General features: G+C 45.2%; 44 protein-coding genes (1 of these 44 cut by a window edge). 17 read left to right on the top strand and 27 right to left on the bottom strand.

Features of this window, described 5'->3' with window-relative positions; translation table 11 throughout:
* From AB4482_RS20270 to phhA, 4 genes are all read right to left on the bottom strand, one after another.
* On the bottom strand, positions 1-67 hold the 5' portion of the coding sequence (locus tag AB4482_RS20270; RefSeq protein ID WP_017066729.1) for a hypothetical protein. The gene continues 440 nt to the left of window position 1, outside the view; only the first 67 of its 507 coding nucleotides appear in the window; it begins with the start codon at positions 65-67; the stop codon falls past the left edge of the window.
* A 135-nt stretch (positions 68-202) separates the two neighbouring features.
* A complete protein-coding gene (locus AB4482_RS20275) occupies positions 203-1,303 on the bottom strand; it encodes a Fic family protein (RefSeq protein ID WP_137001624.1) in 1,101 nt (366 codons plus the stop codon).
* 141 nt (positions 1,304-1,444) lie between these two features.
* The gene (locus AB4482_RS20280) at positions 1,445-1,783 is read right to left on the bottom strand and encodes a 4a-hydroxytetrahydrobiopterin dehydratase (protein ID WP_017065112.1); all 339 of its coding nucleotides are present in this window, start codon (positions 1,781-1,783) and stop codon (positions 1,445-1,447) included.
* Positions 1,773-2,567, bottom strand: coding sequence for a phenylalanine 4-monooxygenase (phhA, locus tag AB4482_RS20285; protein WP_372181525.1), 795 nt, complete (start codon positions 2,565-2,567; stop codon positions 1,773-1,775). Before phhA ends, AB4482_RS20280 begins: the two co-directional genes overlap by 11 nt.
* 199 nt (positions 2,568-2,766) lie before the next feature.
* On the opposite strand from phhA, the gene AB4482_RS20290 reads away from it, so the two are divergent.
* A complete protein-coding gene (locus tag AB4482_RS20290) occupies positions 2,767-4,821 on the top strand; it encodes an acetoacetate--CoA ligase (protein ID WP_372181527.1) in 2,055 nt (684 codons plus the stop codon).
* A 47-nt stretch (positions 4,822-4,868) separates the two neighbouring features.
* On the opposite strand, the gene AB4482_RS20295 is transcribed toward AB4482_RS20290, so the two are convergent.
* Positions 4,869-5,723, bottom strand: coding sequence for an SIS domain-containing protein (locus tag AB4482_RS20295; RefSeq protein ID WP_017065115.1), 855 nt, complete (start codon positions 5,721-5,723; stop codon positions 4,869-4,871).
* A gap of 227 nt (positions 5,724-5,950) precedes the next feature.
* On the opposite strand from AB4482_RS20295, the gene murQ reads away from it, so the two are divergent.
* Genes murQ through AB4482_RS20315 form a run of 4 tightly spaced genes read left to right on the top strand, consistent with a single transcriptional unit; the run spans position 5,951 to position 11,255 of the window.
* Positions 5,951-6,853, top strand: coding sequence for an N-acetylmuramic acid 6-phosphate etherase (gene murQ, locus AB4482_RS20300; RefSeq protein ID WP_017065116.1), 903 nt, complete (start codon positions 5,951-5,953; stop codon positions 6,851-6,853).
* Positions 6,854-6,881: 28 nt separating this feature from the next.
* Positions 6,882-8,333 carry a PTS N-acetylmuramic acid transporter subunit IIBC gene (gene murP, locus AB4482_RS20305; protein WP_372116806.1) on the top strand — a complete coding sequence of 484 codons (1,452 nt, stop codon included), beginning with the start codon at positions 6,882-6,884 and terminating at the stop codon, positions 8,331-8,333.
* A gap of 12 nt (positions 8,334-8,345) precedes the next feature.
* Positions 8,346-10,241 (top strand): glycoside hydrolase family 3 protein, encoded by a 1,896-nt coding sequence (locus AB4482_RS20310; RefSeq protein WP_372181546.1) that lies wholly within the window; start codon positions 8,346-8,348, stop codon positions 10,239-10,241.
* A gap of 21 nt (positions 10,242-10,262) precedes the next feature.
* Positions 10,263-11,255 carry an OmpG family monomeric porin gene (locus tag AB4482_RS20315; protein ID WP_017065119.1) on the top strand — a complete coding sequence of 331 codons (993 nt, stop codon included), beginning with the start codon at positions 10,263-10,265 and terminating at the stop codon, positions 11,253-11,255.
* A gap of 253 nt (positions 11,256-11,508) precedes the next feature.
* Here AB4482_RS20315 and maiA read toward each other — a convergent pair whose 3' ends face one another.
* From maiA to AB4482_RS20340, 5 genes are all read right to left on the bottom strand, one after another.
* Complete coding sequence (gene maiA / locus AB4482_RS20320; protein WP_372181529.1) at positions 11,509-12,198, bottom strand: maleylacetoacetate isomerase; 690 nt, start codon at positions 12,196-12,198, stop codon at positions 11,509-11,511.
* 38 nt (positions 12,199-12,236) lie between these two features.
* A complete protein-coding gene (locus AB4482_RS20325) occupies positions 12,237-13,274 on the bottom strand; it encodes a fumarylacetoacetate hydrolase family protein (RefSeq protein WP_102397964.1) in 1,038 nt (345 codons plus the stop codon).
* Between the two features lie 9 nt (positions 13,275-13,283).
* Positions 13,284-14,459: a homogentisate 1,2-dioxygenase gene (locus tag AB4482_RS20330; RefSeq protein WP_372181531.1), complete on the bottom strand. Its 1,176-nt coding sequence runs from the start codon at positions 14,457-14,459 to the stop codon at positions 13,284-13,286.
* Entirely contained in the window at positions 14,452-15,525 is a 1,074-nt protein-coding gene (gene hppD / locus AB4482_RS20335; protein ID WP_017091952.1) for a 4-hydroxyphenylpyruvate dioxygenase, read from the bottom strand. The genes AB4482_RS20330 and hppD overlap by 8 nt, the downstream gene beginning before the upstream one ends.
* A gap of 437 nt (positions 15,526-15,962) precedes the next feature.
* Positions 15,963-18,011 carry a DUF3466 family protein gene (locus AB4482_RS20340; RefSeq protein WP_065584491.1) on the bottom strand — a complete coding sequence of 683 codons (2,049 nt, stop codon included), beginning with the start codon at positions 18,009-18,011 and terminating at the stop codon, positions 15,963-15,965.
* Positions 18,012-18,312: 301 nt separating this feature from the next.
* Between AB4482_RS20340 and AB4482_RS20345 the strand changes: the two genes are divergently transcribed.
* The 3 genes from AB4482_RS20345 to AB4482_RS20355 all read left to right on the top strand — a co-directional run bounded on the left by AB4482_RS20345 (position 18,313) and on the right by AB4482_RS20355 (position 20,879).
* The gene (locus AB4482_RS20345; protein ID WP_010432281.1) at positions 18,313-18,558 is read left to right on the top strand and encodes a hypothetical protein; all 246 of its coding nucleotides are present in this window, start codon (positions 18,313-18,315) and stop codon (positions 18,556-18,558) included.
* A 288-nt stretch (positions 18,559-18,846) separates the two neighbouring features.
* On the top strand, positions 18,847-20,217 hold the full coding sequence (locus AB4482_RS20350) for an ATP-binding protein (protein WP_372181548.1): 1,371 nt from the start codon (positions 18,847-18,849) through the stop codon (positions 20,215-20,217).
* A complete protein-coding gene (locus AB4482_RS20355) occupies positions 20,214-20,879 on the top strand; it encodes a response regulator (protein WP_017094156.1) in 666 nt (221 codons plus the stop codon). The genes AB4482_RS20350 and AB4482_RS20355 overlap by 4 nt, the downstream gene beginning before the upstream one ends.
* A gap of 75 nt (positions 20,880-20,954) precedes the next feature.
* Here the strand turns inward: AB4482_RS20355 and AB4482_RS20360 are convergent, their stop codons facing one another.
* The 6 genes from AB4482_RS20360 to AB4482_RS20385 all read right to left on the bottom strand — a co-directional run bounded on the left by AB4482_RS20360 (position 20,955) and on the right by AB4482_RS20385 (position 26,416).
* Positions 20,955-21,614, bottom strand: a complete 660-nt coding sequence (locus AB4482_RS20360) for an HAD family hydrolase (protein WP_372112024.1) — start codon at positions 21,612-21,614, stop codon at positions 20,955-20,957.
* 1 nt (position 21,615) lies between these two features.
* Positions 21,616-22,635 (bottom strand): ABC transporter ATP-binding protein, encoded by a 1,020-nt coding sequence (locus tag AB4482_RS20365; RefSeq protein ID WP_108195142.1) that lies wholly within the window; start codon positions 22,633-22,635, stop codon positions 21,616-21,618.
* Positions 22,635-23,420, bottom strand: coding sequence for an ABC transporter permease (locus tag AB4482_RS20370; protein WP_004732591.1), 786 nt, complete (start codon positions 23,418-23,420; stop codon positions 22,635-22,637). The genes AB4482_RS20365 and AB4482_RS20370 overlap by 1 nt, the downstream gene beginning before the upstream one ends.
* Positions 23,420-24,313 carry an ABC transporter permease subunit gene (locus AB4482_RS20375; protein WP_004732590.1) on the bottom strand — a complete coding sequence of 298 codons (894 nt, stop codon included), beginning with the start codon at positions 24,311-24,313 and terminating at the stop codon, positions 23,420-23,422. The genes AB4482_RS20370 and AB4482_RS20375 overlap by 1 nt, the downstream gene beginning before the upstream one ends.
* Positions 24,310-25,230: an alkaline phosphatase family protein gene (locus AB4482_RS20380; RefSeq protein WP_372181534.1), complete on the bottom strand. Its 921-nt coding sequence runs from the start codon at positions 25,228-25,230 to the stop codon at positions 24,310-24,312. The genes AB4482_RS20375 and AB4482_RS20380 overlap by 4 nt, the downstream gene beginning before the upstream one ends.
* A gap of 61 nt (positions 25,231-25,291) precedes the next feature.
* Positions 25,292-26,416: an ABC transporter substrate-binding protein gene (locus AB4482_RS20385; RefSeq protein ID WP_137001616.1), complete on the bottom strand. Its 1,125-nt coding sequence runs from the start codon at positions 26,414-26,416 to the stop codon at positions 25,292-25,294.
* A 211-nt stretch (positions 26,417-26,627) separates the two neighbouring features.
* Here AB4482_RS20385 and AB4482_RS20390 point away from each other — a divergent pair, with 211 nt between their 5' ends.
* Positions 26,628-27,356 carry a UTRA domain-containing protein gene (locus AB4482_RS20390; protein WP_137001615.1) on the top strand — a complete coding sequence of 243 codons (729 nt, stop codon included), beginning with the start codon at positions 26,628-26,630 and terminating at the stop codon, positions 27,354-27,356.
* A gap of 130 nt (positions 27,357-27,486) precedes the next feature.
* Here the strand turns inward: AB4482_RS20390 and AB4482_RS20395 are convergent, their stop codons facing one another.
* Entirely contained in the window at positions 27,487-29,922 is a 2,436-nt protein-coding gene (locus AB4482_RS20395; protein ID WP_372181536.1) for a response regulator, read from the bottom strand.
* Positions 29,923-30,010: 88 nt separating this feature from the next.
* Between AB4482_RS20395 and AB4482_RS20400 the strand changes: the two genes are divergently transcribed.
* Complete coding sequence (locus tag AB4482_RS20400) at positions 30,011-30,769, top strand: ABC transporter substrate-binding protein (protein WP_017061220.1); 759 nt, start codon at positions 30,011-30,013, stop codon at positions 30,767-30,769.
* Between the two features lie 174 nt (positions 30,770-30,943).
* Here AB4482_RS20400 and AB4482_RS20405 read toward each other — a convergent pair whose 3' ends face one another.
* Together AB4482_RS20405 and AB4482_RS20410 are read right to left on the bottom strand one after the other, a co-directional pair.
* Positions 30,944-31,504 (bottom strand): NADAR family protein, encoded by a 561-nt coding sequence (locus tag AB4482_RS20405; RefSeq protein WP_372102659.1) that lies wholly within the window; start codon positions 31,502-31,504, stop codon positions 30,944-30,946.
* A 189-nt stretch (positions 31,505-31,693) separates the two neighbouring features.
* The gene (locus tag AB4482_RS20410) at positions 31,694-31,888 is read right to left on the bottom strand and encodes a hypothetical protein (RefSeq protein WP_017061218.1); all 195 of its coding nucleotides are present in this window, start codon (positions 31,886-31,888) and stop codon (positions 31,694-31,696) included.
* A gap of 185 nt (positions 31,889-32,073) precedes the next feature.
* On the opposite strand from AB4482_RS20410, the gene AB4482_RS20415 reads away from it, so the two are divergent.
* Together AB4482_RS20415 and AB4482_RS20420 are read left to right on the top strand one after the other, a co-directional pair.
* Positions 32,074-32,961, top strand: a complete 888-nt coding sequence (locus AB4482_RS20415; protein WP_372181538.1) for an ABC transporter ATP-binding protein — start codon at positions 32,074-32,076, stop codon at positions 32,959-32,961.
* Entirely contained in the window at positions 32,958-33,476 is a 519-nt protein-coding gene (locus AB4482_RS20420) for a transcriptional regulator (RefSeq protein WP_372181540.1), read from the top strand. Before AB4482_RS20415 ends, AB4482_RS20420 begins: the two co-directional genes overlap by 4 nt.
* Before the next feature lie 380 nt (positions 33,477-33,856).
* Here the strand turns inward: AB4482_RS20420 and AB4482_RS20425 are convergent, their stop codons facing one another.
* Positions 33,857-35,836 carry a replication initiator protein RctB domain-containing protein gene (locus AB4482_RS20425; RefSeq protein ID WP_372181541.1) on the bottom strand — a complete coding sequence of 660 codons (1,980 nt, stop codon included), beginning with the start codon at positions 35,834-35,836 and terminating at the stop codon, positions 33,857-33,859.
* A gap of 1,260 nt (positions 35,837-37,096) precedes the next feature.
* Here AB4482_RS20425 and AB4482_RS20430 point away from each other — a divergent pair.
* The 4 genes from AB4482_RS20430 to AB4482_RS20445 all read left to right on the top strand — a co-directional run bounded on the left by AB4482_RS20430 (position 37,097) and on the right by AB4482_RS20445 (position 43,572).
* Complete coding sequence (locus AB4482_RS20430; RefSeq protein ID WP_017061213.1) at positions 37,097-38,314, top strand: ParA family protein; 1,218 nt, start codon at positions 37,097-37,099, stop codon at positions 38,312-38,314.
* A 5-nt stretch (positions 38,315-38,319) separates the two neighbouring features.
* Positions 38,320-39,294 (top strand): ParB/RepB/Spo0J family partition protein, encoded by a 975-nt coding sequence (locus tag AB4482_RS20435; protein WP_017061212.1) that lies wholly within the window; start codon positions 38,320-38,322, stop codon positions 39,292-39,294.
* A 93-nt stretch (positions 39,295-39,387) separates the two neighbouring features.
* Positions 39,388-41,481 (top strand): GNAT family N-acetyltransferase, encoded by a 2,094-nt coding sequence (locus AB4482_RS20440; RefSeq protein WP_372181543.1) that lies wholly within the window; start codon positions 39,388-39,390, stop codon positions 41,479-41,481.
* Between the two features lie 420 nt (positions 41,482-41,901).
* Positions 41,902-43,572, top strand: a complete 1,671-nt coding sequence (locus tag AB4482_RS20445) for a DUF342 domain-containing protein (RefSeq protein WP_372073590.1) — start codon at positions 41,902-41,904, stop codon at positions 43,570-43,572.
* Positions 43,573-43,694: 122 nt separating this feature from the next.
* Here AB4482_RS20445 and AB4482_RS20450 read toward each other — a convergent pair whose 3' ends face one another.
* The 6 genes from AB4482_RS20450 to AB4482_RS20475 all read right to left on the bottom strand — a co-directional run bounded on the left by AB4482_RS20450 (position 43,695) and on the right by AB4482_RS20475 (position 53,269).
* Positions 43,695-45,809 (bottom strand): type I secretion system permease/ATPase, encoded by a 2,115-nt coding sequence (locus AB4482_RS20450; RefSeq protein WP_017061209.1) that lies wholly within the window; start codon positions 45,807-45,809, stop codon positions 43,695-43,697.
* Between the two features lie 18 nt (positions 45,810-45,827).
* The gene (locus tag AB4482_RS20455) at positions 45,828-47,738 is read right to left on the bottom strand and encodes a LapD/MoxY N-terminal periplasmic domain-containing protein (RefSeq protein WP_017061208.1); all 1,911 of its coding nucleotides are present in this window, start codon (positions 47,736-47,738) and stop codon (positions 45,828-45,830) included.
* Between the two features lie 5 nt (positions 47,739-47,743).
* The gene (locus AB4482_RS20460; protein ID WP_019823329.1) at positions 47,744-48,412 is read right to left on the bottom strand and encodes a transglutaminase-like cysteine peptidase; all 669 of its coding nucleotides are present in this window, start codon (positions 48,410-48,412) and stop codon (positions 47,744-47,746) included.
* Positions 48,413-48,471: 59 nt separating this feature from the next.
* Positions 48,472-49,863 (bottom strand): HlyD family type I secretion periplasmic adaptor subunit, encoded by a 1,392-nt coding sequence (locus tag AB4482_RS20465; protein ID WP_372181544.1) that lies wholly within the window; start codon positions 49,861-49,863, stop codon positions 48,472-48,474.
* A gap of 112 nt (positions 49,864-49,975) precedes the next feature.
* A complete protein-coding gene (locus AB4482_RS20470; RefSeq protein WP_372181550.1) occupies positions 49,976-51,262 on the bottom strand; it encodes a sigma-54-dependent transcriptional regulator in 1,287 nt (428 codons plus the stop codon).
* Positions 51,263-51,346: 84 nt separating this feature from the next.
* Positions 51,347-53,269, bottom strand: coding sequence for an ATP-binding protein (locus AB4482_RS20475; protein WP_372181545.1), 1,923 nt, complete (start codon positions 53,267-53,269; stop codon positions 51,347-51,349).
* Between the two features lie 167 nt (positions 53,270-53,436).
* Between AB4482_RS20475 and pdxH the strand changes: the two genes are divergently transcribed.
* Positions 53,437-54,072, top strand: coding sequence for a pyridoxamine 5'-phosphate oxidase (gene pdxH / locus AB4482_RS20480; RefSeq protein WP_017061203.1), 636 nt, complete (start codon positions 53,437-53,439; stop codon positions 54,070-54,072).
* Between the two features lie 102 nt (positions 54,073-54,174).
* Here pdxH and AB4482_RS20485 read toward each other — a convergent pair whose 3' ends face one another.
* Complete coding sequence (locus tag AB4482_RS20485) at positions 54,175-54,957, bottom strand: helix-turn-helix transcriptional regulator (protein ID WP_032546410.1); 783 nt, start codon at positions 54,955-54,957, stop codon at positions 54,175-54,177.
* Between the last annotated feature and the right edge of the window lie 122 nt (positions 54,958-55,079).

Consider the following 55,079-nt stretch of genomic DNA (forward strand, 5'->3'; position numbering starts at 1 on the left):
ATGTCCCTAATACAGGAAACCCAGACTTAACTATATCGTTATATAATTGTATTTCTTCATTTGTCATTGTATTTGCACATTTTAATAGTAGTAAAAAGAAGGAGCGAGATTTAACCTATAAGTTGGCTCGTTTAACAACCTTCTGTGGCTAAAGAACTGCCAACATTCTCAGCACCTTTAAGTATATAAATTGAAGTGAGCCCTACTCCGGCAACAGATAGCGCGTGCTTCTGCCACCAGAACCAGATTTAACTAAGCAGCCATGCTCAATCAAAGCGTTCAAATGACGTGTTGCTGTGGCGCTGCTCACCTTTGCTACTTTCTGATATTGACTGGCATTGATACCTTCTGAAAAATCACCATCGAGCATCCTATTCAGCACTTTTACTTGTTCTGCCGTAAGCTTGGTTTGATCGATGCTGCGCCAATAGTTAGTCTTATATACAGTTTGGTCGACCTCAGCGAAAACGCCTGTAAACGTCTCGTCTAACGTATCTAAGAACCACATCAACCATTCGCTAATATCGAGTTCCCCTTTCTGGGTTCGCTCCAATATCTCGTAGTAATGCTTGCGGTTAGCGAGAATCCCCACCGACATCGCATAGAAACGTACCGACTGCTGCTCGGCCTGTGCTAATGCCAAGTCGGTCAACAATCGAGTAATACGACCATTACCATCATCTAACGGGTGTAAGGTGATAAACCAAAGGTGAGTTATCGCAGCTCTAAGTAAGGGATCGAGTGTAGCGTCGGTAAGTGAATCATTAAACCATGTGATAAATGTATCTAGCTCAGCATCAAGAATGTCTCGGCTAGGTGCTTCAAAGTGCACGGTTGGACGATCAATTCTTCCTGATACCACTTGCATCGGAGCTTCACCTCGTAGCTGACCTCCGACTACAGGATTAAACATGGTGTAGCCTTGAGGAAACAGTCTATCGTGCCAATGTAAGATCCTATCAAGCGCTAGTGGCTCTGTTAGGTTCTGCACCGCATCCAACATAATTTCAGCTAGGCCATCGGTTTGTTCTGTCGTTGGAAAAGGTCGATCTTCACTGACACCGAGTTTATTGGCTAAAGAAGACCGGACCGAGAAAGCATTAAGCTTTTCTCCCTCAATCGCACTGGAATGGACTATGTTCGCTAATAAGGTGTCGAGCATGGTTTGGGATTGATCTGCCGACTGTGAGGTAATCTTGCCCAATAGAATGCCCTGATTAAGCCGTACTTCTCTTAACCTCACGCCTATTTTCTGATTATCCCAAACAAAGTTTGGCCAATTATCTTGCTGCCAAATCCACATATTACACCCCATGATGCGAAAGTATCACTTATTCAACTCATACTATGAGCTGTTTAAGGCAATTATTCAACTCACATTATGAGCCGAATAATGAGTTAATCGCATCACAGAGGTTGCAAGAGTAACTCCTAACCTACAAAACTATTCACTCACCGCGAACACATCGCAGCGTGAGGCGCAGATGAAGTCATTTTTGTGCAGGCCTTTGATTGAGTGGCTCCACCAAGTGACGGTGACTTTGCCCCACTCCAATAAGATCGAAGGATGGTGGAACTCTTCTTCTGCCAGTTCTGACACTATGTTGCTGAATGCCCATGCTTGCTTGTAGTTCTTAAACTTAAACACTTTCTCAAGCTGCGGGATGCCGTCTCTTTCGATGATCTGCCAGTCTGACAACTCCAACAGTAAAGATTGTTGTTCATCTTCACTTAGGGCAATCGCGTCGATACTGCAGGCTTCGCATTTTTGTTCATTCAACATGTGTTGGTTCCTTGGGTTCAAAAAGTGGTGGTAGTAACCCCGCATCGATGGCGAGATCAGCTTGCTGTAATAGGTTTTCCTGACTGATTTTAAAGAGCTCAGATAGCTCGTCGATCACGTAATATTTCGGCTGCATGATGTCGATACGATAAGGCGTTCTTAAAACCGTTTGCAGATCGAACCGCTCGCGAACGGCCAAATCCCCTCCCAACGCATACATAGTTTCCGCCGGAGACGAGAGAATGCCACCGCCATAGATTTTCAGTTGTTGGCCTTCTTTTACTAAACCGAACTCAACCGTAAACCAATACAAACGGGCAAGATAAGCGCGCTGTTTAGATGTGGCGGCTTGGCCTAGTTTTCCATAATGCTCAGTGAAAGCCGCGAAATCGGCATTAGTGAGCATGGCACAATGGCCGAAAATTTCATGAAAGAAATCAGGTTCTTGTAAGTAATCGAACTCGTCTCGCGTTCTCAGAAATGTCGCAACTGGGAATTTCTTATTGGCGAGCAAATCAAAGAATCGGTCGAAATCGATCAATGCAGGCACAGGCTGAACTTGCCAACCGGTTGTTTCAATTAGCACTTTATTTATCTCTGGCAGCTGGGGAACTCTGTCTAATGGTAGATCCAGCAAGGTCAGACCGTGCAAATAGGCATCGCAAGCGCGGTCACTAATGACGTCCAGTTGCCTTTTCACCAAGTCGTGCCAAATGGCATCTTCTTCGAGGCTCCACTCAACCCATCCCTCTTGGCTCACGGGCTTAGAATGATATTGAGTCATTACACACCTCCTTTCGAATGTCTCACTTTAAGCCTATCTCCACTCCTTATAAGCGCCAATTTGCGCGATTTTTCGAAACAAGCGATCGTGTAACATTTTATTTACACAATTCCACCAAGCGCTTATTTTGCTGAACTTTTGACTTTGTAAAACCTAAATACCAGACTGAAAACGTTAACTTTTTGTTAAAGGTAAAGGAATGCACGAAAGCAATAAGCCCATTTGGCAGCCAAGCGAGCAGCGTATCGCCAATGCCAACTTAACCCGATTCATCGATAGCCTTGAACAGTCTTGGTTAAACCTAGATAGGGACGTAAAAAACTATGCCGAACTCCACCAATGGTCTGTAGTTCAGCCGGAATCGTTTTGGCAAAACGTGTGGCAGTTTTGTGGAGTAGTCGGCTCACAAGACTCTATTAACAAGGCAGAAAGCGAGACCATCAAAGCTCAAGGTGGGAGCCGCTGGCAGCAGCCTAAATCGAACCGTGATGCGGTTTGGTTTCCCAATGCACAAGTAAACTACGCCGAGAACTTGCTGCGTTTGGCACACACCATGCCTGATGAGCTTGCGATTTGGTTTGAGAATGAACGTGGCGAACAACAGAGTTATACATGGGAAACCCTGTGTGAAGCTGTCTCTAGTGTTCAGCAATGGCTTGTCGATAGCGGAGTGAAACAAGGTGATATAGTTGCTGCGTATACTCCCTATCTGCCACAAACCGTGATAGCCATGCTAGCCGCCACCAGCTTAGGCGCGATTTGGACATCGACCTCGCCTGATTTTGGAGTAGAGAGTGTGATTGAGCGATTCGGACAGGTGAAACCTAAGGTGCTGTTCACCTGTGACGGTTACACCTTCAATGGCAAAACGTTCGATATGGCGGGCAAGAACCGTGAAATCATCGAACACTTAAACGAATTAAAACAGGTGTGTGAGATCGGTTATTTGAAACCGAGTAATGACTTAGAGAAGAGCGATTTAGAGAAGAACGAATTAAAGAAAAACAAAGTTAAACATGATGTGTCGATTCTAAGCTGGCACAGCATCATTAATCACTATCAGACAAAACCTCTTCGATTTACTCGTGTCGGCTTCAATGAACCGTTGTTTGTACTCTACTCTTCCGGCACCACAGGCAAACCCAAATGTATAGTGCATTCTGTCGGTGGCACTACCATCAACCACCTAAAAGAGCACCAGCTTCATTGCGATATTAAACCAAGAGATCGCGTGTTCTACTACACCACTTGTGGTTGGATGATGTGGAACTGGCACGTATCTGCGCTCGCCAGCGGTGCTTGTTTGGTTATCTTTGATGGTAGCCCGGTTTACCCGCAACCTAACGTTCTATGGGATTTAGCGCAGCGTGCTGACGTATCGACATTTGGCACCTCAGCCAAGTACATAGAAGCGATTGAGAAAGCCGAACTCTCACCAATCGACAGCCACTCTCTGCCTCAATTAAGAACACTGTGCTCGACGGGTTCTGTGCTTTACCCAGAGCAGTTCGATTACGTTTACAAGCACATCAAGCAAGACCTGCATTTAGCGTCGATTTCTGGCGGCACGGATATTTGTGGCTGCTTTGTTTTGGGTAACCCAATCTCGCCTGTGTATCGCGGTGAGTGCCAACAGGCCGGGCTCGGCGTCGACATCAAGGTGTTCAATTCGTCTGGTCAAAAGGTCGATCACGAACGTGGCGAATTAGTATGCACCAACTCCCTACCCAACTTCCCCGCTGGCTTTTGGAATGACACCGGAGAGCGCTATCACAGCACCTATTGGGATAGGTTCGACAATGTGTGGCATCACGGTGATGAAGTCGCACAGAGCGAACATGGCGGCTACCTGTTCTACGGGCGAGGCGACACCACACTCAACCCCGGTGGCGTGCGAATTGGTACGGCCGAAATCTATCAGCAAGTGAACACCATTGACGGCATCATCGATTCGATAGCAGTCGGTAAAAACATCGACCGCAATGAACAGGTATGGCTGTTTGTTCAGCTGCAGCAAGGTGTGAGTTTAGATGAAAAGTTACTGACAGCCATCAAAAGCAAACTCAAATCCTCTTGTTCGCCAAGACACGTGCCAAGCCAGATATTTGCGATCAGCGATGTGCCAAAAACACGATCTGGCAAACTGGTGGAGTTGGCTGTGAAACAGGTGATCAATGGCAAAAATGTAGAAAACCTCGGGGCTATCGCTAACGCCGAGGTTTTGGAAGAGATAAAGAGTGTTGTTTCGCTTTAGTGTTCCTATCTCAAAAAATCCAAGCTAGAAGAAAGTAAAGTAACCAGTTATCTATGCGAAACCTGACGAATATCTGAGTTGATGTCATCAATAAGCTGTCTTGCTGATTCATCTCTTTGCTTCACTAATGCAATGAACAGCAAATCAGTAATAATGTTTTGAGCTGTTCGGGATGCTATCGATGAACTTCGGTATTGGCTTTCATCAGCAATCGTATCAAAGGATAAATCCGCGATGCTTCGAAGTTTACTTTTACGAGCGGAGGTAAGAGCGATGACCTTAACACCTTGCTCCTTTGCTGTTTCTGCGGCGATTAACACATCTTTTCTTTCCCCTGAAAACGAAATAACAACTTGGACATCTTGCGGGGTAAGCGTACGGGCTATCGCTATCTGAACGTGACTGTCTTGTTCTGCTAAAGCGGTAATGCCTAATTTCAGCAATTTAAAGCTAAACTCTTTTGCCGTGAGTGCTGAGCCTCCAATACCCACGACTTGCACTCTATTGGCACCATCTAACAGTCGAATAGCTTCCGTGCAGGTATCAAGTGACAGCGCATTGGTTGTCTGGATCATCGCATCGGTTTTTTCTTGCACAAGCTTTTGAGAAATAACGCTGAATGGGTCATCGGCCAGAATATTACTGTGCAGTGGGGTGGTTTGAATGGCGTGCTTTCGACCTATATCCTCCGTCAGCGCTAACTTGAATTCACTGTAGCCTTTAAAACCAATTCGCTGCGTAAATTTCACGATACTTGATTGACTCACGTTGGTCGCTTGCGCCAGTTCTTGGCTTGTCAATGAGGCTGCCTGTTCCACATTTGATGTTATCCAATCCGCAATTTTTCTCGCATTGGCAGAGAGCTGAGTACGACGGCTGACAATTTTATTCACGACTGACACATTTCACCTCGATTATTTTAGAATAAAATATTCCTAATAAAGAATAATGAATATTCAGTTCAAACCGCCACTTAAGTCGGAATGCCTGGGATTTAGTATAAATTTATCACAATTATTCCACCTAAATCACCACTTCAGAATAACTCTAACTGTGATTTTTATCACTCAAACGGAATATTTTATTCTTTAGTATCGCCCTCAGTTTGTATTGGGTAAGAGAACAAGTAATGAAGATCGATTTGAACCGTTTGGTTACAGAGAGCCGCAATCCTGCAAGCGCAGACATTGATAAGCTATCAACAATTGACATGCTAGCCGTCATCAACAAAGAAGACCAACGTGTTGCGTTAGCCGTAGAAGAAGTCCTTCCTCACATTGCAAAAGCCGTTGACGCGATCACAAGTGCTTTTGCAAAAGGTGGCCGATTAATCTACATCGGCGCTGGCACTTCTGGGCGCTTAGGCATTTTAGATGCAAGCGAATGCCCACCGACTTATGGCACGAGCCCTGAACAAGTCATTGGCGTTATTGCTGGCGGGCACCAAGCCATCTTAAAAGCTGTAGAGAACGCGGAAGATGATCCTGCGCTCGCACAAGCAGATTTAAAATCGTTGGCGCTAACAGAGTCAGACGTAGTCGTCGGAATAGCCGCGAGCGGTCGAACTCCATATGTGTTGGGTGGCCTCACCTATGCTCGATTCATCGGAGCGACCACTGTGTCAATTTCATGTAACCCCGGATCTCCAATGGCAAATTCCGAAGACATTGCGATTACTCCAGTTGTCGGCCCTGAAGTGGTGACTGGGTCATCAAGAATGAAGGCCGGTACCGCTCAGAAATTGGTTCTCAATATGTTGACCAGCGGCGCCATGATCCGCAGTGGGAAAGTGTTTGGAAATTTGATGGTTGATGTAGAGGCGACCAACGCCAAACTCGTCCAACGTCAAATCAACATTGTTATTGAAGCAACCGGAGTTGACAGCAAACACGCTGAATATGCGCTTAACGCTTGTAATAACAACTGCAAAACCGCAATTCTCATGATTTTGGCTGGCATCAGCGCCGAAGAAGCCTGTGCACGACTCAATAAAAGCGGTGGTTTCATCCGAACTGCACTCGCCGACGAATAATTAAATTCAGTTATAAAAGGTAATTCAAATGGCAAAAATAACGCCTACCATGATTGAAGCTTTACTGTTGGCCGTTGGCGGCAGTGGCAACATTCGTAAATGTGGGAACTGCATGACCCGCTTACGTTTAGCCCTCGTAGACATCAATCAAGCGTCTCTGGATACCATCAAGAAAACCCCAGGCGTTCTGGGTGTGGTAGAGAGTGACGAACAACTTCAGATCATTCTTGGGCCAGGTAAAGCGCAACAAGCTTCTGAGCTGATGAACAGCTTGATGCTTGAGCAGCCTGAAGCGACCGTAAAACAAACTAATGCAGAGGAAGATTTGTCTACGGTTGCGGCTGAACAAAAAAAGCAAATGAAGAGCAAGCAAACCAGTGGAATACAGCGATTTCTTAGTAAGTTCGCTACCATCTTTACCCCCTTAATCCCTGGCTTTATCGCGGCGGGTCTGTTGCTTGGTTTTGCAACCTTACTTGAGCAGACCTACATTATCGATCAAGAACCAAGCAAGTCGCTGTTAGACCTTGTTGCCTACATGAAAGTATTTGGTACCGGCCTTTTTGCCTTTTTGAGCATTCTGATTGGCTATAACGCCCAGCAAGCCTTTGGCGGCTCTGGCGTTAACGGGGCGATTCTGGCTTCACTGTTCGTCTTGGGATATGACCCAACCGCCACGTCCGGCGTCTACTCAGGGATGAATGAGTTTTTCGGATTCTCTATCGACCCGCGTGGCAACATCATTGGGGTATTACTCGCGGCAATCACCGGTGCTTACGTAGAGAAACTGGTTCGAAAATACATGCCCGATGACCTCGATATGATCCTAACGTCTGTCGTCACGCTTCTCATTATGGGCGCGGTCACCTACTTGTTGATCATGCCGATTGGTGGCGAGTTGTTCAAAGGCATGTCTTGGTTATTCCTTAACTTAAACGACAACCCATTTGGTGCCGCTTTACTGGCTGGCCTATTTCTTATCTCTGTCGTGTTTGGTATTCACCAAGGGTTTGTTCCTGTCTATTTTGCACTTATGGAAGCGCAAGGCTTTAACTCTCTGTTCCCAATCTTGGCGATGGCGGGTGGCGGTCAGGTCGGCGCGTCAATGGCGTTGTACTTCAAAGCCCAAAAAGACTCTCTTCTTCGCACTCAAGTCAAAGGGGCTATTGTGCCAGGTTTGTTGGGTATAGGTGAGCCGCTGATTTACGGCGTCACACTTCCACGAGTAAAACCGTTTGTTACCGCTTGTATTGGCGGTGCAGCAGGCGGGTTCTTTATTGGATTGGTCTCTTACTTAGGGATGCCAGTCGGTTTAAATACAGTGTTTGGCCCATCGGGTATCGTCGCTGTGCCATTAATGACTTCTAACAGCGGTATTTTTGCAGGGATGGCGGTGTTTGTTATTGGTCTTCTTATTTCGTATGTCGTGGGTTTCTTTGCTACGTACATGTTTGGTTCCAAAAACGTTGATTTAACTTAGGTAAAAGCAGTGATGAAATTGAATAAGATCATTTTGAGTACAGCAGTATTGTCTGTTGTGGGTTGTTCGAGTGGCATGAATAAATTCAGTAATCAAGACCTAGAGCAGTACCAGCAACAACCAGAAAAATACGCTGAAAGCGTCGTAAGTACGATGAATAACAGAGAGTTAATTGGTCAAACATTGATGATGGATTTTCGCTCGTGGGGCAAAGACCCATACACCGATGAAGAGATCCCTGTAACTCGAATTAACCATGACATAAGCTCGATGATCACCGACTACCATATCGGCGGTGTAATTCTATTTCGCCAAAATCTAGTGAATTCGAATCAAATCGTCGAGTTCACTGATGCCTTGCAAGAGGCGAGCAGTAACCTACCTCTTCTCATCGCGACTGACCAAGAAGGCGGTTACGTCACTCGATTGCAGAATGGCACAGAGATGCCAGGAAACATGGCGCTAGCTGCCTCTGGTGACGCGAACAATGCTTACGTTGCTGGCAAGATTCACGGCTCAGAGCTGTCCGCTTTAGGCATTAACTACAACTCCGGCCCTGTGGTTGATGTCAATGTGAACCAGAACAACCCAATCATTGGTGTGCGCTCGTACAGCAGCAATGTTGATGTGATCAATGAAATGTCTACCGCCTACATGGATGGTATTCATGAAGCTGGCGTGATCAGTGCACTGAAGCACTTTCCTGGGCATGGCAACGTGAGCGTCGATTCACACTACGATTTACCAGAAGTCAGCTACTCACGAGAAGAGTGGGAAGCGATCGACCTCGCTCCATTTAAGTACGCGATTGAGCACGGTACCGATTCCATAATGTCAGCGCACGTGACGCTACCAAGCGTGGATGACACTATGATCCAAGCGACCTTAAGTGACAAAGAAATGCTAATCCCTGCAACGTTCTCCAAACCTATTTTGACTGGGGTTTTACGTGACAAAATTGGCTTTGATGGGCTAATTGTGACCGATGCGCTCGATATGGGGGCCATCGCTGACAACTTTGATCGCAACTACGCAGTTCACGCTTCACTTTACGCCGGTGCTGATATTGCTTTGATGCCGCTTCAAATTACCAACCGAGATGAAATCAAACAGTTGGAAAGCCTATTTGTCTACCTAGAAGACAAAATGGAAACCAATCCAGAGTTCCTTGAGCGTATGAAAGAAGCCGCAACTCGCGTTATAAAGAAAAAGCTTCAAATGGGTCTGATTTACCAAACCACAGACAAACAGTTTGCCATCGACTCAGTAGGCTCTGAAGCGAACAAACTTGAAGAGAAAAAGGTCGCTGATGCATCAATCACGCTTATTGAAAACCAAAATAATGTATTGCCTGTCGATCCAAGTGAAGCCAGCAATATCCTAGTTATTTCTGATGAAGATAGCCGCAATGCACTTGTAACCAAGTACCTGAACGTTGTGAAACAAGAGACAGGTAATCACCCAATGTTCATTAGCGAGCAGAAAGCGGCATTAATGGAAGATAACTTAAATGAAAATGAGCTTCGTAGCACCATTGTAAAGTCCGATCTGATTATCATGTCGACATACAACCTAATGGGCCACGCGGCAAATGCTCAGAAAATCGTAGATATCGCGAACGCTGAAGGCAAAAAACTGGTGATGATTTCAACGCGTAATCCTTACGACATTGCCCATGTAGACGGTGTACAAGCGAACATCGCTATTTACGGTATCACAGGGTTCGACGTGACCAACAATGACCGCAATTCACTTGAAGCAAACATTAGCTCTGGTATTCGCACCTTGTTTTTAAACCCTCAAACGGGACTGCCTCTGAACGCACCAACAGGAACTCTTCCAGTAGATGTAAAAAATGACAACGGTGACGTTATTTACCCATTCGGCCATTCAGTGAACTACCAATAATTCGTCCTAGGAATAATAAAAATGATAAATAAAAAGTCTGGAGCTACCCTACTAGCACTGCTTCTACCTAGTCTCGCGCTTGCGACTGAAGACAACGCCGTAAAAGTTGAAACGGAAGAGCTAACCCAAAACTTTACCTCTGAGTGGAACGTTGCGTCGAACATTTACATGGAAATGGAAAAGTTTGAAGGGCACAGAGACCCTGATGGCAATGCAGTGATAGACAAACTCACCCCAGTCGCACAGCTATTCATTAATAGCCCTAACTCCAAATGGAGCTATTTTCTTGAACATAAAGTGGCGCGCCGTTCGATCACTGAGGATCTAAATAACACAGATAACTCGTTTCAACGAAACCGTACTCAGATTGGTGCGACTCGTAACTTAGTTCGCAACGATGATGTGGTCTTTAATCTGAACGCTACATACCGAAAAGAATCTAACGACTCTGCACCGGGAACAGATGCTCGTGGCAGCAACAACCTGTACTGGATAATGCCTAGTGGTGAGTTTAAGATCACCGATAAACTCTCATTCTCTTACTGGGATGCGTTTTACTACTATGATCGCTTCGTAGGAGAGAACGATTACGAGTGGGAAGCGGAGCATGGTTTTGCGTATAAACACAGTGATAGTTTCACAGCAAAAGTCTACCTATACACCGATTGGACTTGGGATAACGACCAAAACAAGAACTGGGAACAAAACCAGATTCGTGGGTACTTCCCAACTAAAATTAATGACAAATGGAGCGTGATGCCTTATTTCCGCTACTTCATCAACGAGAAAATCTATGATGCGTCAAACAACTACAACGTCGTCAATGAGACAGACGACGGGCTGCGTTTAGGTTTGAATATCGACTATAAACTGAGCCCTAAATCAACGTTGTGGGTAGGTATGGCTTACGAAGAAACCAAGTGGGATGAGTCTAAGTCTGCGGGCCTAACCAGTGGTTCAGACAACAGCCAGAAATTCTATCTAGCTCAAGCGGGTTGGAAGTATAAGTGGTAACAGCTTGATTATATTTTCGATGTAACAACATACCAACCGGAGGCGCGTTCTCCGGTTGGTATACTAATGATCATGACTTCTCCCGTTTCATTGATACTAATCTGCACCAATAAAACTGCACACTCAATCAAGCGACTTTCCAATACGTGAAGATATTCGTATATTGCTAAATGAGCAATCAGGCTAGAACAGAATAGTCCAAAAACGGTTTTGGTAGCGTAAGGGAAGAGTATTTGCATTTACATCAGTGAATCTACATGGACTCATTCGCATCCGCTTGGTTCTCTGGCATCGCCCCAATAAAAGCGGGTAACTGATTACACGCTTCAACAATCGAGTTAATCAACGGATAAGGTGACATATCAACGCCAAAACGCAGCGCGTTATACACCTGTGGCACCAAGCAAATATCGACAATGCATGGTGAATCGGTGAGGCTATAAACTGAATCAGCGTATGTTTGACGATGCTTAGAAAGCTTCTCTTCTAATGCCGAAAAACCTTGGCTCATCCAATAGTGAAGCCAGTCTATTTTCGCCTCTTGCTCACACGACAACTCTCGCTCCAAATACTGCAACACACGAAGGTTATTGAGAGGGTGAATTTCTATCGCAATATCCTGCGCCATTGCCAACGCTTGATAGCGCAATGGTGTTTGCTCGGGAATCAACAAGGAGTCTGGGCTGCTCTCACATAAATATCTTTCATCCAAGTATTGCAAAATAGTCAGCGACTGATTGAGTTTAACTTCACCATCCACCAGCACAGGCACTAACTCACTGGCGTTGAGCTCACGATATTGTGGATCATGCTGCTCGCCGCCATTACGCACCAAATGCACCGATTTAGACTCATAGTCGAGTTGCTTTAGGTTCAATCCAATACGCACTCGATAGGCTGCGGAAGAGCGCCAATAACCGTAAAGTGTCATGTTCTGATTCATACAATGATCTCGCTCGAGCTGAATCTTTATAATATGGGTTATAACGCTCGATATTGGCTAACTTTTTGGTCAATCGCACCAAAAATGGAATCACCCGCCGTATCAAACATCTCTAGGCGAATCGAGTCGCCAAACGACATGAATTTAGTCGACGGTTTACCATCGCGAATCGTCTCAATCATGCGCACCTCGGCAATGCATGAATAGCCCACGCCGCCCTCGGCAATTGAGGTGCCGTGGTCAGTGCCTTGCTTATTCGATACCGTGCCTGAACCTATGATCGCGCCTGCCGACAGTGGACGAGTCTTCGCAGCATGGACTACTAGTTCAGCAAAGTTGAAAGTCATATCGACGCCCGCATTCGGGCAACCAAAAGGCTGGTCGTTGTAGGTCGATATCAGCGGTAAATGCACCTTGCTGCCTTTCCACTGTTCACCAAGCTCGTCAGGTGTAACTGCGACCGGAGAGAACGCAGAAGACGGTTTAGACTGGAAGAAGCCAAAACCCTTAGCAAGCTCCGCCGGAATCAAACCGCGCAGCGACACATCGTTCACCAACATCAGCAAGCGAATCGAGTCGTGCGCTTGTTTAGCGCTAGCGCCCATCGGTACATCACCGGTCACAATCGCAACCTCACCTTCGAAATCGATGCCCCACTCGTCGCTGGCAAATTCGATATTGTCACAAGGGCCGATAAACGCATCTGAGCCGCCTTGATACATTAATGGATCAACCCAGAAGCTTTCTGGCATTTCAGCACCACGCGCCTTACGCACCAGTTCAACATGGTTTACATAAGCACTGCCATCCGCCCATTGATATGCGCGTGGCAGAGGTGATTCACAATACTGAGATGCAAACACTTCACTGCCAGTCACATGCCCGTTGTTTAACGAGGTGTATAACTCTTGTAACTGAGAAGCCACGCTGTCCCAGTTATCCAATGCTACCTGCATGGTTGGCGCTAGATGCATCGCATGGAAAATTTCGGTTGCAGCTACACATTGTTTAAGATCTTTACTTACGACCATCAATAGACCGTCGCGAGTGCCATTTTTCTTGGTTGCTAATTTCATCCTTGTCCCTTACTTCTTATCGTCAGCCATGGTTTGAGAACCTGTCTCTTGCAAACCAGTGTCTTGCCAACTGTAGACATATTCTTTGTTCTCAACGCTATCGAGTTCATCAGAGAACTGCAGCGCGTGGCGAGTATCGATCATCACCGCGACTTCATCAGTGAACTTTTTCTTATACGCTTGCCCTGCCTTAAAGGCTTTTGGGTGAGGCCCATGCGTGAAGCCTGCAGGGTGGAAGGTCACCATGCCCGCTTCAATGTTATCGCGGCTGAAGAAGTCACCAGCGTGATAGAACAGCACTTCATCGTAGTCGTCATTGTTGTGATAGAACGGCACTTTCAACGCACCTGGATCGCTCTCAATCGGGCGTGGCACAAAGGTACACACTACAAAGCCTGCGCCAACAAAGGTCGTATGCGCAGATGGTGGCAAGTGGTAACGATGTGACATCAGCGGTCTGATATCGCGCCAATTCACTTTCACCACAGCCAAATCCCCATGCCAACCAATCGCGTCTAAAGGATTGAACGGATAAGTGATCACACTGACTTTGTCGTGGCGTTTCACCTGAACTTGGGTTTGATCTTCGGAGTACTGAGCGCGGAATTGATCGTTGATCGACGGGATTTCAAGAACCGCTGGATCAAACACCGCGTGATTACCGACCATGCCTTTCTCTGGCAGGGAGTAAGCCGCGTCTGTGTTCTCAATCATCAAGATGAACATCGGCTCACTTGGCTCTAAACGCCAGTTGGTTGAGCGCGGGATCATCACGTAATCCCCTTCACTCACGGCTAGATGACCATAGTCACAATAAAGATCGGCGCTACCTTGGTGAATGAACAGCAGCTCATCACCATCAGAATTACGCACCAAGAAATCCATCTTCTCGTCCATGCGCCACACTCGGATTTTGCAGTCAGCGTTGTGCAAAAGATGAGGCACCGCCCAAGGGGTTATCTGGCTGGCTTTTTCCACCAGCGTAAAATCAAAAGCGCTAGGGCGTAAATCACCTTCCCACTCCGACCAACCTGTTGGGGCATGCTGGTGATGAAAATGAGCGGCAGGGCCGAAGAATCCACTTCGGCCCGCCTCTCGCTCATAAATTGCCTCTTCGGGGAAGTCGGCATGCGCTTGTTTAGAGCACACCCCCTCCCGATGAGGAAACGAGATCCATTTATGCATCGTCTAATACTCCTCGACGAATCTGGTCCTCTTCAATCGATTCAAACAGCGCCTTGAAGTTACCTTCACCAAAGCCTTCATTGCCTTTACGCTGAATGATTTCAAAGAACACAGGCCCGATTACGGTCTGCGTAAAAATTTGCAGCAAAATGCCGTCTTTGGTCGGTGCGCCATCAATCAGAACACGCAGGTCGCGCAGCAGATCGGTGTCTTCACCGTGGCCTTTCACACGATCGTCAACTTTCTCATAATAGGTATCTGGGGTTGGCATAAAGTCCATACCGCGATCACGCAGAGTCTTCACGGTTTTGTAGATATCATCGGTGGCGAGTGCGATGTGTTGGATACCTTCGCCGTTGTATTCACGAATGAACTCTTCAATTTGTGATTTGTCGTCGGAAGACTCATTGATAGGGATACGAATCTTGCCACACGGTGAGGTCATGGCGCGGCTCACAAGGCCTGTCAGCTTACCTTCAATATCGAAGTAGCGAATCTCACGGAAGTTGCCCAGACGCTCATAGAACCCAGACCATACATCCATATTGCCTTGTTTCACGTTGTGCGTGAGATGGTCGATTTCATACAAGCCAACATTAGCTTCGGCCATGCGCTGTTCCGCATCGTCATAGAATCGGAAATCGACGTCATAGATGCTCTGCTTGCCATAACGATCCACAAAATAGAGCAGGCTTTCACCGATACCGTAAATGGCAGGAATGCTTAGCTCCATCGGCCCTATTTCTGTTTTGTACTCTTCACCACCGCCCTTAAACGCTTGTTCCATTGCAGCTGTCGCTTCGTTGACACGAAAAGCCATGCCACACACCGATGGCCCATGCACTTTAGCGAACGCTTCCGCTTGGCTGTGCGGTTGTTCATTAACGATGAAGTTGATGTCACCTTGTCGATACAGCCAAGCCTCTTTTGAGCGATGCTTGGCGACCTCAGCAAAACCAAGTGACACAAACAGTGCTTTAAGTTGCTCAATTCCCTTGTGGTCAACGGCCGTGTATTCAACAAACTCGAATCCATCCGTGCCAAGCGGGTTGTATGTATCCACCATGAACTTTCTCCTTGTACCTATTGGTTTTGTATTACGTGATTTTTGTCCTTAATTAAATTTGGCCCACAAGCGGAAATAATGGAATGGATGGAGGAAAATGGGCAATTTCGATGAAACCCCATCAATTTGTAAAATAATTGTTACACACAAACCATCACAACAGGAAAGTGAGTGCTATCAAGGGATTGAAAGATGGTGGTTTGATTTACAGCAAAGCAAGAGATGTTACTTAACTGTTACAAGTGATTTTTTTGGCTAAAGCAGAAAGAGATAAGTGTATGTTGAACGTAAAAAGAGCATCACAAAACAGGTGATACTCTTTTAAAAAGCTTCATATCCCAGCGGTATTCTTATGGGACGAAGTATCAAACCTAACCCATTACTTTAATGGTTGACGGTCAAATAGAGGTTGTTTCTCTCGTGAGCACGTCATCAATTTAGGCAATCACAGAACGAGACTTTTTCAAGCGAACTGAAAGCACGGACATTAAACTGATAAGCACCAATAGCCCGGTACCGGCACCACTACGTTCAACATCTTCAGCGCTATCATCACTTCTTTCAGCAATGTCTTCACTTGTTGCTCCAGATATCGGGATAAGTTTTACAGCCACCACCCTCTCGTCACCTACTCCATCATTACAATAAGCAAAGTGTGCGGTTGAATCATAAGCCATAGAAGAGGAGCTACTTTCACTCGCAAAACATTGTATTGCCGTCCCTGAGATAACACCCGCGTCATTAATGTCGGTTGCGTCCAATATTCTAAAGTGGTTGTTGGCATCACTGTCGTCACCACCGTTAGTTAGGTCGTCTAACCACCAAGCTTGATCATTATATCTTGCACGTCTATCAGCATCGGTACCAGTGTCGTTATAAGGGAAAATGAAGCCGCGATGCCTTCTTTCATGTCCGTCTACTTCAGCGTGAGTTTCGGCGTCAACATAGCCAACGATTTCATTGTAGCTGTTGATCTCACTTGCTTTTCCCTCTGCACTGTCAAAGAAAATGTCTTCACCTAAACTTGCGAAGAATGTGGCTGTTGGCGTTGTGTCATTCGCATCAGCGACGAACATACGATTATCAGACACACGATCCGACGGATAATCACCATCTCTTTTTGCATAACCAATAACCATCATGTTTTCATTAATGTCTGTTGCGACAGAATTACTGTGAATGTATGAATCACTCACTTCTACCGTCGCATTAGCGATAAATGTAGTCGTCCAAGCATTTTCCGAAACGCTGAAATTTGACGTACTGCTTGGCCTAAACACAGCAGCCTGCATAAGAAAGTTATCTGAATCATCTAGTTCCGTATTGTAACCAACTAAAACAGGATAAGAGCTATATGTCCCTCTAGACGAAATCGTTGCAGCCCTCACACTCGCTTGTGCTGAAGCTTCATCATCGTTGTAAGAGTAATAGGTCGAACTGGTTTCCCAATCGGATACTGCAAAACGGTTTCCATCATCATTGGGACCATTCGCATCGGTTATATTCCAGACAAAAGCTCGATTAGCAAAAGCAAAGTTCTGACACTCTGGATATAAAGCAGGCTCAATATCTTCATCGATACAATTATCTAGATCCTCAGCATCACTGTCGGATGTGTACGGAGAGTCATAATCTTTGTATCCATCACTGTAATAAAAAGTCGCAACGGACGCGCTTCCGACCACATAGCTTTCCCCTCCATAACTGAAAGAGTCAAAAGCCATCGTTCTTCCCATTTGGGAGATTATATTCGCTTCGCCGTCAGCATCGCTGATCGTAATGCTGGTATCGGCTTCAGGTTGGAGAACCGTAAATTCAGTGCCTGTATCGTAGTAACCACGCTGCCTATACAACTGAATATATTGGTTGTTATAACTGTAGTAACCACTGCTGGTGTTACCAAGAACAAAACCATTCTCGTCAACTTTAGTGATCACCTTCTCCTCTGTTCCATCAACAAAGGAATAACTATAACTGCTCACATCAGGTGGGTTGCTGCCAACATCTGGGATCTCGCTTAGCGAAGAAGAATCATAAAAAGCCGTGGAATTGGTCTGATAGCTCAGCCCGTAATACGCATCACGCTCATTTTTCAAGCCTCCAATGCCCGCATCATCATCGCCATACCACAATAAAGAACTCCAAGCTTCACAAGTCGCGTAGCCAAGTTCGCTCGTGCAGTAGCTATAGATATCGTCATAATCCAAATAGTAGAACGTGTTATCGATACCAAAGGGGACCTCCTCTTTAAAGGAAAAACCTGGTTCTGCATTTTGAGCTTCCCCTGCGAATGCGTAGTCGGTGTCACCACAACTGGTACTAAAGCAATCCGTTGTACCAAGCTCTGGTTCAACTGCGACCCCATACACCGATTCAGTTTCTACTGGTGATTCCTCCAAAACCACCCTATAAAGCGCAGCGTTACTATAAGAAGCAACCAACAACGTAGAAGAGACAACGACTGATTTTTTTACCATTGCCTTCATTCTACGGCTCCTAAAAAATAATCCATTTCAATACCAACGATAGCTTTCTGCCTTTATTGCTAAAGGCATTAAATTCATGAGTTCAATAGTGGACTAGGATAAAAATAGAAAATGTGGAAACTATGTAGAAACAATGGAGGTTTAAACAACCTGACTTGATGGGCTGATGAACTGATGCCCTATTAAAGTTAAACGCTAACTTTCATCTCCTAGATTTATCCATTTTCTCTGCTAATTTGATCGCTAACCTATTTGCGTCAAAGAAATACACTTATATTTGGTTACGAATAGGAATTAAATTATGAAAAAAATCACGACAGCATTACTTTTACTGACATCGACATTCGCGCTTCAAGCGTGTGCTGAAAGCCGTGAAGGCCCAAGAGAAATGCCAAGCTTTGAAGAAATGGATGCAAACGGTGATGGCGAATTACAATTAGAAGAGCTCAGAGGTCCACTCGCCGATGACTTTGATAAACTAGACGCAGATGGAAGCGGTGGTCTATCGGAAGAGGAAGTTCCGCCACCACCACCAAGACGTCAATAATGGTTAGAGGGTTATCCTAAAATAGTGATAATTCAATGCGAGCTGATGGGGTATAGCACCCTGTCAGCTCGCTATTCGTTTCTAACAAAAGAGTGCTTATACATGGCCTAAGATGAATAAAGAAATCAATGTCCATATTTCCCACACGATCGAGGGCTAATATTGGTTTATCTCATTTTATTGTCTTAACTCACTCTATCGTCTTAATTCACTTTAATTTCTGGAGAGAACGTGCGCATATCAATTTTCACCAAACTGTTTGTTTCAATACTAATGGTGTGCGTGACCATGCTCTTTGTACTGACCTATTTTATTAACTCCAGTTTTCAAAGAGGGCTCCAAGATTTCACAAATAATAATGAGATTGCCCTAGCTCAAGAACTCGCCAATAACTTAAAGCAATATTACTCACCTTCCGAACAGTGGAGGCGGCTAGAGCGTGAACCACATTTAATCGCCAGTAGCATTGGCGGCCCCTCACGACCACATCCTCGTGACAGACACCCATCGCCACCACCATTAAGAGAGCCGGAAGCGCCAGGCCTTCAACCTATTTGGCAACGACTCAACATTTTAGATCAAGACGGGCGAGCCATAATTGGACCGCCTGAAAACCTACATCACCTTGAAGATGGTCAGCATCAAGCGCTAGTCGAAATAACACTGGATGATCAAGTTATTGGGTATATCTCTATCGTCCAGATGGATAAAATATCAGGGCCTTTAGCAGAAAGCTTTTTCAAACAACAAACGACGCATGTAAGCACTATCGCATCGATTACCGTGTTACTTTCATTCCTTATCTCTTTGTTTCTTGTTAGGCGATTTTTGAAACCATTGCGTGCTTTGTCGAAAGGTGCCAAATCTATCGAAAATGGCGATCTCGATTTCTACATTAAAAAAAGCGGCAATGATGAATTGTCTGATCTCATCGGAATATTCAACGGTGTTGTCGAGACACTAAGAAAACAGAAAACACTTAGAGAACAGTGGTTATCAGATATTTCACATGAACTTAGAACGCCTATCACCGTGCTTAGAAGTGAACTAGAGGCGCTACAAGACGGTATTCGATCACCTGAACCAAAATACATCGACTCGTTACATCAACAAATCATCACGTTGGGTCAACTCGTTGAGGATCTTCACCAACTCTCCCTGTATGACATCGGATTTAACCTCAATGTTAAAAACAACGTTGATATACATAAACTGATTGATTCTGTGATCGTTCAAAACTCGATCCGTTTAGAACAAAGAAACATCACATTAACAAAGCACTATGACCATTCAGCCCCACTGTTTACCTCGTGTGATGAGAGATTACTGACACAACTGTTTGTGAATCTGTTAGAAAATAGCGCGCGATACACTGGCGATAATGGGTATGTATCGATAGATGTTACCGACATTAGTGATAGTATTATTATCAACGTTGAAGACAGTGATCCAGGTGTACCTGATGCATCACTTCCACGTTTATTTGAGAGGCTTTACCGCGTTGATAAATCGCGTAGTCGCTCAAGTGGCGGTTCTGGACTTGGATTATCTATCTGTAAAAATATCGTTGAAGCGCACCAAGGACACATTACTGCCGACCACTCAGAATTGGGTGGACTACGAATCATCATAGCGTTACCAAAGGAAATAAAATCGTGATTTTAGTCGTCGAAGATGAGCCTGCATTAGCAAGTGTACTGTGTGAGTACTTAGAGCACTCTGGCCTTGAAAGTCATCATATTATCGATGGTAACCTTGTCATTGACTGGGTAAAGCAAGCATCGCCTAAACTCATTATTCTCGACCTCATGCTACCCAATAGAGACGGGTTGGATATTTATCGAGAGCTGAGAACGTTCAGTGACATCCCAGTGGTTATGGCGACAGCCAAGGTCGAAGAGATCGATCGACTCGTTGGGCTTGAATTGGGTGCAGATGATTATATATGTAAGCCGTACAGCCCGAGAGAAGTAGTCGTGAGGGTGAAAAATATTTTGCGCCGTTCCAACAAGCCCCAAGCCACGTCAACAACGAACGCCATTGATATTGATGAATTGAGTATGACCGCCGTCCTATGTGGTATTAAGCTAAGTTTAACGCCAGCTGAGTTTCGGCTTTTGCACCTTCTCTATCAAAATGTTGGCCGCATTTATAGTCGCGATCAATTGATTGATAAAATCTACGACGATAGAAGAGTGGTCAGTGATCGCACTATCGATAGCCATATTAAAAACTTACGCAAAAAAATGGTCTCGATAAATGAAAAATGTGACTACATTAAATCCATTTACGGGATAGGTTACAAACTAGAAATAGAATAATACGAATCAAAAAGCCGCTGTAGTCAGCGGCTTGATGAGTTCTAGAACGAACCTAATTCGAATATCAGAATCGCGTTAATCCCAGTTGAGAATCGACCAATTCGGTTGATCGGCCAGTGCTTTCAAACGCGGACATGGGTTCACCAGATAGGCAAAGTCAGCGTGTTCACACAAAGGTAAGTCGTTGATTGAATCCGTATAAAAGTGAATGTCTGAGTAGTTGGTTTCTTGATTGTCTAACCACTCTTTTAAACGCGCTACTTTGCCTTCACGGTAGCTTGGTACACCTGAGATTTGAGAAGTAAAACGACCTTGGTTTTCAATCAAATCAATACCGAGTGCGTTCTCAATACCAATCTTACGGCCGACCGCTTCCACTAAGAAAGTGACGCTGGCAGAGATGATCAACATATCGATATCATCATTCTCTAGCTGCTCAATCAAAGGTTTCGACTGTTTGAACTGCCTAGGTAAAATATGCTGCTCGACACACTCTTCGACCAAGGCGGTGACTTGCTCTGTTGGCATATCCGCCAGTGGCTGCATAGCGAACGTGAGGTAATCTTCCATGTTCAGCTTACCTTCCGAATACTGGCCCATTAAGCGCTTATCTTCTTCAATAAAGTTGGGCGCAGTGGCAATGCCCTTTTCAACCAAGAATTCATTCCAGAGCATCGCGGCATCGGCATTGATCAGCGTTTCGTCCATATCAAATACATACAAAGGTTTGAACATCTTAGGCTCTCACAGGTTGAATTTCGTTAAGGTTAAACAGGAGTTCAAGTTGGCTGCCGTTTGCCAACAGTCGTTCAGAGGAGCGGTTGAGTAGGTCGACCGTTAATTCACACTCATCAACGTCCACTTGGTAGCGAATCACGTTACCCAAGAGCTGGTGGTTACGAATGGTGCCCGTTTTCGGCGCGGAGATATGCTCGCCATATTGTCGGCCTTGCTCTTTCACGTAGATAGATTCCGGTCGAATCGCCACTTTCCATTCCGTTTCAATGTTGAAAAGTTGCTTAGCTTGGTTTGCTTGCACCAAATTATAGTGCCCCATGAACCCCGCCACGAATTCATTGGCAGGTTGAGTGTAGATCTCTTCGGGTGTACCCGCTTGTACGATCTCGCCTTTATTCATCAAGAAGATACGGTCAGACATGATCATCGCTTCTTCTTGATCGTGGGTCACGAAGATCGTGGTCAGGTTCATCTCTTTTTGAATATCTCGGATCTGTTGGCGAAGGTGTTTACGGATCTTCGCATCCAACGCAGAAAGCGGCTCATCCAACAACAAAATACGCGGCTTGACCACCAAAGCTCTTGCCAAGGCCACACGTTGGCGCTGACCGCCCGATAACTGATGCGGGTAGAACTTCTCTTTGCCCGTTAAGTCCACCAGCCCAATCACTTTCGCCACTTCACGCTTAATCTCATCAGCAGCAAGCTTTTTCATTTTCAGGCCAAAGGCAATATTTCCTTCAACCGTCATGTTCGGGAACAGCGCATAAGATTGAAACACCATGCCGATACCACGCTGTTGCGGCACTTGGTGGGTGATCTCTTCGCCGTTCACCCAGATCTCGCCACCATCGACAGGATTCAGGCCAGCCAAGCTGCGCAGCAGAGTCGATTTGCCACAGCCACTTGGGCCAAGCAGAGTAATGAATTCACCCTTCTCGATGGAAAATTGAATGTCTTCAAACACTGTATTGTCACCAAAGCTCTTAGTGAGGTTTTTCGCATTTACATAGCTCATTATTTTGTTCCCTGGCTGAAACGACTTGCCAACCAAGTCAGTAAGAAAATAAACAGGAAGTACGTCATCACAAGGGCTGACGTGAAGTGACCACTGGTTTGACGCATGTTGTATAGGTAGATTTGCAGTGTCTCGTAGCGTGTTCCCACCAAGATGTTGGCGAACACGAACTCGCCTAATAGGAACGAAAACGATAAGAACAGCGACGCCATTAAGCCTTTCTTAAGGTTTGGCAGAATAATCAATAAGAACGCCTTGGTGGTGCTTGCGCCGAGCAGGTGTGCTGCGTCCATCAAGTCATGCAAGTTAATCGCTTCAAAGCTGTTGGCAATCGCGCGATACATGAATGGCAACGCGATGGTGAAGTAGGTGCCAATCAAAATCCACGGCGTGCCTATCAGTGAGATTTCACTGTCTGCATACAATTGAAGTAAACCAACCGATGACACTACTGGCGGTACTGCGAACGGCAATAAAATCAGGATATTCATCACCTTGTCGAGTTTCGGGAAATAGTAAAACACCACGAAAATCGCAGGTAAGACCAACACCACACTCAATGACAGTGCCGCCACACAGATAAACAGTGAACGACCAAAGGCTTGTAAGAAGCGAGGATCGGTCAACAAGTTGATGTACCAATCTAACGTGAAGCCATCCGGCAGGATCGTTGCGCCCCATCGAGAAGAGATCGAGTAGATAAAGGTCGCTAAGATCGGGATCATCATGATGCCGACAATCGAATAGACCACGGTTTTATGAAAGCGAGTATTTACGGTGTTCATTACTTTCTCTTCCCTGCGTAGCTTTTACTGATCAGCCATTGGTTAATCACTGTGATGAAGGCCAGCATCGCCATCAGAATCACGGAAATTGCAGCAGCCAGGTTTGGTTCTAGGAACAGGTCGCCCGATACCAAGCTCGCAATTCGAATCGTAATCACGTTGTAGTTGCCCGAGGTCAACGCATACACACTCGCATAGGCGCCAATCGCGTTGGCAATCAAGATGATGAAGGTGCCGAACAAGGCAGGCGACAACACAGGCAGCGCGATTTTGGTCCAGTACTGCCAAGTTTTCGCGCCAAGCAGTGCCGAAGCGGCTTGCCAGTCGTCACTCAGAGCATCAAACGCTGGATAGAGCAACAACACCGCCAATGGGATCTGGAAGTAGATGTAAATCGCCAGCAAGCCCCACTTGCCGTAAAGGTCGAAATCACCCAGCAATCCATACTGCTTGAGCAATAAGGTAATCGCACCATTGGTGCCCAAGATGATGATGAATGCGAACGACAGAGGCACACCAGAGAAGTTGCTGCTCATATTGGTGAAGGCAATCACCGCATCACGGATTTTAGAATCAACACGGCGCAATGAAGAGACCAACAGAGTCGCGATTGCCAAGCCAACAATGCTCGACCAAATCGACAACCATAAACTGTTGCCAAAAGCCTGCATCATGAAAGCAGAATCGAATATTTCAGAATAGTTTTCGAGAGAGAGTTCGTCGTCATAGAAGAAGCTGTTGATCAGCACCCAAACCATAGGTGCCAGTTGGAACAGATAGAAAAACAATGCGAAAGGCGCAAGCCACAAAGCGGGCTTGAAGCGTTGAAACAAAGATTTGGTTTTGGGTTTAAGCGCAGAGCCATCGCTCTGCGTGATTACAGAACTGCTCATAGGGCCAACAATTCCTGAGTGTAAGATTTATCGTGATCTAAGTTGAGTAGCTGACACACGCTGCCGCAGATGTCGGTCTGTTTCACTGCACAAGCTTGGTGTGTAAACTTATCGCCAATCACAAAGAAAGGCACTTCACGCTCTTCAGGCAGAATGCCACCATGAGACAGGTCATTGTTCATGCCATGGTCACTGGTGATGATCACTTGATAACCATCATCTACCCATTTCTCAAGGTAGTTCGATAGGTAGATATCCGCGCCACGAGCACTATTACGGTACTGGCGAGAATCCAGCCCGTGCTTATGTCCCATGTCGTCAATGTTCATTGGGTGAATCAATAAGAAATCAGGCTGATGAGTGACGCGCAGGTGCTCAGCATCCAAGAACAAGGCTTCATCTGGGTAGTGGTCCCAGTGGTAGAAACAGCCATGTTGGATGTTCATGGTTTCATCGTTGGTGAAACGGTCACGTACTGCATCAAATGGCGCTCGGTTATATAACTCGCTCACCCAATGATATGCCGCTGCAGCCGTCACTTTGTTCTGCGACTTCGCCAAGCTAAATACCGACTCGTGATTCGATAAACGCACGATTTGATTGTTGACGATGCCACTCTCAACAGGGCGAACACCGGTCAGGATGCACTCATACAGTGGACGTGACATAGATGGCAGCTCACACAGCACAGGGTAAAGCGTGGCGCGCAGCTTGTTTTTTTGCGTGCTCTGCGAAGTGCTCTGTTTATTACGCAAATCGCCTTGGTTATTGTACGAATCGCCCTGTTTTGTCTGCAAATCGCCCTGTTTCTCATACATATCACTTTGCTCTAGAAGACCGTTCAGGTAGCCCATGCAATCACGGGCTACCTGATAGTTCAGTCCATCTAGAACAACAAGGATAACCTTATTGCTCATGGTCTATTCTCTATTGCTTGTTTCTATAAGCCACCTATTGAAGGTGGTGTGTTAAGCGGGGTTATTGCTGGTGAATCAATACGCTTTCTTGCCATTGACGTGGCAGGCGACGTGCTGATTTTTCCCATGCTGAGAAGTCAGTCACTGGGTGAACATTGCTGTATTCATCGTTTGAGATCAGCTTGTCTTGTACTGATTGAGGTAGCGTAACGCTGCTACGGATTGGGCGCGCGTAACCTTCTGCTAAGTTGATTTGGCCTTGGTCACTGAAGATGTATTCACGAGCCAACTTCGCCGCATTCGGGTTTTTCGCGTATTTGTTGATGATGGTGGTGTAACCAGAGATCACTGAGCCATCTTGCGGGATGCTTACGGTAAAGCGCTCACGGTCAATCTTGTCGCGGTAGTTCAGTGCGTTGAAGTCCCACATGATTGCTACTTCCACTTCGCCTTTTTCAAGGTTCGCAATGCTTGGATCTGTGTAAGATAGACGGCCTTGCTTCGCTAGTTCACCAAAGAATTTAATCGCTGGTTTCAGGTTCGACTCGTCACCGCCATTAGCAAATGCTGCCGCTAAAATCGCGTTGTTTGCTTGCGCGGCTACGCCGACATCGCCCACTGTGACTTTGTAGTCGCCTTCTAGTAGGTCACTCCAAGTTTTCGGCGCATCTTCAACAAGGTTGTTGTTTGAAATGAACGAGATAGTACCTGTGTAAGCCAGAGCCCAGTGACCATCTTTGTCTTTTGCCCAGTCTGGAATGTCATTCCAAGTGGTTGGTTTGTATGGCTGAGTGACGTTTTTCTTTACGGCCACACGTGCGAATGCGAAACCCACATCACCAATATCAGCGGTTGCGTTTTTCTTCTCTGCTTCAAATTTCGAGATCTCTTGCGCCGAGCTCATATCGGTATCCTGATGCTTCAAACCGTAGTTTGCTTTCAGGTCAGTCCATGTGCCTTTCCAGTTTGCCCAACTGTCTGGCATACCCACACTGTAAACTGCACCCTCTTTTTGAGCGGCTTCAATCAGTGACTCAAGATCAGCATCCTTCGCCATCGCTGGCATTGAAAGTGTTGCCGTAAGTCCTGTTACACCAATCAATTTAGCGGTTGTGCCTATCAATTTTGCAGGTGAACCAATTAATTTAGCTGGCGATACAGTTGAACGGCTAAGCAAAGTTTTCATTGTCTCTATCCTTCTGGACTAGGTCAGTAAGTTCGTTTTGTATGCTATAGCCAGAGTGTGACGCTTTCGCGCAACTTATTTGACAGTTAGGGTGCATTTTCGTGGCAGTTATATTTCACTCATATGACAGTAAGCCTTTGTTTACTGTCACATTCCTGTTAACTCCATGGTTTACCTTATTGAGCATACGCACTTATGGACTAGATCAGTAATGAGAACATTGGCTACAGCGCAATCAGGGACACAGCTAGGCAGAATTAAGGCGAGCATTAGAGAGCAGCTTCAATCAGGCATCTTCACCGAAGGGCAAAAACTGCCATCCGAAAGAGAGCTCAGCGAGCTGTTTTCAACCACACGAATTACGCTCAAAGATGCGTTGGTCTCATTAGAAACCGAAGGTTTGATATACCGAGAAGAGCGCCGAGGCTGGTATGTGTCACCCGAACGTGTTCGCTATAACCCATTATCACGTTCTCACTTTCATCAAATGATTCGTGAACAACACCGCATAGCAGAAACCAGACTGCTCAGCACCCGTACAGAGATGGCGACAGGCGATTACGCCAAAGCATTAGAGATAGAGCAGATAACGCCAATACACGTGATTGAGCGATTACGCTTTATTGATGGCAGAGCGGTGCTGTTTGTTGAAAACGTCTTAAAAGCGCCGTTGTTTGAGAAGGTGTTGTCAGAAAACCTCACCATGTCGCTGACAGGCATCTACCGAGAAAAATACGGCTACGAGACCAAACGATCGCGCTTTGATGTGATACCCACCTCTGCCCCTGCGCATGTCGCCAAGGCATTAAATTTGGCTGAGGGTCAACCGGTGCTGAAGATCTGCCGTGTGAACTACAAGCAAGATGGCGAGTTGATGGACTGCGAACTGGAATACTGGCGACCAGACTCAGTAGTGATCCACATTGATAGCATTGGTTAGCGTCACGTAACCATTTGCTTAGGCCTAGGTTTAAGCTTTGGCTTAGGAAGAAAAAGCGAGCACATACAAAAACTCCGACTGATTCAGTCGGAGTTTTTATTTTCAACGATTACGTTTAATGAGGCACTAACTAAACAATCTTTTGCTCATCTTCTTCTTTGGTCGAATCGGTTTCTTTAGATAAAAAACTCTCAACTATCTCTCTCAGTTTGCCTTGGTTAACCGGTTTAGGTAAAAACTCATCCATGCCTACATCGAAGCACAAATGCTTGTCTCGCTGCACGACGTTGGCCGTCAGCGCAATGATTGGAATATGCTTTGTAGCCCCTTCTTCGAGCGCTCGGATCTGCTTGGTCGCTTCGAAGCCATCGAGAACCGGCATCTGACAATCCATAAAAATCATCTCGTATTCGTTGGCTTTGAATTTCTCGACACCAATTTCACCGTTGTCGGCAATATCAACCTCAAAGCCAAGCTTCTTGAGCATCATCTTGGCGACTTGTTGGTTTACTCGCGAGTCTTCAACAACTAAAACTGTACCACTAAATTCTCCGGCAACTGCGACAGGTTTTGACTCTGCTTGAATTGGAGCTTGTTTATCGGCTGGTGTGGCGTTTACAGAGACAATGGGAGCATCTTTAACAACCGCTGCAGGTTTACTTAACGGCACAGGTTCATTGTCTTTAAACGCAACCTCTCCTCTGTTCGGATAGGTAAAGACTGAAGTATCAGCCTCTCTCGCGAGTACCTCACTGATGGTCCATTTAAGCTGATTATCTTGGTAAGGACGCGCAATGTAGGCAACAAAACCGACTTGTTTAGCACGAGCTTCATCTTGCTTTCTAGGGTCAGCAGAGATCATCACTAACTTGGGACACTCGCTACCAAAGCGTTCAACTAAGCTTCTCGCCAGTTGAAAGCCATCAACGGACGGCATTACTTTGTCTATCAGAACGAGATCATAAGGTGATGACTTAGCCACAGACTCTGAAACCAACTCTAACGCTTGGTTTGCCGTTTCACAGCACTCAGACTTAACGCCAAAGGATTGAAGCTGTGTAGACGTTATACGCATGTTCAGCTGGCTATCATCCACAAGCAGAACCGAAACCTTATTGAAATCGATATTGCTTTCATCGGCTTCTAAACACGGGTCAAAGTCAGCCGTAAAATAGAAGGTACTGCCTTTACCTTCAACACTGGTGAGTTCAAGCTTGCTGCCCATCAATGTCACTATCTTCTCGCATATTGTTAGACCAAGCCCTGTGCCTCCATAAATACGTGTGGTACTGCCGTCGGCTTGTTGAAACTTATCGAACACCGATTTCTGTTTGTCTTCTGCAATACCGATACCGCTGTCGACAACCTCGAACCTCACTCTGAGTTTTTGCTCAGGCTCAACCACCTCTTCCAAACGAAGCGAGAGCGTGACGTGGCCATGCTCGGTAAATTTAATCGCGTTACCTACTAAGTTATTTAGGACTTGTCTTAGTTGTGTACCGTCGCCAATCACCATGGTTGGGATCTTAGGGTCGATCGCTAATTGGAATCGAAGCCCTTTCTGTTCGGCTTTCACTCGAAAGGTTGATTCAACGTCGGCCGCAATGCCCATCATTTTCATCGGCTCTTGCTGAAGCTCTAGTCGCCCCGCTTCGATCTTCGAGTAATCGAGAATGTCGTTGATTAAGTCGAGCAACGTAAGCGAAGAGGTGTTGAGCATGTTGATGTACTCTTTTTGCTCTTTCGGCATATCCATTTCAGAGAGCAAAGACGACAACCCGATAATCCCATTCATTGGTGTACGGATTTCGTGACTCATATTGGCAAGGAATTCACTTTTATTGCGGTTGGCCACCTCAGCAACATCTTTAGCTTTTTCCAGCTCTTGATATTGTTGACGAATACGTTCTACCGATCGGTTATAGCTACTCTCTAGAGTCGATATCTCATCTTTGTAAGTAGAGTGAGTTGGCGTTATAAAGCGCGGTTTGTTGTCTTCGACCTGTTGTTGGTTGATTTGGGAAGACATAGTCATCAAACGTTTTACGACAAGACGATAGACGATGGTTAAACATACGAGAGACAACAAGAAGATTTTAACGGCTTCGAAGGCGAGCAACAATAACACTCGTTCTTCAAAGTCATCTAGGATCATGCTCAAGTCTGATTGCACCGTGAGCGTCGCCAACGGGAAGTCTGTGCCGCCCATCTGGTGCACCATTTCCCAAGACTGAGAATAAGATTGGCCTTGGGTCTTTTGACCTAACTCTAGAATTTTTTCATCGGGACTTTCGATAAGAAGGTAACTGACCGAAGGGAGGCGAGAGATGCCTTCGGCTTGCACAAACAATTGCTCTCGATCTTCAACCCACAAACTTGCCGTTAAACCAGAAAGGTAGCCAGCCTTGACCTGCTCGATCTGAGAGCTGATAAAAGAAACTCGACTTTGGTACTCTACATACAACCCGAGACCTGTCACTATAACTGTGAATAAGGTACTGATCGCTATTATCATCCCGATCAACTGTCGGGAGAGTCCAACGTAGCGTTTTCCTTTTGTCAACATACACAAATTACCATTATTGTTATCCTAGCAAACTACAATTACTCAACTAGTATAATAGTAGTCATTCATCAAATAACTAGGGAAGGTTATGAAAAAACATCTTATCGTTGCATCCATAGTCAGTTTGTTTTCAAGCAGTTATGCTTCTGCAAACGAACCTCTTCACTACTACATTATTGCGAGCCAAGCGCAACCTTTTCAAATCGAAACTGACGGGTCATCTCACAGAGGAATTGTTTCAGATATTGTGGAAGCCGTGTTTGATGACAGCCAATATGAGATCAACTACCACACCTACCCTTTTAATCGAATGATCGACAAGCTCGATGCGAGAGAGAATCCAAACTGGGTTACCTATGGCAGCCCTAGTTGGGGGAATATTCAATCTGCGAACCTATCTGAAGACCCGATTTACAATGTAAAACACGTATTACTCAGCAGCGGTAAAAAGCCATTTGAGTTCAATACAATCGATGATCTCGATGGGAAAGCCGTAGTATTGCTGAAAGGATTTGAGTATCCGAACTTGGAACCTTATATCCAACAGGGCAAGCTCAACGAGATTCGAGTAAAAGATTACACTGCTGCGTTTCGTGTCCTGAACCGAGCACCTGGCGACACCGTGTTTGTGGAAATGGAATCACGAATCAAATACAACCTAAACGAACAAAAACTGAGTATTGATGATTACCAGATGCAAGAGTTTGGTTCTGTCATCAATAACTACCCTATCCATTTGGCGTTTGACCCTGAGATGGATCCTAAACTGCAAAGCTTCATCAACCAACGCCTAGACCAAATGAAAGACGATGGACAGCTTGACGACATCGTACAGAGTTACTTATAGCACCAGCGTAACTTAGAACTTAGCAACGGATAGCTTAGTCACGTACGTTAACTCTCGTTGATGCCTGACTCTCTAAAACCGAAAAGGCCGCCCTGCTTCATACTAGATAGCAGGGCGGCCTTTTAAATGCGTCTAAGGGGTAATCATAAGCATGCCGCTATCTGAATCGACGAATCAGTGCGAAGCAATCAAATGCAGTTGCTGAGTACGAAGCTGGTGACGCACTACCATCAGAATCTTACCCAAATGGTTCTCGCCGGTTCCATCGCCACCATCGCCCCAGAAGTGGTCTTTGTGCGAATGTTCTTTGATCACCGAATCTCCGGTGTTGGTAAGAAACAGCGCAAACTGTGGATTCTGTCTGAACTTCTCCGTCACAATAAACTGCATCACTTCAACACGAATGTCATACCAATCGTCGCGAACTTGGTCTTCGTAGTCACGACTTAAAGAGAACGCTTCGGCAGGTGTACTGGCTTCCAAAATGATATTGCGTAGCGCTTCGGAGGCAAACTTCATCGCTTGATAATAATGTTCGCTGGTTGCCCAAACTTGATCACCCACCTTGATAGGACAAGCGGCAAAATTTGACAGGTATCCGTTCGGATCTTCGGGTTCGTAAAACAGCACTTCTTTAGCTTGAGCCACAGAATTAGACATAGCCTTCTCCTTACCAACGACATCGCATATTTTTGCTTTAACTTTAAAATTAGTGGCGTTGAATATGACTGTCAAACAACTTAGCTCAAGAGTATGCCATGTGCGTGTTTTTCATCTGAAAAGCGTAATATCAAAAGGGTTAGGCTAAACAGAACAGTGAGCCAAAGAATCAAGGAGTTGATTAAATCTGGATAGGAAACATGAAAAAACACTTATAAATCAAAGGGTGGCGTTGTGCCACCCTTCTAAATGCAATGGGGATTATTAGTGAATAAGACCTAGCTCCCTCGCTTCTTCCAGACTCAAACCGCTTTCTCTAATTTCTCTTAGAGTCTCGATACGACGACGAGCTTCAGCAGACTTCATTTTCTTTTCTGGTTTGAAAGATACTTCTTCTTCAGCATCCCACTTGTTTGCAATATTTGTCATTTCATCATGGTTGATAGAATTAATGGACATGTTTTCCTCCGAAAAGCACCATGTAATGGACAGGTAATCTGTAGCAAATGCTTTTTCGCTTGTTAAGAAATTCTGTACTGAAGTGTGATGATTCCGACGCTTCACAAAGCTAATTAATAAATGCCTCATTTAAACTTTGCCAAAGCCATTTTCTGCAATTATATTTAAAAGATTCCCCATAAGAAATGTGGTTTGATCCAACTCTCATTTTCCCCTCTTTCAATGCAATCAAATCCGTTAGCTTTCACATAGGCCAAGGCGAGATTTTCGGCTTAGCCGGAGAATCTGGCTGCGGGAAAAGCACCTGCGCACGATTGATGACCAAGGTTTACCCTGCGACAGAGGGAGAGATACTGTTCAAAGGCAGAGACATCTCTACTCTGAAAAGCCGTAAAGATATCTTGGATTATCGCAGCCGTGTGCAAATGGTTTTTCAAGACCCCTTTGGTTCACTCAATCCCACTCACACTATTGATCACCATTTAACGCGCCCACTTAAGATCCATAAACAGGTAGCCACTAAACAGGCTCTCACAGAGCGCCTCAAAGAGTTATTAACGCTGGTGGAGTTACCCATCGAAACGCTAGCCAAATACCCGCACGAGCTCAGTGGGGGCCAAAGACAGAGGGTTAACCTAGCGAGAGCACTGGCCGTTGGCGCTGAGGTTATTCTTGCTGACGAACCCACCTCGATGTTGGACGTTTCGATTCGACTTGGCGTGTTGAACCTGATGCAAAAAATGAAGCAAGAGTTGGGGATTGGCTTTTTGTACATAACCCACGATCTTGCCACAGCACATTACATCGCTGAAGAGACGGCGGTGATGTACAAAGGGCAGATCGTCGAGTGGGGATCAACCCAGTCGATCTTGACCAATCCACAACACCCGTACACTAAGTTGTTGATCTCTGCGGTACCAGATCCCGATCTGCCATTTGGCGAACTCGTCAAAAATGAGCCAAACTATTCAATAGACGCTGATCGTATTCGAGAGCAGAGCAGTGAAATACAGCATGAAATCAAACAAGTTTCTGATAATCACTTTGTAAAACAGTGGGATAACGTTGCATGAATGAACTAGACACTTGGTTAGAGCGGATCGGAGATTGGTACAAAGACCGAAAGCATGATCAAGTGGACCGGTTAGAACCTTTGATCTTAACGCCTCCAGATGCGCTCTGGGGGCCATTGATCACGGATGAGCAGAGCAAAGGCATCGCATGTTGGCTAGACGGATGCCTGAGAATCTTTACTTTCTATCGCCACCTCGCGGATTCATCGAATCCGGAGTTGGCTTCGCAGGAGGCCAACAGCTCAAGCCATCAAGATAAAGCCTACCAATACCTAATGTTTGCCTACAGTAAGCTGCAAGCGGTGTCATGTGACCCAAAATCAGAAGCAGGATTGCAAGAGTGGTGTACACAGCGGCTACAACACTTGTGTGTATTGGCTTTGGAGTTTACGAACCAACAGCAAGAACCACGTTGGAAAGCAGAGTCTGAAAAATTGATCGAGTCGCATGTACGCTTTATGGCAACCCATCCCCGAAACGATGATCAAGGAATTACTCAACGCCATCTCCACTGATCAAGCCCTTCTCGATCAAGCATCAAATCAAAATCTCACCAGAGCTAGATCCGTAGAAAGCATGATCGAGCCTTGATCATGCTTCGGCGTTTAACTCTGTAAGCTATTGAATTTTAATGATTGACTGAATTTTAGGCAAAAAAAAGCGAGTCCCTTGGGAACTCGCAAAAATCTATTCAGTATGATGTAACAAAATATGAGCCAATCTATTAATCACAAGAAAGGACAAAGGTTGTCTATTCGGGATAAATAATAATCAACTAGATGCGCTACTTTGTCATCACTTTGTCAGCGTTAGGTGCGATTTTAATCAGCACCTAATGTGTTCAAAACTATCCATTCAGCGACGGTAAAACAGGCTTATCGCGATAGGATAATGACTAGTGGCCAATCGCCATTTCATCGAGCGCAAGGAACACGTTTTCGTCTAAATGACCTTCATGAACTTGTTTACACACTTTACGACGCACCGCTAAACCAGAGATCAAACGTTCAATGGACAGATGTCGATTGCTGGTGCTATCTCGGTCGTTATATAGCTCAATCAAGCGACTCAGTGTTTCGTATGGGATAACGTCCTCCCCTACTCTCAACCAATCAAGCTTCTCAATGAGCTCTGAGCACTCTTCTTTGATTGAGGCATGTGAGTGCCCTGTCATAGCAGATAAAGCCGTTATGCTGCGTTCTAGAGCCTCTGCAGAGGTATATTTAGAGAGAGTAATCATGATCTCGTCAGCGTTGATCTCAACAGAGTGTTTACGCTGCTTAACTCGACGTCCCAATTTGCCTCTTGGCGACGGTGCTTTACGCTGAATGGGTTCAAACTCACCGTCGATAATCTCAGACAGCTCTTCCAGTTTCTGCTTAGACACCATTTCGTTACGAAGTGGGTTCGGCAGCGTTGGTGCCATATTACGCTTACCTGCGTTAGTGGTACGCGCTCTTGAGTAACGTAATACTTCTTCCACATTACATTTGATATCTACCTGATAATCGGTCGTTTTCCCTTTTTCGATCAACGCGGTGATCGTCAAGTGATAACCCCAAAGATTAACCAGGAAGGTATCTTCTTGATCCCCGACTTCACCCAGCTTTCTGAGCTCGCGGATCAGATCCATCGAGAAACGACGCCAATCGATGTTACGCGCCAATTTCTGGTTGAGCTCACTGAGCAACATGCTATCTGAATGGCGACGTGCCATGCGGCTTCTAAAGTACGAATACATTTGGAAGACCAAGGTATGTTGCTTCAGGATTTCTGGCGGAAATAGGAAGAAATAGTCACGCGTCAGCAGCTCTTCGTAGAACGAAGGCTCCCAAACCAGGATGTATAGGTTCGGTTTAATGCGAATTTCGCCGTCAGAGCCTTCTGTAGGCGCTTCTTCCGATGCGGTAATGGTTCTAGCTAAGAATCGGAAACGATCACTCTTAAAGCCTTCTGGCATGTTATCACTAAGCCAACGGCCTGTAAGCTCGTGCAGTTGGAAATCCGTGAATTCGATACGATCAATACTGTCGCGGATAGAATCACGTGCAGGGCCGCTGTCTTTCTTGCCACGTAAAGACAAAATATCAGTGATGTAGAGTGGTGTTTTGTTTGGCGTGTGTTTCGCGTCTAGATGGTAATCATCTTGGTGATGATCATGATATTGAACGGTGAGAGTGAATAACGCGAATAGCGTCATCAGATCGTCAACGGTCATGATATTTTTAGAAGATCGTGTCTCGATCACAGCGCGAGTGCCAGAGATCGAAACCATGGATTTCTGGTAGCTCTTACGAGTTCTAGGTGGCGCTAACGCTTGATCAATAATCCCCGCCCAATTGGTTGGCGAAACAATGAATTGATCCGCTTCATCTTTCATCGTTGGTGGGGTATTCAACCCATGTTCATTCAGTAAGCGCTTGTTTACTTTGGTTTGAGCTAGGGCTTTAGAGCGCTTTTGCTTTTCATTTTGCTTCACGCTTTCTGTCACTAAGCTGGTGGCACCCAGCACCGATATCAATTGGTTTGGGTTCACAAAGCGATGCAACATGGTTTTACCAGCAAGGCCTTCTTCAAAGCGAACGGGGATTTGTTTGAACAATCCGATATTAACTGCAGCTCTCAGCCTTTGCTGTAAGGCTGCGCGAGTGACTTGACCATCGGTTGATTCAATAATCTCAGTGGTGGAAACGTACCCGTCTTTACTGCTAAACCCACGAAGTGAAATTAGGTTAAGAAGCTCAACTATGCTTTTGGTGACACCTTTGAAGTGTTGATATTGTTCTATCCATTCAACGGCTGTTTCAGATACCTCAAATAAATGACCATCTTTGTGGCTTCGTGCCTTAATTAACAATTTCTCTTCTGGTTTCATTTTTGATCCGTATCACACTAACCGTAATTTCACTATAGTTCCTGAATGATAAAGAAAGAATGATCATAAATAAAGAGAATTTATTGGCTTTTAAATAACTGATCTTTTTGATTAATATGATCTTAAATGATTAAGTGATCTAATGATCTGGACGCAACTTTGCTTATAAGTAGCTGAATTTAAAGCATTAAAATAAATCGCCTTGGAAAGCATGATCATAAAGGTTCCGAAACTATGATCATTAAACTTAAGAAAGCATGATCACAGAACATCAGAACGATGATCATTAAGTCATTGTAAGCATGATCATTATTGGTTCGAAAGCATGATCATTATACTTATACAGCTTATCCACAGATCGGAATTCAACATCGGTTTCTAAGTCGCTTTTGACTTGTCTAAGTGGACACTTGTGGTGACCAATCTATCGGAACAATGATCAAGAGAGCATACTTTTTTATCGTTCCTACCCTATTGAGTGCAAAATTTAGTCTGTATCCGCTGGAAATGGATTGCTTTGATGTATTTAGAGCGGGTGGGTCTTAACTAGGAAGCATGATCATGAAATTGTCATGTTTGTGTATTCTTGGTCTGTGTCGATTGAATTTTCAATCATTGAGCCCTTATAGGCGTTGAATCCCCATTCCAAAAGCATTTGTCCGTAACTTAGTTCATAAATTACATGCTTCCGGAACTATGTTTACTTGATCATTTTTCCGGAGGTTGATCATTTTCAATGTGCAGTTGCTCGGATCAATATTGCTCAGTTTACGCCTTGATCATGCTTCATAATTTGGCGTTATCAATTATCTTACACTGGATGTGCTCCATGATCATTCTTCCGGTTAGGTTCCAATCCTCTGTTGTTTTTTGACACCCCATCTTCTCTTCTGTTTTGAATTTTTTGGTCATTGAGTGTTTTTTAATTTTTATTGGATTGAAAATCTATAAATTCGAATGCAAATCACACCAACCGTAATCTACGGTTGTATTTCAATCGTTCCGAAGGTTTTTCGTTGAAATTCCATTTACATTGTAAATAAGTGATGCTGTAACATTTAAAATGTAGACTAGAAATAGCATGGTTATACATGATAGAAACAGTCATTTTTGTGTTTGTCTAAGGCGATGTTTCATCAAATTGTAAAAACGCGGTCTATTTTATGTGATTTTACTCATAAATGTATGTTCATGTTTTTGTTGTGTTTGTTGTTAATCGCTGTACAATTTGTACTTAGTTAATCATTACGGAAACTGGCAATGAAAAGAGAACAAACGATTGATAAGCTCTATCAGCTAGCCGAACAAACTCAACAAGTTCAGGCTGACCGAATTGAGATTATTTTGGAAGAGCGAAGTGATGAACATTTCCCTCCAATGTCTAAAGCTATGATGGAGACTCGTTCTGGTTTAACGCGTCGTAAGCTCGATGAAGCGATCACTAAACTTGAAGCTGATGGCCATCAGTTCACAAAGAACAACGCTAATCATTACTCGATTTCATTGACAGAAGCTCACATGTTGATGGACGCGGCAGAAGTGCCGAAGTTCCATGAACGTAAGCAGCACGCTGACAATAAGCCATGGATTATCAACGTACAAAACCAGAAGGGTGGTACGGGTAAATCAATGACAGCAGTTCACTTAGCCGCTTGTTTGTCTCTGAATTTGGATAAGCGCTACCGTATCTGTCTGATTGACTTGGACCCACAGGGCTCTTTGCGTCTGTTCCTAAATCCACAAATTAGTGGGGCAGAGCACGACAGCATCTATTCTGCCGTCGATATCATGTTGGACAATGTGCCTGAAGGCCAAGATGTCGATCTAGAGTTTCTTCGTAAGAACGTACTATTGCCAACTCAGTATCCAAACCTGAAGACAATTTCTGCTTTCCCAGAAGATGCGATGTTTAACGCTGAAGCGTGGCAAAGCCTTTCACAAGATCAGTCACTTGATATTGTTCGTCTGTTAAAAGAGAAGCTTATCGACAAAATCGCCGATGACTTCGATGTGATTATGATTGATACCGGCCCGCACGTTGACCCTCTAGTATGGAATGCAATGTACGCGTCGAACGCACTTCTGATTCCATGTGCAGCTAAGCGTTTGGATTGGGCTTCAACGGTTAACTTCTTCCAGCACTTACCAACGGTTTACGAAATGTTCCCGGATGACTGGAAAGGGCTCGAATTTGTTCGTCTAATGCCAACCATGTTTGAAGACGACAACAAGAAACAGGTGTCAGTTCTGACTGAAATGAACTACCTGTTGAATGATCAAGTAATGATGGCAACCATTCCAAGAAGCCGTGCTTTTGAAACCTGTGCTGACACTTACAGCACGGTTTTCGATCTAACGGTAAGCGACTTTGAGGGCGGTAAGAAAACTCTAGCTGTTGCTCAAGACGCAGTACAAAAAAGTGCTCTAGAATTAGAGCGCGTATTACATAGCAACTGGCCTTCACTTAATCAGGGATAACAACAATGGCAATTAAAACATCTGACTTAAATGCAAAGCTATTTGGTAAAGCAAACAAACGTCGCGTAGCAACACCACAAGAAGCGCAAACAGCGGCAAAAGAGCAGGCTCAAGTGATTGAGCTTTCTGTTGCTGGCGAAGATTTGGTTTCATTTGAATTGGTTCGAATTCCTGCGGCTGAAGTGGCTACTCGAACGGTTGTTTTTGAAGAGAACGCTCGTGAGCAATCTTTCTTAAACGAGCATGCGCTTTCTGATGTTCTTACAACATTGAAAGAACGTGGTCAGCAATACCCAGCAGTTGGTCGTAAGAACAAAGACGGTAAGATTGAAGTTCTTGATGGTAGCCGTCGTCGTATGTCATGTATTTTGGCTGACAAAGAGTTCCTAATCTATGTTGCTGAAAACATTAACGGCGAACACGCTAAATTCCTATCAGACGTAGCTAACGCTCATAAACCGCTTTCTCTTTATGAGAAGGGCAAAGAGATGCAAGCGAAGCTAGATAAAGGCGAAGCTGAAGACCAGAAAGCACTGGCGAAAATGTTCCAGTGCAGTGAAGCTTTGGTGAGTGGTGCATTGAAAGCAGCCGCTTTACCACTTGAATTGCTACAAGCTTACCCAAATGTGAGCGACCTTGGTCGTCCAACCATTGTTAAACTACACAAGCAGTTTGGTGGATTGACGAGTGAACAGCAGCAAACACTGCTGACTAAGTGTGATGCTTCTGAAGGTTTTGTATGGCAGCGTAGCGAAGCTCAAGGCGTAACTCGTCTAACCAAAGACGTGACCGAAACATTGGAAGGTTGGATTCTTGAATTGGCGCCAGCGCCAGCGAAGAAAGCTTCTCCAAAAGTTGAGCTTATTAAGGGCCGCGTATCATACAGCCGCAAGGGTTCAAACTTGGCGTTGAACCTTAAGAAAGTTGATGACGCAACAATGGAAGAAATCCTCGCCTTCGTACAATCGAAGCTCGACTAAGTCGACGACTTTTCATTACTCCTCTAAAGCCGCTTTATGCGGCTTTTTATTTGGCTGTGATAAACTGTGTTTAGATGAATCTGGACGCTAACTATGACAAACCCAACCAACACTTTTCTACATACACTTTCTAATATTGCTCAGCATAACGATCACCGTTACGGCGTTGTCTTTGATGGCGAATTTGATTGGCAAAACTCAGCTGTTTTTACTTTCCTTCAAGACTCACACAGTCCGAGCATCTTCCAGATTGGCGGTACGCCATTTGAAGGTGTGATTCATGCTCCAGTAAAAAAAGGCCAACAACTGCTTGGTCGTGAGTGTCAGGTTCTTGTTTGTGATTTTAGAGAGCAGTTCGATGCGAATGGTTTTAGTGCCGCGTTGGGTTCGTTAGTTGGTGGTGGGTTGTTGTTGGTGTTGCCGCCAAAAGTTAATGCCTCTGAAGATAGTGAAAGCTTTGGCCAACGTTGGTTAAAACGTCATTTCGATAAACTGATGTCTGTTTCACAACACAATGAAGCCTGCGATGTAGTTCAAGCAACTCACGTTCTTCCTCAGATGCAAAGCGCCCAAAACGGATTGGATAAATTTGAACAGCAAAACACGGCTGTTGAATTAGTCAAAAAAGTGGTGTCTGGACACCGTAAACGTCCTTTGATTCTCACTGCGGATAGAGGGCGTGGTAAAAGTTCGACATTGGGTATTGCCGCTGCGCAGCTGTTAGTTGAGCGTCACGGGTTTAATATTGTTGTTACCGCACCTTCAGTGAAAGCGGTAGAGCCGGTATTTTCCCATGCTAGCCAAGGGTTGGAATCTTGCGAAGTGGTAAACGCTACTCACATTCGTCATCAAGGTGGCAGTTTAAGATTCGTCGCAACAGATGAATTACTTAAATCTAAGCCTGATTGCGATCTGTTATTGGTTGACGAAGCAGCTGCAATTCCAATTCCGATGCTTAAATCCATGGTCGACATCTATCACCGTATGGTCTTTTCAACCACGGTACATGGTTACGAAGGCAGTGGGCGAGGGTTCGGTATTAAGTTTGAGTCTTGGCTTTCTGAGCATCGTCCGGGGTGGAAAGGCTTTAAGCTCGAACAACCGATTCGTTGGAATAGCAACGATCCGCTAGAAGCTTGGTTGTTTGATTGCTTCCTACTTGGTAATGACGCATCAGTCACTGAATCGGCGGTTGATGAAATCGAAGGCTTTTCTGCTGACGCAATCAAAAAATTAAACTTAGTCGAGTTATCAAAAGCAGAATGCTTGGCTAATCCTGAGCAGCTACAACAATGTTTTTCTCTTCTCGTGGATGCGCACTATCAGACCTCGCCAAATGACTTAATGCAATTTCTCAACAATCCAGCAATCCGTTTATACGCCGCTTGGCAGCAAGATAAATGTTTAGGTTGTATGTTAGTGACGGAAGAGGGTGGTTTGGACAGCGAGTTGATTACTCAAATTCAACTTGGAAAACGCAGGCCTCAAGGTCACCTTGCTCCAGTATTACTGGCAAACCAACTTGGCTGTACTCAGGCGGCGACCAGTCGTTGCCTTCGAGTTATGCGCATTGCTGTTTCAGCACGTCATCAAGGTTTGGGTATTGGCCGTTGGATGTTGGCTCAGTTATCACAGCAAACCAGCCAAGCAGATTATCTGGCGACAAGCTTTGGCGCGACCAGCGAATTGATTTCTTTTTGGCGGCGTAGTGAATTTGAAGCTGTGCACATCGGCCACCAGCGAGATCAGGCAAGTGGCTGTCACTCGGTTCTGATGGTTAAGGCGCTTAACTCAAACTCTCAAGGCTGGATAAACCAAGTTCAAAATCATTTCGAGCGTAGCTACTGTTTTCTTGTTTCAGGTTCTTTGGTTTCACTTGAAACCGATATGGTACGAGCGCTGCTGCCAAAGAGTGTCCAAACCGTTAGCGAGTTTGAAACTCAGTTAGTTAGAAATTACGTGAACGGTGGCAACAGTTATGATGCGATCAGCTTCAGCGTACTGAACTTGATTCTACTCAGTAACGATCGAAACGTAGGTATTTCTGACTTACTCATCGCAAAGGTTGTTCAGCAGAAAGAGTGGGAGGCTTGTGTCGAACAGTTTAATCTGGTTGGTCGTAAACAAGCAGAGATTCAGTTTCGTAAAGATGTCGATGCTCTGTTAGCAAATTTACAGTGTAAATAGGCTAGCCATCATTTAAATAGACTGACCGCTACAAATTAGATTTACAGTGTAAATTAGAATCTTGGATTTACACTGTAAACTGAAGCTCCATATTGAAATTCGTTTTTACCCTGACTATCTGTTACATCACTTCTGTTTCATCTCTCCATGACAGCCTTTAATCTTCTATAGCTATTCGCCTTTACTATCTTGCACCAATATCGAATCGACATTCAATCACACGAAATATTCTGAAAAAATCTTCCTATGTATTTGTAAAGGCGAAGCAGATCATAAAATGTGTAAGTCTTATTTATGAGTCATGTTTGCAGAATCGAAAGTAAGTGATGTGACGCTGATTATTCTAATAATGTGATACTCAGCTCAGAATGAATTATATAGACTGAATAACAACTGAGTCATTAGGGATACTCAATTCGAATGTGGGATAACATCGTTACATTGTCGGAAGACAAGCAACAAGTAATGGCATGTCTGCCAACCGGGATTGTGGTTGACGCAAGCTTTGATAACAAGACGCTGCCACCAACCTTGGAAGCTTTGAATGCATCAAACTATTTTCTTTTCGAAGAAGAGGTGTTGCGTTTCGTTACTCTTGCTAAAGAAGGTAAGGGTGAAGCTTATGAAGGAATCTTGATTGCTGAAGTTCGAAATGCCACTGTTGCGGTCGAACTGTCTGATGATGAGATGTTGGCGAGTCTCGTGGTCACTGGTCCCTACAATGGACACCCACTGCGTGGTAGCGACATCATTCAGTGCTTATCTCTAGCTCAAATAACAAAAGGAATAAATAAGTTAGCGCTCAGAAAAGTTCTGATGATGAGTAGCAAACTTAAGCCCGGGGAAAAGTTTACTCAGCCCGTCGCTAAAGGGACACAACCAGTAAAAGGTAAGGATGCTAAGTTTGCCGCTTTGGTTGAAGATATTACTCGCCAAGTCTTGAAGCCTCGCAGCAAAGACGAAGGCAAGATTGATATGCGAGACTTGGGACAAACCATTACCGTTGGTCAAAATGATCACTTAATGAAACGTACCCCCGCTACCAAAGGTATCGCTGGCTTTACCGTTCAAGGCCGAATTATCCCACCGCTTCCTGGGCAAGACAGTTTAATCAAGCCAGGAAAGGGCACCTACATCTCCCCTGAAGATCCCAATTTACTACTCGCCTCACACCCTGGATTGCCCATCATTAAAGATCGAACCATCGAAGTGGATGACGCCTTATGTGTCAGCAACGTCGATGTCTCAACTGGGCATGTTAAATTTAAAGGTAATGTCTTCGTCTCTGGCAACATCGAGCCGGGGATGATCGTCAAGGCGACCGGAAGTGTTACGGTTGGTGGCTTTATCGAATCGGCCGAAGTTCAAGCCCAGGGGGATATCAAAGTCGCCAAAGGCATTATCGGCCATACGACTAAAGAGGGGGAGCCAAAAAGTTGTAAGGTATTCAGTAAAGGCTCTATCACAGCAAGCTACGCACAGAATGCTGAGCTACAAACGGCCAACGACCTTAGACTTGGTGTGCACAGTATGAGTAATGACATTCGCTGTGGTAACAACCTTATCGTGATGGACAGTTTGAAAAAACACGGCACGCTCAGCGGTGGTGAAGCCAAAGTCGGCGGGAAAGTAGAATGTGTCTTCTTAGGTGTTGAGGGAGACACCGCAACTAAAGTACATGGCTTTGCGCGCTACGATGGTTACCGACAAAAGCTAGCCGAGCTGAAGGAAGCTTATAAACACACTCAAGAGCAAACCATGGGTGTGATTCGCCAAGAGTTAGAATTTAAGAAGCGCCCTAAAACCGAGAGAAGCGAAGAGCAAGCCCTAGAAATTGAGCAGCAACGTGAGAAGAATAATCTCGCAATTGAAAACACAAAGTCGCAGTTAGATACACTCGAAGCAGAGTTTGAAACCAACCTTGCTGAATGTACTGTAGAGGTACACGAAAAAGTGTATACCCGAGTGACGATTCAATTTGGTGATGAGACAGTCACAACCAAGCGAACTCACGGCGGAAGTGTTTTCTCATTCAACCAATACGAGATCCAATGTTCATTCAAGATGGAGCAAGAGGATATTGCTTTGTAGGCTTTGTGTTGAACATAAGTGATGCTTGGCTTAGGTGATGATACTGACAAATAGAAAAAGGGGAGCTGATGCTCCCCTTATGGTTTCTACTGATAATGATTTATTTAGATGGCTTGAGCGCTCTAACTTACGGCTCTAACTCGACCTTGTTTAAGGTCTGAAAGAACCTGTGCTTTAGGACCGTCGGCAATGATGCAGCCTTTCTCCATAACGATCACTCGATCGACAATGTCCAACATCGACGTTTTGTGTGTAATCAGAATCAACGTCTCGCTTGGTAGCAACTGGTTAAGCTGGTGTTTGATGTGCATCTCAGAACGGTTATCCATAGCACTGGTCGGCTCATCCATTAACAATACTGGCGGACGGCCTAGGAAGGCTCTAGCAATGGCAATTGACTGACGTTGACCACCAGACAGCAAGGCACCACCTTCACCCACTTGGCGTTCTAAACCTGCAGGATCTTGCTGAGTAAACGCGGTTACGCCTGCACGGTTCGCTGCATCCATCACGTCACGGTCATCCACCAAAGGGCGGCCTAAAGTAATGTTGTCTCTTACCGAACCGTAGAACAAGTTACTGTCTTGCGGCACACAGCCTATATTGCGTCGTACGTCGACATGATGCAGTTGTTCCATATCGGTGTCATCAATGCGTACATGGCCTTCTGTTGGCTTGTACAGGCCCATAATCAGACGTTCTAGTGTGGTTTTACCTGAACCAATACGACCAATGATCGCCACTTTCTCGCCTGGACTAATATTGAGGGTTAAGTCTCTAATTGAAGCAACGGGTGAATCTGGGTAGTGAAACGTCACTTTATCTAGCGCGATATGGCCCTGAATAATCGGACGGTGAATGTAGCGTTTACCTTCTTCTTGTTCATCAGGCATCGACATCACTTGCTCAATCAGAGTCATTGATGACTTCGCTTGGTTGTAACGAGTCGAAAGCAAAGATAACTGAACAAGAGGACCAATCGCTCGGCCACTCAGCATGGTCGCAGCGATCAAGCCACCCATCGTAAGCTCACCTTCCGCAATCAGGTACACACCAAAGATTATCATACCTACGTTAGTACTCTGCTGAACAAAACCGGCGGTGTTTTGGATGCTGTCTGTGATGCGTCGGCTTTTGATATTCCAATTCGCCATGTGAGCCACGGCTTCTTCCCAACGGAATTGGAATTGGCTTTGCGCGCTGAATAGCTTAACGGTTTCTAGACCCGCCAAACTTTCAATCAAGTTTGCATACTTCTGCGAGGCAAGACGAGATCCTTCTTCAATGGTGCGGCGCAGTGGGCCTTGGATTAGCAATGCATAGACGATCAAAATGACCACGCCAGCAACGGGAACGAATACAAGGTTTCCAGCCATTAGCCAAATTAGCGCTAAGAACATCAGTGCGAAGGGGAGGTCGATGAGCGAGCCAATGGTTGCAGAGGTAAAGAATTCACGAATGGATTCGAACTCTTGCAAGTTTTTAGCGAAAGCACCGACAGAAGCAGGTTTCGCTTCCATACGTATCCCCAGTACTTTACTGAACAGCTTGGAGGAAATGAGAATATCGGATTTCTTACCAGCAACGTCAATGAAGTAGCTTCGCATCAATTTGAGCAGCAAATCGAATAGGAACACGACAAAGATACCACTCGCTAGCACCCACAAAGTTTCAAAGGCGAGGTTAGGTACGACTTTGTCGTACACCAAGCGTGTAAACATGGGCGCGGCTATCGCGAAGATGTTGATCAGAATGGAGGCAATCAACACATCTCGGTAGATGTTTTTCGATTCCCAAATCGTACTCCAAAACCAATGCCCTTTACGTGTTTTTAGAACTTCTGGTGAACGTTCATCATAACGGAACTGTTTCTTTACCAAGAAGTAGCGGCCGATGAATTGTTCTTTCAGCTCTTCGACAGGAATGATGATTGGCACCATTCCGCTTTCCGCAGTAATGATTTCCGCTTCTTGCTTCTCTAAATCGATACTGTTGAGAACGCACGCCTCACCTTGTTTAAGTAGTAAGACCGCAGGCAGTATCAGGTGAGGAATCTTTTCTAAGTCGGAACGGTTTTCTTTTGCCACTAATCCTGCTCGTTCAGCAGAGCGTGGGAATAGGAAAGGGGTTAGCTTTCCATCGGATAGTGGTAGCCCATTGATCAACGCTTCGGGCGAGTTAGCTAACCCGTAATACCGGCTAACGTAGATCAGTGAGTTCAATAGTGGATCTTGCATGTGATATAACCCTTACAACTATTTATCAACAATGAAGCCTTGGAACACTTCTACGTAGTTATCAGACAGAATATCTAGCTGAGTCTGAGTTTCTATTCGAGACGCGATGGTGGTGACGCCTAGGTTGTGAGCGGTTCTTGAGATCGACGTTAAGGTAAACTTCTGTTTTTCGTCATCAAGGTTATGTGTGAACAGGTAATCTAGCTTCACATAGCTTGGACGGTATTCGTTGATGTAATCCAGTGATTGGAAGTTACGTCCGTAGTTATCGACACCAAACACTGCTTCAGCGTTGCGAATGGTGTTACACAAAAGTGCCGTGTAGTGCGGAACGTTGATGAAGCAGTTTTCTGGAATCTCAAAGTGCAACAGGTGAGCGATTGAAGCATTCTGTTCAAGCGTTTTACCGATCCAACGGATGAAGCTTGGTTGAGATATACTGCTTGGCGAGAGATTAATAGCGACTGGGCTGGTTACTTCTTTTGCATTGAGCTTTTCAACCATCTTCTCAATAACGTATTGGTCGAGAATGTGGCTCATTTCAAGCTGTTCTAGCGCGTATAGATACTGGTTAGCACCGTAACGCACGCCATCTTTTTCAATCGCAGAGAACACCTCTTGGTGATAGGTTTTACCAAAGGCATTGTTTGCAGCCTGCAGACGGAAGGTAATGAGGTCGTTGATGATCGCTTCTTCAACCAACATACGCCATTGTTGTTTGCCCATCACTGCGCCGTGATCGTCTGCGGTTACGTAGCCGTAAGCAAGTTCTCGATTCGCCTTGGCACTTGAGAGTGCGTTATCCACCAGCGACATGATTTCAGTACTGGTTTTACGCTTGTTGCTGTAGGTCACACCAAGAGCAATATGTGGATTCGCAGTGCCTGTTGGGTCTGAACCTAGGCTCTGGATACAGTTTACGATGCTGCTCGCGACAAGTTTCAGTTCGCTCTCATCAATGTTTGGCATGATGAAACCGAACTCGTCACTAGAAATACGAGCGATGGTGATATCTGGAGATGAAATTGAAGCTTGCAGCTGTTCAGCCAGTTGATGAACCAAGGCATCACCTTCTTGATAGCCCTTTTCATCGTACTCTTCACTGATAAACTCCGCTTTAAGTACCGCTAAACCACCTAAGCTCGACTCCTCTAACCATTGAGTTAACTGAGACATGTAGTAAGCACGGTTACCTAGCTGAGATACAGGGTCGATATATGCTCTTTCACGTAACTTCTGAGCTTCTTTCGCTTGGTTTTTAAATGCCAGTTCAACTTGAGTCGACATGTGGTTGATACCATCGACAACCAAGGTGAGATCTTTTGTCTTTGGACGAGCCAGAGGTTCGCCAAACTGATTCTTGGCGATCTGATCCATCTTGGTAATGATCAACGAGAGCGGGCGTAAAGCGCGCTTAAGGATCCAAGAGATAGACACCAAACCGAGCAAGAAGATCGTGCCAAATATGCTCAGTAAGCGGATGAATGCTTGCCAAAGTTGATCGTAGGCAGGGCCTGGGTGACTTACGATCTCGACCTCGGCCAATTGCATCCAGCCACTGGTGATCACGCGGCGGTCATGAACAGGCTCGAACAGGTTTAGGTTGGTAAACCACTCTGGTACGCCAGTTGGCTTTACAGGGTATGAGCGGAGAATGTCTTCACCGCTATCGAGAAAGATCAATCGAACGACTGAGTAAGAACTGCCATCAAACAGGGCGTTGATAACAGACTCCACTGCCACCTTGTCCTTTTCTTCTAGGTAAGGGGCGAGAGCCAGTCCAACAGTATTAATGGTATTACTTACCTCAGAGCGTTGCTGCTCCTCTAAGTATCCACGGGTGGTATTGAATTCGATCATAAAAACTGACGTCATCAGCAGTATGAACACTGCAACCATCCCGACCACAAGCTGTTTATATAAAGTCATTGTACCTACTCATCGTAATTGATAATGGGTTTGTTTAATTTTAGAGAGCGCTCACGTGAACGTAAGTCGTTCCATAAGCTCAATCTTGAAGATTTCCCTGCCAATTTGCCGCTGCCTGCTGCCGACTTGATCAACCAAAGGTTTTTACCGTTAAAACTGTAAATTGGTCTTAGATCTGGGCGTTTGGAACCGCGTTTAATTTCAGGGTTTAAGTTGTCCAAAATTAATGGCTCTGCACTCGGTGTTGAGTAGTAAGCTAACACCATGTGGAACTGGTTTAGTTCCAGTGCTTTTACGTACACTAATCGTAATTTCTTATCTGGGACGCCCAGTTCAAGCAAAGAGAAGTATTTTGCGATTGTGAAGTCTTCACAATCACCGGCGTTGCTGCCTAAAAATTCCAGTGGTGTTGCCCAGTAATCATTCTTTCCCCACAGTATGTTGTCATCGACAAAGTACATCTGGTTGAAGAACTGGTTCACCGACCTGAGCTTCTCTTTTTCACTTAATCCGTCGTATGACGTCATATTTGAGCGCCATGTTGCCACTCGCTTTCCGGCTCTATCGCCGTAGGTTTTGGTCACTGCATCTATCCACCGTTGGTCGCTCTTGTTGAGCGCCACAGAGGTGAAAGAGGTGAGGACCAGCAGCAATAGCGAAATCCGAGACTTCATAGCCTCTGCTCTTGTCTATTTGCTGTGTATTGAAAGGCGTTATCAAACATCAAACGTCATTACTCTTTTAGTGCATTGTTTTGAGCGCTTAATAGTGGCTTCAACATGTACTCAAGCACGGTTCTTTTACCCGTGATGATATCGACAGAGGCGGTCATACCTGGAATGATTGGCAACTCTTCGTTCTGTCCAAAATTGTGTTTTTCGGTGCGCACGCGCACGATATAGAAGCTATTGCCTTCTTCATCTTGAGTGGTATCGGCACTGATGTGCTCTAACACGCCTTCTAGACCACCGTACTTAGTGAAGTCATAAGCACTGAATTTAACGATGGCAGTCAATTCTGGGCGTAGGAACGCGATATCTTGCGGGGCGATTTTCGCTTCAACCAATAGAGAGTCTTCTGTTGGTACAATCTCAACGATGTCCATACCCGGTTGGATAACCCCGCCGACAGTATTAATACCCAATGTTTTAACTGTGCCTGTTACAGGAGAAACCACCACGGTACGGTTTACTCTGTCTTCTAGGCCAACGGCAGATTCGGTCATTGCAGAGAGCTTGTCTTGGGCTTGATTGAGTTTTTCTTGTTGTTCGGAGCGGAAGTTCAGTGCGGCGTCAATACGGCTGAGCATGGATTCTTTGATTGCTGAGCGTAAAAGAGGAATTTTTAGCTCGCTCGAAGTCATTTCTCGGCGAGTGTCATTCACTTGTCTTTGAAGCTTGAGGAGTTCAATTCTTGGCACAACGCCTTCATCGGCAAGCGGTTTTGTTATATCTAACTCTTGGCGGGCGAATTTGTAACTTTGTCTTAAGTTATTGACGCGCGATTTTATTTCAACAAGGTCTTGTTGCTTCTGTTCAACTTGTTGATCAAAAACGGAAAGTTGGTTTCTTAGGTTGTTTAGGTCTTGACGATATTCGGCTTTTTGGCGATTAACCAGTTTAGGTTGAAGTTCGTATAGCTTTGGTGGGAAGGCGAGTTTGCCGTAGTCGAGTAACACACTTTGTTTCCAGTTTTCGACGGAGAACTCTTCGTTGATGACCACGCTGTTAAAGGAAGCTGAAAGCATTAACACGCTGGCGGTTAAGTTTGCCACTTGTTGTTCGCGCTCTCGGAAGTCAGAACGGAATCGAGTGTCATCGATCAACAGCAGCTGTTGACCTTTTTGGACGCGTTGACCTTCCCTTACTAATATCTCTTTTACGAGGCCGCCCTCAAGGTTTTGCACCACTTGGATTTGTGAAGAGGGGATGACTTTGCCTTGGCCAACGGTGACTTTATCGATCTCAGCCCAAGCGGACCACCCAATAGCAGCAATAAAAAACAGAACGATCACCCATAACATAATACGCGCACTGGTGGGCGTGTTGAGTAGTAGTGCCGCTGTTTTATCATCGACGTACTCAAGTTCGGTTTCGTTCAATTTGCTGTAATTCTTCTGGCTCATGACTGTCCTTGTTTGCTAAATAAAAGTGCAAGCCTATTGAGTGTATTCTTACTTTTGGTAAATGTTAAGATTTTGCTCCTTTAAATCTTTGAATTTATATATTTTTTAAGACTTATCGGTTCTTGAAATCTGTTTTATCCAATTGGTGCTTTCTCAGCTTGTCATACAGTGTCTTTCGTGACACTTGCAGCTCTTGTTGCACTTCTTTTAAACGTCCTTGATGGCGATGTAGTGCCTCAATCAAGATAATTTGTTCAAAGCTATCGGTGCGTTGGTTCAACGACTGTTGTTGCTCTTCAATGCTCATATCGAGTTCATTTTGCTCATCAGTATCGCTGTCGAGCGACGGCTGCTTAATTTGAGTCAGCACTCTGAGTTCAGCATGTTGGCGAAGCTGACGAATGTTCTCCGTCCAATGCGTTGCAATGAGTCGCTGAATCTCTTTTTCTGTAATGACGGGTGGCGGCAGTTGATAGCGACTGGCTGCACCACGAGCAAAGTGTTTGAACAAAGAGCCAATATCTTCCGTTCTTTGCGCCAAGGGTAGTAAATTAAATCGGCGCAGTTCACCTGTAATTGTAGTAGGAACTACTGTAGTTGCGATAATGATACAAGTTGCATTGGTCTTGCATGAGTTTTCACGAAGTAGAGTGGGTTTTAGGTTCGCTAACCACAGCCATTGATCCTGAGTTAGTGCTTCTGTCTCATGGATATAGAGTGTTCCACCTTGATGCTTCAAGAACAGTTGCAAAATAAACTGATGGAATGTCGCTTCGTCACTGCGTGGCAAATTAAACGCAGCGACAGGGCAAAGCTCCGCGGTTTGATGACTGTGTAAATCATGGGTGTATTGTGCTGTGACCCTTTTCCCCGTCCCTAAATCACCAACAAATAATAGAAGTGGGTTAGTTTTGGTATCTAGGGTGATCAATTCTCGGCGTAATGCCTGCATTGATGGTGATTGACCAATCAGTTTCGGGCCAACCTGATTTTGCATTGCCAACTCTTTACGCAATAGGTTGTTCTCTTCAACCAGTGCGAGCTTATCTGCGGCTTTTTTAACGGCAGTGAGTAGGGCATCGACCACAAATGGCTTTTCCAGAAAATCGTAAGCACCAGCTTTCATCGCTGATACCGCGGTTTGCACGTCACCATGTCCGGTAAGTACGATGACCTGAAAATGAGGATTTTGGCTCAGCAACTTTTGCGTTAATTGAATGCCATCCATTACCGGCATGTGAATATCGGTGATGACAATTCCGGCTTGCGTGGTATCTATTTTCTTTAATGCCTCAATAGCATTGGGAAAGCCGACGATATCGATACCTTCAATGAGCATGACTTGTTCTACCGAGTCTCGAATGGCGGGTTCATCGTCGACAAAATAGAGTTTAGGCATAGAGTGCAAAAGCCGATTCCTTAGCTGTAGGTGAGATTAGCAGTATGTGAGATTCGTTTTCTAATCAACGATAACAACGGCGTGTTAGCCCTTATCGTTATATAACGGGATGTTTAGCGAGAATACCATGCCTGAAGGCTCTAACCGGTTCGCGCTGATCGTGCCGTGATACGCTTCAATAATCCGTTTCGATATTGAAAGCCCTAGCCCTAAACCTTCCGGTTTGGTGGTAAAAAACGGGTCGAACAGCTGTTCTAGCTTATCGTTCGGCATGCCAATTCCGTTATCCCAAATGATCAGCTGACAAGAGTCATGATGCAGTTGCCATTCGATGCCTATCTGTGGGCTAGCCTGTTGGTCAACGCTTTCCAGGTTTTGTTGCTCCTGCAAGATTTTGTGTTCAAGAACTTGTTGTTGCAGCGCTTGAGTCGCGTTGTGAATCAGGTTCACTAGTACTTGCTCGAGTTCGGTTGGATGAATCGCAATATTGATGTCATCTGGCACCGTGCTTAGCCTTAGCGTAATGCCTTGCTTGATCATCAGCGCACTGAGAATGCTAGTGGCGTTATTGACCGCTTGATGCAGGTTCGCCACATGATGTTCTTGTTTGGTGACCTTGCGAGTAAAGACTTTGAGTCGCGCGATGATGTCGGTAATGGTGTTGTTGAGGCCAATCATTTTCTCAAGATTGCTTTTCACTAAATCGGTTCGTTCCATTTCCAGTAGCTTTAAGCTGTTTTCACTGTAGGTTCGCAGTGCTGCAAGCGGTTGGTTGATTTCGTGGTTAATGCTGGCTGACAGCTCACCGAGTACCGCTAATTTCGCGGTTTGTGTCAGCTCTTGCTCTGTCTGTTTCAACTTGGATTGCGACTCTTGGTATTGAAAAAGGGTTTGTTGCAGCTGTTGATTGGATTGCTTCAAGTAGTGGGTACGTTTATCTACGGTTTGTTCTAGGTTTTGGTTGAGTCGGGTCAACGCCACTTTCGCGAGATAAGTCTGGCGCCACGACCAAGCGATGAGCATCACCAAGCTGTAAATCACTACGAAGATGACATCGATCTGAAAGATTTTAATAAGTTCAGCTCTGGTCTCTTTTAGGGCGACGACTTGGTACTGGTTGTTGCTGATGGTAGCGGGGTAAAGATTAAAAGCACCAAGCTTGAATAACTGGTTGGCGGTGAGCTCTTTTCGGATTTCATTGGATTGAAGGTTGCTAGATTGATTGGCGTTGCTAGCTTCTGACTGAGATCTTGAAGAACGAAAGGCTTCGATGATCGAAATTTCGCTTTGACCGTATTGGCGTTGAAGTGCGATATCCGTTTGTTGTTGCTGCGTTAATGGCAACAGTGAATGATAAAGCCATGGAGCTTGGCTTGATAGAAAGACCACTTGGTTCGAGTCGAGTACTACGATCTCAAAGTCGTCGCTGGTCAGGATGTTTTCGAGGTTTTCTAAACTCACTTTTACGGTGATAACCCCCACAATGTGATTCTCAACATACAGCGGTGAAGACAGAAAATAACCGCGTACGTTCGAACGAGCGCCTAGCGCGACATATTGTGTGTTGTTACCTTGAATGGCAGAAGCAAAGTAGGGACGAAACGAGAAGTTCTCACCTACAAAGGTACGAGGCTTTTGGTAATTACTGGAAGCGACCACAGTACCGCTCGGGTCATGAATATAGATGGTGTCGGCTTGGCTTTGATTCGACCATTCAAACAGCAATTGATTGAGCTGCGCAGCGGAAATCTTGTTTGCTCGTTGTGATGAGTCAAAATAAGAGAGCAAGCGCGGGTCATGACTGAGCAAATCCGGGATCTGTTTGAATTTATCCAGTTCAGAATCGATTTGTAGATTGGCTTTATTCGCCGCTTCATCGAGTTGCTGAGTGACGATTTTTTCTTGGAATTGTACTGCCATAAAGTGGGTTGCGGTCAGCCCTGCAGCTCCCAATAACAATGAGATTAAAACAAAGGGCGTCATTAGGTTAGGCAGTATTTTGGTCACTCGGATCTCAGCTTGTCATCGGTTTGTATAAAGATTATCAATATGATGGAGAGAGTACCGAGATCTTGTTAACACAGAGCACCTTCTGTGAGACAAAACCATGGCTTAGACTTGTGTTTCAAAGGATTACGGCGCAAAATCACAAAAAAATTAAAAGGAGCAACCAAATGGAACTGACAGATATTCGTCGCGAATACGCTAAGGGTGGATTGAGACGCAAAGACTTGGCCGCAGACCCGATTGAGCAATTCAATCTATGGCTAGAGCAAGCCATTGAAGCGAAGTTGACGGACCCTACTGCCATGACAGTTGCTACGGTTGATGAAAATGGTCAGCCATTCCAACGAATTGTTCTGCTGAAGAATGTTGATAAAGACGGGTTCGTTTTTTACACCAACTTAGGTAGCCGCAAAGCGCACCAGCTTGAGCACAACAGCAAAATCAGTTTGCACTTCCCTTGGCATCCACTCGAACGACAAGTTCATATTACGGGCACGGCTGAAAAGCTGACCGCTATGGAAAATATGAAGTACTTCTCGTCACGTCCAAAAGAGAGCCAATTGGCCGCGATTGCAAGTAAGCAGAGTAGCCGCATTTCAGCGCGTGGGATTTTAGAAGGTAAGTATCTAGAGCTTAAACAGAAGTTTGCCAAAGGCGAGATTCCTGTGCCTTCTTTCTGGGGTGGCTTCCGAGTTCGTGTGGATAGTATTGAGTTCTGGCAGGGTGGTGAACACCGCTTGCACGACCGTTTCTTGTTCTCACGCCAAGACAACAGTTGGGATATTGATCGCCTAGCGCCTTAGGCTGCTTGATCGCTTAGCTGCTTAACAGATCCAAAAATACCGTTGATTAGACTGATCAAATCAACGGCATTTTTTTGTCTGCATTTTCAGCTGAACAGTCAATCAGTCACTGTGAAGAACAACAGAGATCTGTTTTTTGAGCAGAGTTTCTGGGATCACTGAGCCCAATCCTGAATCCAATGCATACTCAATCAATTGGCTTTTACTGCGTGCATCAAACTTCTGTTTCAATCTGGCGACATGACCTTCGACCGTTTTGATTGAAATGTTTAACGTCGACGCGATGTACTGTGGTTTCTTGCCGAAAAGCAGTAAGAACAGTACCTCTGATTCTCTCGAAGTCAGCCGCTTTTGCAGCTTAGACACGCGCGGCTCTGACCCCGCAAGCGATGCCTGATCGCCTTTTGTTCCTGTGGCCTGACAAACCCAATGACCGACCTCTAAGATCGCGGTATCGGTAAGCTCTTGGCCATAGAAGATGGTGCCTTGGACGTTGTCGTCGTCATCAAGCCATGGTGTTTTAGTAAAGATATGGGCGTGCCAGCGTCCGTCTGGATAGGGGTGAATATCGAGAATCTTAAGGGTACTGCGTGTATCCATCACATGTTTGTCTTGAGCTCTGAAATCTTGTGCGCACTCGGTGGTTTGACTGGGCATGTCGAAGTCGGTCAAGCCAGTACAAGTCTCATTGGGTTTTAAGCCAATCAATTGGTTGTAAGCAAGGTTGGCGTACACGAAGACCGAGTCAGTATCTTTGCAGCCCCAGCAGCCTGGAAGTTGTTCGAATAAAGAACGATGTATGGAGTTGAGTGGATCTGGCAAGGTTTTATCTCGTGTGTTGCGATGTTGCAATAATATCAGTTTCTTATAGCGCTGCAATGGCAATTAGAGTACGAAAAATAAGGGGGGACTGACAGTTAAACGGACTGCTGACTAACTGTGTCAATCACGGAGAATCGATGGGCATAAAGGGTGATAATCAGGCAAAAAAAAAAGGTTCATCGCGG

The sequence above is a fragment of the Vibrio sp. 10N.222.55.C7 genome (genome assembly GCF_041473335.1).
Taxonomy (GTDB): domain Bacteria; phylum Pseudomonadota; class Gammaproteobacteria; order Enterobacterales; family Vibrionaceae; genus Vibrio; species Vibrio crassostreae_C.

Coding starts and splice junctions, on each gene's coding strand:
- AB4482_RS20275 (WP_137001624.1), bottom strand. CDS start 1,303: ATGTGGATTTGGCAGCAAGATAATTGGCCAAACTTTGTTTGGGATAAT.
- AB4482_RS20280 (WP_017065112.1), bottom strand. CDS start 1,783: ATGTTGAATGAACAAAAATGCGAAGCCTGCAGTATCGACGCGATTGCC.
- phhA (WP_372181525.1), bottom strand. CDS start 2,567: ATGACTCAATATCATTCTAAGCCCGTGAGCCAAGAGGGATGGGTTGAG.
- AB4482_RS20290 (WP_372181527.1), top strand. CDS start 2,767: ATGCACGAAAGCAATAAGCCCATTTGGCAGCCAAGCGAGCAGCGTATC.
- murQ (WP_017065116.1), top strand. CDS start 5,951: ATGAAGATCGATTTGAACCGTTTGGTTACAGAGAGCCGCAATCCTGCA.
- murP (WP_372116806.1), top strand. CDS start 6,882: ATGGCAAAAATAACGCCTACCATGATTGAAGCTTTACTGTTGGCCGTT.
- AB4482_RS20310 (WP_372181546.1), top strand. CDS start 8,346: ATGAAATTGAATAAGATCATTTTGAGTACAGCAGTATTGTCTGTTGTG.
- AB4482_RS20315 (WP_017065119.1), top strand. CDS start 10,263: ATGATAAATAAAAAGTCTGGAGCTACCCTACTAGCACTGCTTCTACCT.
- maiA (WP_372181529.1), bottom strand. CDS start 12,198: ATGAATCAGAACATGACACTTTACGGTTATTGGCGCTCTTCCGCAGCC.
- AB4482_RS20325 (WP_102397964.1), bottom strand. CDS start 13,274: ATGAAATTAGCAACCAAGAAAAATGGCACTCGCGACGGTCTATTGATG.
- AB4482_RS20330 (WP_372181531.1), bottom strand. CDS start 14,459: ATGCATAAATGGATCTCGTTTCCTCATCGGGAGGGGGTGTGCTCTAAA.
- hppD (WP_017091952.1), bottom strand. CDS start 15,525: ATGGTGGATACATACAACCCGCTTGGCACGGATGGATTCGAGTTTGTT.
- AB4482_RS20340 (WP_065584491.1), bottom strand. CDS start 18,011: ATGAAGGCAATGGTAAAAAAATCAGTCGTTGTCTCTTCTACGTTGTTG.
- AB4482_RS20345 (WP_010432281.1), top strand. CDS start 18,313: ATGAAAAAAATCACGACAGCATTACTTTTACTGACATCGACATTCGCG.
- AB4482_RS20350 (WP_372181548.1), top strand. CDS start 18,847: ATGCTCTTTGTACTGACCTATTTTATTAACTCCAGTTTTCAAAGAGGG.
- AB4482_RS20360 (WP_372112024.1), bottom strand. CDS start 21,614: ATGTTCAAACCTTTGTATGTATTTGATATGGACGAAACGCTGATCAAT.
- AB4482_RS20365 (WP_108195142.1), bottom strand. CDS start 22,635: ATGAGCTATGTAAATGCGAAAAACCTCACTAAGAGCTTTGGTGACAAT.
- AB4482_RS20370 (WP_004732591.1), bottom strand. CDS start 23,420: ATGAACACCGTAAATACTCGCTTTCATAAAACCGTGGTCTATTCGATT.
- AB4482_RS20375 (WP_004732590.1), bottom strand. CDS start 24,313: ATGAGCAGTTCTGTAATCACGCAGAGCGATGGCTCTGCGCTTAAACCC.
- AB4482_RS20380 (WP_372181534.1), bottom strand. CDS start 25,230: ATGAGCAATAAGGTTATCCTTGTTGTTCTAGATGGACTGAACTATCAG.
- AB4482_RS20385 (WP_137001616.1), bottom strand. CDS start 26,416: ATGAAAACTTTGCTTAGCCGTTCAACTGTATCGCCAGCTAAATTAATT.
- AB4482_RS20390 (WP_137001615.1), top strand. CDS start 26,628: ATGAGAACATTGGCTACAGCGCAATCAGGGACACAGCTAGGCAGAATT.
- AB4482_RS20395 (WP_372181536.1), bottom strand. CDS start 29,922: ATGTTGACAAAAGGAAAACGCTACGTTGGACTCTCCCGACAGTTGATC.
- AB4482_RS20400 (WP_017061220.1), top strand. CDS start 30,011: ATGAAAAAACATCTTATCGTTGCATCCATAGTCAGTTTGTTTTCAAGC.
- AB4482_RS20410 (WP_017061218.1), bottom strand. CDS start 31,888: ATGTCCATTAATTCTATCAACCATGATGAAATGACAAATATTGCAAAC.
- AB4482_RS20415 (WP_372181538.1), top strand. CDS start 32,074: ATGTGGTTTGATCCAACTCTCATTTTCCCCTCTTTCAATGCAATCAAA.
- AB4482_RS20420 (WP_372181540.1), top strand. CDS start 32,958: ATGAATGAACTAGACACTTGGTTAGAGCGGATCGGAGATTGGTACAAA.
- AB4482_RS20425 (WP_372181541.1), bottom strand. CDS start 35,836: ATGAAACCAGAAGAGAAATTGTTAATTAAGGCACGAAGCCACAAAGAT.
- AB4482_RS20430 (WP_017061213.1), top strand. CDS start 37,097: ATGAAAAGAGAACAAACGATTGATAAGCTCTATCAGCTAGCCGAACAA.
- AB4482_RS20435 (WP_017061212.1), top strand. CDS start 38,320: ATGGCAATTAAAACATCTGACTTAAATGCAAAGCTATTTGGTAAAGCA.
- AB4482_RS20440 (WP_372181543.1), top strand. CDS start 39,388: ATGACAAACCCAACCAACACTTTTCTACATACACTTTCTAATATTGCT.
- AB4482_RS20445 (WP_372073590.1), top strand. CDS start 41,902: ATGTGGGATAACATCGTTACATTGTCGGAAGACAAGCAACAAGTAATG.
- AB4482_RS20450 (WP_017061209.1), bottom strand. CDS start 45,809: ATGCAAGATCCACTATTGAACTCACTGATCTACGTTAGCCGGTATTAC.
- AB4482_RS20455 (WP_017061208.1), bottom strand. CDS start 47,738: ATGACTTTATATAAACAGCTTGTGGTCGGGATGGTTGCAGTGTTCATA.
- AB4482_RS20460 (WP_019823329.1), bottom strand. CDS start 48,412: ATGAAGTCTCGGATTTCGCTATTGCTGCTGGTCCTCACCTCTTTCACC.
- AB4482_RS20465 (WP_372181544.1), bottom strand. CDS start 49,863: ATGAGCCAGAAGAATTACAGCAAATTGAACGAAACCGAACTTGAGTAC.
- AB4482_RS20470 (WP_372181550.1), bottom strand. CDS start 51,262: ATGCCTAAACTCTATTTTGTCGACGATGAACCCGCCATTCGAGACTCG.
- pdxH (WP_017061203.1), top strand. CDS start 53,437: ATGGAACTGACAGATATTCGTCGCGAATACGCTAAGGGTGGATTGAGA.